Consider the following 57671-nt stretch of genomic DNA (forward strand, 5'->3'; position numbering starts at 1 on the left):
CTGGATGATGACCGGCGCGTCGCAGGCCCTGGCCGCCTCCATGATGGCAAGCCCCTGTTCCATGTTGTTGATGTTGAATGCCGGCACGCCATAACCGTGCTCGGCGGCATGGTCGAGAAGCTGGCGAAGGGTGATGCGGGCCATGGTGGGTCCTCCTAGATGATGAGCTTCAGCGCCGCTGCCGCGACGGCTTCGGATGTGATGTCGAAATGCCGGTAGAGATCCGGGGCAGGGGCGCTGGCGCCGAAACCGGCCATGCCAACGAAGGCGCCGGTGTCGCCGATCCAGCGGTCCCAGCCAAGCCGCGCCGCGGCTTCGACGGCGATGCGCGGCGCCGAGCCGAGAACGGCCTTGCGGGTGTCGGCGTCCTGCGCCTCGAAAAGCTCCCAGCACGGCATCGAGACGACCGCGGCGGCGACGCCGTGCTCGATTTCCAGGCGTTCGGCGGCGGCAACGGCAATCTCGACCTCCGAGCCGGTGGCCATCAGCGTCACGGCGCGATGCCCGGATGGCTCGCGCAGGATGTAGGCGCCTTGGCTGGACCGGTTCTCGTCGCCGTGTGCCTGGCGCAGCATCGGCAGGTTCTGGCGCGAGAGCACCAGCACGCTCGGCCGGTTCTTGCTCTTCAGCGCCAGCTCCCAGCACTCCGCCGTTTCGATGATGTCGGCCGGACGGAAGACGTTGAGGTTGGGCGTGGCCCGCAGCATAGCCAGGTGCTCGACCGGCTGGTGGGTCGGGCCGTCCTCGCCGAGACCGATGGAGTCATGCGTCATCACGTAGATGACGCGTTGGCCCATCAGCGCCGAGAGCCGCATCGCGCCGCGTGCATAGTCGGTGAAGCACAGGAACGTGCCGCCATAAGGCACGAAGCCGCCATGCAGTGCGATGCCGTTCATGGCTGCGGCCATGCCGTGCTCGCGGATGCCATAGTGGATGTAGCGGCCGGCATAGTCGCTCGGCGCTATGCGATCCATGCCCTTGGTGATCGTCAGGTTCGAATGCGTCAGATCGGCGGAGCCGCCGACCGTCAGGTCGGTTGCGCCGTTGATCGCAGCGAGCGCCATTTCGGAGGCTTTGCGTGTTGCAACCTTGGTCGCCTTCTCGACATGTTCGTTGCGGAAAGCGCCGAGGACTTCGAAGACCGCATCAGGGAGGTTGCCGGCGATCGCGCTGTCGAAGGCCTCGCGCTGCGGCGAGGCAGCAAGCCGCTGCTCCCAGGCACGCCGCGCCGCTTGGCCGCGGCCGGCAACTTCTCGCCAGGCGAAAAGGATGTCGTCCGGCACCTCGAACGGTGCGTAGGCCCAGCCGATGTTCTCGCGCGTCGCGGCGATCTCCGCATCGCCGAGCGGTGCGCCATGCGTCTTCTCCGAACCGCCGAGATTGGGTGCGCCCTTGCCGATTACCGTGCGGCAGGCGATCAGGGACGGCCGATCCGACAGCTGCGCTGCTTCGATTGCCGCAGCGACGGCTTCCATGTCGTGGCCATCCACCGACTGGACATACCATCCGGCGGCTTTGAACCTTGCCGGTTGGTCCATCGATGTCGACAGCGAAGTCGGTCCGTCAATCGAGATCGCATTGTCGTCCCAGAAGACGATCAGGCGGGAGAGCTTCAGGTGACCGGCAAGGTCGATCGCCTCGTGGCTGATGCCTTCCTGCAGGCAGCCGTCGCCGGCGATCACGTAGGTATAGTGGTCGACGAGATCGGCGCCGTGGCGGGCAGCAAGCATGCGCTCCGCCAGCGCCATGCCAACGGCGGTCGAAATGCCTTGCCCGAGAGGCCCGGTCGTCGTCTCGACACCAAGCGCATGGCCATATTCCGGATGTCCGGCGGTACGGCTGCCCAGCTGGCGAAACCGCCGCAATTCCTCGATCGGCATGTCTTCGTAGCCGAGCAGATAATGCAGTGCATATTGCAGCATCGAGCCGTGCCCTGCTGAAAGCACAAAGCGGTCGCGATCGGGCCAGTCCGGCACCGACGGATCGATATTTATGAAGCGGCTGAACAGCACCGTGGCGACATCGGCCATGCCCATCGGCATGCCCGGATGTCCGGAATTTGCCTTTTGGACGCTGTCCATCGCCAGTGCGCGAATGGCGTTCGCCATGTCGCGATCCGAGACGACGGCGGCGACAGACTTCAGGGCTACTTGGCTGGTCATGGCGTCCTCCTCACGACACACGTTTCTTGCGTTCGATCAATTGCAGGATGAGCGGCGTCAGGATCAGCTGCATGGCGAGGTCGAGCTTGTTGCCTGGCACCACAATGGAATTCGGCCGCGACATGAACGAGTCGTGGATCATCGAAAGCAGGTAAGGGAAATCGATGCCGCGAGGATTGGCGAAGCGGATGACCAGCATCGATTCGTCGGGCGTCGGAATCCATCGCGCGATGAACGGGTTGGACGTGTCGACGATCGGCACGCGCTGGAAGTTGATGGCAGTCTGCGAGAATTGCGGGACGATGTAGCGTACATAGTCCGGCATGCGGCGCAGGATCACGTCCATCACGGCTTCGGTGGAATAGCCGCGCGTTGCACGGTCGCGATGGATCTTCTGGATCCATTCGAGATTTATGACCGGCACCACGCCGATCTTGAGGTCGGCGTGCCTGGCCAGGTTGATCTTGTCGGTGACGACGCAGCCATGCAAGCCTTCGTAGAAGAGCAGGTCGCTCGGAGCGAATTCGCGCCATTCGGTAAAACTTCCCGGCGGCGTGCCGTACTGCTTTTCCTCGTCCTCGTCATGGATGTAGGTGCGGGTCTTTCCGGTTCCCCGGCGGCCATATTCCTCGAACACCTCTTCAAGGATTTCGAGTTCATTGGCGTCGGCATGGAAGTGGGTGAAGTTCGGGTTGCCCGCCTTCTCCTCCGCAGCCACCTTTGCCTTCATCGCGGCGCGGTCGTAGCGGTGAAAGGCATCGCCTTCGATGAAGGCTGCTTCGATGTTTTCACGCCGGAAGATCAGCTCGAAGATGCGCTTGACCGAGGTGGTGCCTGCGCCTGACGACCCGGTGATGGTGATGATGGGGTGCTTTGCCGACATCGTGCTGCTCAGGCCCTGAAAAGGCCGCGGCGGCTGAACAGCGGTGCACGCTCGCCGATGGCGCTGGGCTCGGTGTGGTAGCGGGTGATACGCGCGACTTCCCGCGCCGATCCGAAAACCATGGGCACGCGCTGATGCAGGCTCTCGGGCTCGATTTCGAGGATGCGGGTAATCGTATCGGTGGCGGCGCCGGCCGCCTGTTCGATGAGATAGGCGATCGGGTTGGCCTCGTAGACGAGGCGCAGCCGCCCCTGCCGGTAACCCTTGCGCTGGTCGCCCGGATACAGGAACACGCCGCCGCGCATCAATATGCGATAGCAGTCGGCGACCAGGGAGGCGATCCAGCGCATGTTGAAATCCTTCTCGCGTGGGCCTTCGGTGCCTTCCAGGCAGTCGTCGATATAGAGCCGCACGGCTTCGTCCCAGTGCCGGTAGTTGGCGGCGTTGATGGCGAATTCCTGGGTGCGCTGCGGGATGATCCGGCTCTCGTAGGCCTGGACGAAGGTGCCGAGCCTGGTCGAGAGAACGAAGACATGCGTGCCGCTGCCGAGCGACAGAACGAGCGCCAGCTGCGGTCCGTAGATGAAGAAACCGGCGCCCAACTGGTTCACGCCTGCCTGCAAGAAAGAGGCGGCCGGATTTCCATCCGGCGCGCCAGTCGCAGGGAGGAGCGAGAAGATCGTTCCAATCGACACGTTGGTATCGATGTTGGAAGAGCCGTCGAGCGGGTCGATGGCGATGGCGAGAGGCGCTTGCCCGTCAAGCAGGACCGGCTGTTCCAGTTCCTCGGAGGCATAGAACGCGACCGGAGCCTGGCGCATGGCGTCGAGGAAGATGTCGTCGGCGAAGATGTCGAGGTCCTTCTGGACATCACCGTCGGCATTGGCGCCGCGGGTCCCGGCAAAGGCGGTGCCGAGCACCCCTTGATTGATGGTGTTGCGGACCTTGGTGGCAGCCTGCGTCAGCTGACGGACGGTCGCTACGACCGCGGAGCGCAGTTCGTCCGGCGGGCCAAGATAGGAGTTCAGAAAAGCGTCGAGCGTTGCCGCTGGCATCGTAACCTCCCGATCCAGCCGCATCTCCTCGGATCGGCCGGACTGGGAGATGAAAACAAACGACATCGAATAAGTAAAATTCAATAACTTTACTTTGCCGGTAAAAAAATTTTAGTATGCGGTATGAGAAACCTCACGCTCAAGCAATTCAAGACCGTTCAGGCAATCATCAGCCACGGAAAAATTGTCAGCGCGGCCAAGGTGTTAGGTCTGTCTCCCCCAGCGGTGACGATCCAGTTGCGACAAGTGGAGGAGGAGTTCCAACTGGCCTTGTTCGACCGGACGTCGGACGGCATGCGTCCCACTGCCGCAGGGTTGGCGTTTGTCGAGACGGCGCAGGCTATCGAGGAGCGGCTTCGTCTGCTCGAAGACAAGATGGACGCGATCAAGGGCGTGCGCACCGGCAGCTTGAGGCTCGGCGTCGTTTCCACCGCCAAATATTTCGCGCCGCGGCTCATGGCTGCCTTCATGAAGGAGCACCGGGATATCGACATGAGGCTTGCCATCGGCAATCGCGCCGAAACGGTCGACAATCTGAAGAATCACGACATCGACATCGCGCTGATGGGACGCCCGCCGAAGGAAGTCCCAGTGCGTGCTTCGGTCTTCGGCGATCACCCGCTGGTCATCATCGCGCCGCCCGAACACCCGCTGGCGTCGGCACGCGACATCTCCAAAGAACGGATCGCCGAAGAGCATTTCCTCATTCGTGAACCCGGCTCCGGCACGCGCATTTCGCTGGAGATATTCCTGAGCGACGTGCCCGGCCGCATCGACGATCTCGGCGTCGAGATGGGCTCGAACGAGACGATCAAGCAGGCGGTGATGGCCGGTCTCGGCATCGCCTTCATCTCTGCCCACACCATCGCTGCGGAAACCGAAGCCGGCCGGCTCGTCATCCTCGACGTTGTCGGCATGCCGATCCGCCGGCAATGGTTTTCGGTGATGCGCACCGATCACGCGATCTCGCCGGCCATGGCGACGTTCCACGATTTCCTTATGCGCAAGGGGGCGATGTACCTACCCCTGTTCGGTAAGCTCTATCCGCACGCCAGAGTGGAATGAAGCTGCACGGACACAATAATCAACCCGGAGTGAAACGCTTGACATACCGAACGCCAAAGATCGTGCGAGATAGCTCCAAGAAGGGGTGGAGAACGCCCGCAACCAATAGCGCTGGACGGCCTCGTATGTTATGTTGCACTGCGAAAAGAGCGGGGGCACGTCCTTTCACACCTGTAAGCCAGTTGGTTGGGCAGCGAACCCTGCAGACAAGGTAGACGCCGGCGAAGACGGGCAATGACGGCTCAAGGCCGCGACCGTAATTCCGGTGTCTCGGAAATGTCCCGGGCATGGGGTTCGGGACTTCGATGGGGGTAAGGGGCAATGCTTTACACGCTCGTTATGATGGTCTGCCTGACGGATGTGCCGCAGACCTGTGAGCAGCGCGAACAAATGGTGGACGGTCTGGCGATGAATCCTGGGACTGCCTTCATGCAGGCTCAGCCGCTGGTGGCCCAGTGGATGGAGACGCATCCCGGCTACTTCGTGCAGCGCTGGCGCGTGCTGCCCGGCCGGGGGACATGAGCGGCCGCGCCTTTCGACGCGGGTCTTTTTATTTCTTCGCGGCGAGCGTTTCCGAAACTGTCTTGGACAGTTGATAAAGCCGCTGCTCGATTATCGTCGGCACGTCACAGACGTAAGTCAGCGATTGCGCGCGTTCGTTGAAAATTCGCGTCGCGAAATTCAGCTGCTCGGTTCGCCGTTCGATTTCGTCCGGATCCGCATCGGGTTTTGCACGCAACGCATCGACGTCGGACGCTTGCTTGCGCAACTCAGCGGCCATTTTGAGCTGCTTGTGGGCGTAACGGGAAATGCCTGAGATCACGTGCGAACGCTCGGCGTCCATGTGATCGAACATACCCTGCACCAGCATCGCCGTTTTCGGCACTAGCTGCCCGGCCGGCAGGGAGGCGGCAAAATCCTTGATCTTCTTCTGGGCTTCGGCAATCGGCAGCCGCCGGGCCGCGACCTCGTCGACCAGGGCGGAGACGGCGGAATCCTTCGACCAGTCCTTCGCCGCAGGCGGAAGGTTCGGCCCGTTCCAGACCTGGCCGAGCGAGAGCTGCGGCACCTTGCGCTGCATACAGGGCCAGTCCGGATCGGTATTCTCCGCATTGGCGTTCGCGATCGGCACGAGCGTGGCAATCACGACCAGGCTGCGAATGAGGCTCATCCGTGCCATCAGCCATTTTCTCCCGTGTCCTGTTTGCGGCTCATCAGGCCGCGCGAAGGGTCGTAGGCGATGATGGCGGCGCCCAGGAACAGCAGAGTGCAGCCGGCGACGACGCCCAGCGACAGCCAATCAATCTGTCCATAGAAGGCGAAGCGGATCAGTTCGACGGCATAGGTGAACGGATTGGCGAGGCAGATCTTGTAAAGCAGTGGGCTCGCCTCCTGGATGCGCCACAAGGGGTAGAGTGCCGGAGAAGCGAAATAGCCGGGGAAGATGACGAAGTTCATGATGCCGGCGAAGTTCTCGAGCTGCTTGATCATCGAGGATAAAAGCATGCCGAGCGCGCAAAGCATCATGCCCGACAGGAACAGCGCCGGTAGCACATAGACATAGCCGAGCGGCGGTGCCTTGACGCCCCAGAACCAGGCAACGATCAGGAACGCGTAGACCTGTGCGATCGATACGGCGACCCCGGCGAGCATCTTCGACACCAGCAGGAACCAGCGGGGGAACGGGCTGACCAGCAGGGTGCGCATGTTGCCCATCTCGCGGTCGTAGACCATCGACAGCGAGGACTGCATGCCCGAGAACAGCAGGATCATGCCGCACAGACCCGGCGTGATGTAGACCTCGTAGAGCACATAGGTCTTGTAGGGTGGGATGATCGATACGCCGAGTACCTGCCGGAATCCGGCGGCAAAAATAAACAGCCAGACGAGCGGCCGAACCAGCGAGGAAATGAAGCGCTCGCGCTGGTGCAGGAAGCGCAGGCATTCCCTCAGGACGACGCCTTTGAGGCAGGTGAGGTAGTGGCGGAGGCCGAACCTCTCGGATCTCGCCGGCATGATGCCGGCGACTTTTTCGGGCATTGCGGGAGCGCTCATGGCGATATCTCCGCGATGCCGGCTGCTTCGATACGACTGAGCCTCGAAAAGGCGTCGCGGATCGAACCGGCACCGCTCGTCCTGACGACATCGGACACCTTGCCGTTGGCGACCAGTTCGCCCTGCCGCAGCACGACGACATCGTCGCCGTCTTCAACCTCGTCGATCAGATGCGTCGCCCACAGCACGCCAATGCCCTCGGTTTCGACGAGCTTGCGGATGGTGGCGAGAATGCCCGCGCGCGACTGGATGTCGAGACCGACAGTCGCCTCGTCGAGCAGGAGCAGGGACGGGCGGTGGAGCAGCGCCCTCGCGATCTCGATGCGCCGCATCTGGCCGCCGGAAAGGCTGCGTGCCTTGTCATGCTGGCGGCCTTGCATGTCGACTATCTCGAGCAGCGCGGAAATACGCTTCCGAGCTTCGCGTCCTCCAATGCCATGCAGCGAGGCGTGGTAGGAGAGGTTCTGGTAGACGCTCAGATCAAGGTCGAGCGTGCGTGCCTGGAACACGATGCCGACACGCCTGAGCGCTTCGCCGGAAGCGCGGCTGACGTCGTGACCGAAGATGTGGATCGATCCCCGGCGCGTGTCGTAAAGATGGCTGATCAGCGAGAACAAGGTTGTCTTGCCTGCCCCGTTGAGGCCGAGCAGAACGGTGAAAGTCGCTGGCGCGATCGAGAATGAGACATTGTTGAGCGCCCGCTTCGAACCATAGGAATGGCTGACGCCGGCAACATCGAGTGCCGCCACCTCATCTCCTGGTCCGCTTGTCCTCACATGCTGCATGCCGGATGGCTCCTCACGACGTGCTGCTTATCTAGCGCGCTCGATCGTCTTTGGTCCCACTCGAAGTTCCTTGGCTTCCCGATAATCACTGTCTTCTATCTGGGCGAAATGGCCACGCCCCAGGGCTGCTGGCCCACGGTGACCGATTGGACCGGCTCATCGGTCGCCGTATCGATGAAAGTGATGTCGTTGGAATTGCCGTTCGTGGTTATCAATGTCTTCTGATCGGGGGTGAAATCCAGATGCCAGACGCGCTGGCCGACGAGGATGTATTTTTCCACCTCGTAGGTTTCGGTGTTGATCACGGCGACATGATTCGCCGGGCCGAGCGCGACATAGGCTTTCTTGCCGTCGGCACTAATGGCGAGGCCGACCGGCTGGATGGTTTCGGCCCGCAATCCCGTAATCGCGAACTGGATCTTCTTGACCACCTCGCGTTTGGCATTGTCGATGACGCTTACGGTGCCGCCGACCTCAGCGCTGACCCAGACCTGTGATCCGTCGGGCTTGAATTGCGCGAAGCGCGGTCGCGTGTCGACCAGCACATTGTCGGTTACCTCATGGCTACTGGTGTCGATGAAATGCGCCATGCTGGTGGTTTCGGAGGTGTTGACCATGGTTTTGCCGTCGGGGCTGACGGCCATGCCTTCCGGTTCCACGCCAACGGGAATCTCGCTCGTGACCTCCTTACTCTCGACATCGACCGCGGTGACGAGATTGTCGTCCTCGTTGGCGACGTAAAGCGTCTTGCCGTCCGGCGAAAGCACGAACAATTCAGGATCGGGGCCGGAGGGCAGCGTACCGACGATCTGCAGCGACGCGGTGTCGATGATTTCGATCGTATCGTCGTCGCTGGCGCACAAATAGATGAACTTGCCGTCACGCGAGATGGTGATGCCGCGCGGTCTCTGGCCGACTTCGACGGTCTTGACCACCTGCATTGTCGCCGTGTCGACGACGGTCATCGTGTTGTCTTTCTCGTTGGAGACATAGGCTGTATAGGCCGATGCCGGATCAGCCATGAAGCCGGCTGTGAGGATGGCGAGTGCGCAAGCTCGTCTCTGCACGCAAATTCCTCCCGATTGTTTCTATTTAAGGACACATTTCGTTTCCGGCTGATCGACGCCGAGCGTATCAAGCTCAGAGACCTGGTGGAGGTAACCCTGCTGTGGCGATGTCGAAACGACCGATTTGGTATCGCCGAGCAGGATCGGCTGGCGAAGCTGGAGGTTCCATTTGCGGAAGGTCAGCTTTTGTCCCTTGAAGGCGGCGACCGAGAAATCGTCCGAGCGGATGTAGTCGCTGATCTTCTTCGGATCGTCGCCATTGGTACGCGTGGTGGCTTCGCCGATCGCCCGCACCGCCGTCCATGCCGACATGTCCCTGGAAAGCATTCGCCGGCCCGTCGTCTTCAGGAAGCGGCTCTGCATCTGGATGCCGCCCCATTGTTCACTCGCGGGATGCCAGGACGATGCGACAAGCCCGGCCGTGCCGGCGACCAGCCGCGGCGTCCACGTGCGGTACGGCACGTAGGTCCCGAACACCTCGCTTTCATCGGCGACAAGCAGCACGTCATGCTCCGGCATGTCTTGCGTGAACACGGAAATCTGCTGCTGTATTTGCGTGGCGCCGGTGTCTGTGCGGCGAGCGGTGCCGGTGTCCTTGAATTCCTTCTCGGCGACGATCTGGCCGCCGAAACGGGCTGCCGCGCGGCGCAACGCGTCCGCATAGAGATGATCCTGCTCATGCGAACCGTAGAGCAGCACCCAATTCGACCATTTCTTCACCACGAGATACTGCGCCAGCGCGTCGGCAAGCATGCTCCGCGTCGGCGCGACATGGAAAATATTGATGCGGCAGTCGTCTTCGCGCAGGCTGTCGTCGGTGGCGCCGACGTTGAAGATCAGCACGCCCTTGTCACGGGCGATATCGGCAATCGACAGCAATTGCCTAGCCGGGAGGTCCGCGACCACATAGCGGTCGCCTTTGGCTATCAGATCATTGAATGCCTGAACCGCGCCGGCTTCCGGCTTTATCTCGGTTACGTCGAGGCTGAATTTCTGGTTGGTGAACTTTCCGGTCGTATTATTGTCGCCAATTGCCACATTGGCGCCGGCGACACCTTCGTCACGCGGCGGCAGGTCGAGCAGGGAAAGCGTCAGTTGCGGCGCGTAGGCGCGCAAATAGCCTATCTTGATTTCGGTTATCTTTTTTTCCGGCTTCGCCGTCGTTTCCTGGGCTGGCGCGTCCGTAACGTTGACGGTCAAGGAAAAAAGGCACAAAAAGGCCGCGAGAGTGCCCGGCACCGCGCTCGTCATCGATAAAATTACCCGTTCTTGCGCTAAAGTCCGATTGTTGTCGGATCGGCGCGAAGTCAAGGTGCCCGTGATGAACTTAGCTGACCCGCAAGATTTATCAAACCCTGCAGGCCGACTTTTCGCGCCTGCCCTGATCCCTCGCCTTCGTGGCGGGCATGCTGCGGCCGCCGAAAAGATCGCGGCCTCCTCCAGCCTGGAGAAACTGTTCAAATGACCAGAATGCTGGGCAGCGTCACCGGCGTCGACGAGGCGGAGATCGCGCTTTCAGGCGGCGTCGACATCATTGACCTGAAGGATCCGAAGGCGGGAGCGCTGGGTGCGGTATCCACGGAGGCCATCCGCAAGACGCTTTGGCTCATCGCTGGCCGAGCCCCGGTCAGCGCGGTCTGTGGTGACCTGCCGATGGAGCCCGAAACGATCCGCGCCAAGGCCGAAGAGATCGCGACGACCGGCGTCGATTACGTCAAGATCGGCTTTTTCCCGTCGACAAATGTCTTCGCCTGCGCGGAGGCGCTCGAGCCGCTCGCCGCGCGAACGAAGCTGATCGCCGTGCTTTTCGCCGATCTGGCGCCGGATTTCGAGCTTCTGCCTTTATTTGGCAGACATCGCTTCCATGGCGCCATGGTCGATACCGCGAACAAGGCAAACGGGCGGCTGCTCGACCATCTGCCGCCCGAACGTATCCCGGGGTTCGTCGATCGAGCGAAATCGCTCGGTCTCATGGTTGGCCTGAGCGGATCATTGGAAGCCCCGGATATTCCACGCCTGTTGCCTTTCGCGCCCGACTTTCTCGGCTTTCGCGGGGCGCTGTGCGGCAACTTCGGCCGCGCGGGCTCGATCAGCGCCGAGGCGGTCTCGCAGATCCGCGATTTGGTCCCGGAACAACCCCGGGCCGGCGGTTCGTCGAGTGTCGACTATCGCCTGCTGGCGGCGAGAGGCTATTCGCCGGGAGCCGACCCGACGCTGGGGACCGACAGGATCTTCGTGCGGGATTTTGTCCTGCCGGTCCATATCGGTGCTTACAGCTTCGAGCACGGCCATGCGCAGAAGGTGCGCTTCGACGTGACCGCCGACGTGCTGCAAGTCACCGACCATCCCGAAGACATGCGCCATGTGTTCTCCTACGACATCATCATGGACGGCATCCGCACCATCGTGGCGCGAGGCCACATCCAGCTCAGCGAGGCCCTGGCCGAGCAGGTGGCGACGCACATTCTGGAAAACCCGCGGGTCGTGCGTGTCACGGTAAGGGTAGAAAAACTCGAACTCGGTCCAGGCGGCGTCGGAGTCGAGATCGAACGCAAGCGCCAATCGACGCGCCGCAGCGTTGCCTCCGGCTCTGCCGGCCGGAAGGACCGAAGCGCAGTTTCCCAGCCGCGACAGCAAAGGCCTGACGTCATCAGGCCAACCATTGTCAAGCTCGGCGGCAGTACGGCCCATGCGGCGGAAATGGAGAGCTGGATCGCGGCACTGGCTGCCTCCAGGCTGCCGATAGTCATCGTGCCCGGCGGTGGCCTGTTTGCCGACCAAGTGCGCAAGACGCAGGCTCGCATGGATTTTTCCGACACTGCAGCCCACTCAATGGCGATCCTCGCCATGGAGCAGTTCGGGCATATCATCCTCGATCAAGACGAAAGGCTGGCGCCGGCACGGTCGCTGGAGGAGATGGTGCGAACGCTGGACGAGGGGAGGATTCCGGTGTGGCTGCCGTCGTCACTGGCGCTGCCAGCACCGGACATTCCGGCCTCCTGGGACATTACCTCCGACTCCCTTGCCGCCTGGCTTGCAGGCAAGCTTGGCACGGATGCGCTGCTGCTTATCAAGCAGAGCAGCGCATTCTCCGACAGCGACACCATCGACAGCCTGACGGCCAGAGGCATCGTCGATGCCGGCTTCGCCGCCATGCTGCCCGGCGGCATCGATTTCCATCTCGCCGGCCCGAAGGATGCCGCCGGGGCCGGGGCGCTGCTCGCGTCGGGCAAACTGCCCGGCGTCGGGATCGCGGCCTCGGCCCGGCCCGCAAAAAAAGCGGGCTAGCCGATGGCGAAGCTACATACGCCGCGCTGGGCATGGGTTTTGACCGGTTCCGGTCATTTTTTTACGGAGAGCTTCGCACTCATTCACCAACTCGAACATTGCGATGTCTTCGTGTCGAAAGCCGCCAACGAAGTGCTGCGCATGTACAAGCTCAAACTTGATTTCCCCGAGACGACGCGCGTGCTGCACGACAAGACCGCGAGCGCGATTCCGGTCGGCGAATTCTATCATGGCGTCTACCACACGGTCGTGGTGGCGCCGGCCAGTTCCAATACGGTCGCCAAATGCGTGCACGGCATTTCCGACACGCTCGCCACCAATGTCTTTGCCCAGGCGGGAAAATGCCGGGTGCCGGCCATCGTCTTTGCTTGCGACACCGCGCCGGAACTCGAAACCATGGCGCCACATGGGCTGGTCAAGGTCTATCCGCGCAGGATCGACCTGGAGAATACCAACCAGCTGAAGAGCTTCGAGCGAACCCAGGTGGTCGAGTCGCTCGCCGATCTCGAAGCCTCGGTCAGGCGGCGCCAGGCCGAACGCGCAAGCCATGGCTGAGCGGTTGGTCTTTCTTACTGGCCATCTGGCCAGGGCACGGCTGGAAAGGCTGCTGGCCGGGCTTGGCGAAACCGGATTTGCGTGGGAGATCATTGACGTTGGCGTCAAGGTCGCGGCGCTGATGAGCGAAGACATCATTAAGCGGCGGCTCACTCTGACAGGCGACGCCGACCGCGTCATCCTGCCCGGACGCTTTCGGGGAAACATCGAGCAGCTGTCGAACCATTTCGGCGTGCCCTTTGTACGCGGCCCCGACGAGATCGCCGACCTACCAGCTTTTCTCGGCCGGGCGGGCCAGCCGCCCGACCTTTCGCGTCACGACATGCGCATCTTCGCTGAAATCGTCGATGCACCGATGCTGTCGATCGAGGCACTGGTGGCGAGGGCGCGGATGCTGACCGCGGCCGGCGCCGATGTCATCGATCTCGGCTGCCTGCCGGAAACGCTGTTTCCACTGCTTGCGGAGGCCGTGCACGAGCTGAAGGCACAGGGATTTCTGGTCAGTGTTGATTCGGCCAGCGTGGACGAATTGTCGATCGGCGCGCGCGCCGGTGCGGACTATCTTCTCAGCCTTGATGAGAACACGTTGCCGCTGGCCTTCGACCACGAGGCCACAGTGGTGCTGATTCCGTCCACCCCCGGCGATCTGGATTCGCTCGGTCGGGCCATCGAGGCAGCGCAAAAGGCCGGGGTCGTCTTCATCGCCGATCCCGTGCTCGACCCGATCCATTTCGGTTTTGCCGCCTCGCTCGGGCGCTTCATCGAGGCGCGCCGCCGCTGGCCCGACCTCGAATTGCTGATGGGCACCGGCAACCTCACCGAATTGACCGATGCCGACAGTTCCGGCGTTACCGCCATTCTGGCGGGGCTCTGCTCGGAACTTCAGATCCGAAACGTGCTTGCCGTGCATGTCAGCCCGCACACGGTGCGAACGATCGAGGAACACGATATCGCCCGCCGCGTCATGCTGGCCGCCCGCACGGATGGCGCGTTGCCGCGCGGCTATCACGCCGGGCTGCTGCAGATCCATGACCGCAAGCCTTTCCCAGCCTCGATCGAGGATATCGAGGCATGGGCGGCCGAGGTGCGCGACGCCAACTTCCGCATCGTGGCAGCCGAGGACGGCATCCATATCTTCAATGGCAAAGGGCATGCGGTTGCCAGGGATGCGTTCGAACTCTTTGCCGGGCTCGGCGTTGAGGCGGATGGTGCGCACGCATTCTATCTCGGCGCGGAACTGATGAAGGCCGAGATCGCGTGGCGCCTCGGCAAGCGCTATGTGCAGGACGAGCCTCTGGGATGGGGCGTTGCTGCGCCGGCTGCCGAAGCCGATCGCACCCGTCTTGCCGAAGCGGGCCACACGCTTCGCGCGAAGAAAGAGCGCTAAACCATGTCATACATTCGCGAATCGATCATCACGACGGTCAACAAGACGGGAAACGTCCACATCGCGCCGATCGGCATCATCGCCGAGAATGACGGGTGGATCATTGCGCCGTTTCGCCCATCGGTGACGCTCGACAATCTGGCTGAAGTGCCGTTCGCCATCGCCAATTACACCGATGACGTGCGCATCTTTGCCGGCTGCCTGACCGGCCGCAAGGATTGGCCAACCGTTCCGGTGGACGGGTTTCCGGTGCCGCGGCTCGAGGCGGCGCTCGCGCATTCGGTCCTCGAAGTCGAAACTGTCGATGACAATGGCGTGCGTCCCCGCCATTTCTGCCGCGTGGTGCAGGAGGAAACACATGCGCCGTTCACTGGCTTCAACCGCGCCAAGGCGGCGGTGTTGGAACTGGCAATCCTGGTCAGCCGGCTGGGCATGTTGCCGCGCGACAAGATCGAGGCGGAAATAGCCTACCTTTCGATTGCCATCGAAAAGACCGCAGGCGAGGGCGAAAAAGAAGCCTGGGGCTGGCTGATGCAGCGTGTCGGCGACCATCTGGCGCTTGAGGATTCCAGCGGCGAGGAGGCACGGGGCTGAGCCAGAGTGCCTATGATTGACGTCCCGCCAACAGCGCCACCGCGGAGGCCGGTGCAGCGCTGCTCGCTTCGCGGCGAATGGCGTCATCTGCGGGGATGATGTCGGCGAAATCGACGAAGCGGCGTTCCATGCGTTCGGCCAGCCGTCTGATCTGCCAGCGGCCGGTTCCGGCGCCGACGATCGGTACATCCCGAGCAAGGGGCCCGGCAACCAGGGAAGCTGCATCGTGTACCTTGCGCAACTGCTGCTCGCTGAACCAGCGCGCGACTTCACGCCATTCCGGCGGGGTGAGGTAGGTGGCATCGCGCCCGACCATGCGCGCCAGCCGCGCGATCGAGCCATCGACGGTCTTTTCCTTGCCGTCGGCGGAAGGGTGCCTGTCGTCCTCCTCGTCGAGCACGCCCAGGATCCGGTGCGCATCGGCGATCGAGGCGAAATATTCGTTCATCAGCGGCGTCAGCCGGCCACGGACGGGCGCCGACGAGGCGACGCCGAACAGGAACGTCCTGGTAAAGCCGGTGTAGACCAACTCGCCGGTCAGAAGCCGTCCGGCGTCGGTGTAGCCGTCATTGGCTACGGCGCCATTCCTGACGGCGATAATGTCGGTGGTAGTGGAGCCCATATCGACGAACAAAGCATCGCCAGCGAGCTTCGCTACCAGGGACGCGGTCGCATGCCAGTTGGCGGAGGCCACATCGGTGCTCAGCCACACTGCCTGTTCGACCCCGACAAAGCTGGATGGTCCGGCATAGACCACCTTTTCGCCGGTGGGGAAACGGGTTGAAATCTGATCCAGCAGCGCGGCGACGCCGGTATCGCGCGACGGAAAGATGTCCGACAGTTCGCCGGTCATGGTGAATGCGTTAAGATCGGCGCCAGCATAGATCGGAGCAGCCTTGTCGAGTGCCGAGGTTAGGTTGTGCAGCCCTTGCCAAAGCGGCGTGGCGATCGTTGCCGCCTCGACGATGCGGCCGTCTTCGGCGCGCGTCACCTTCAGATGCGCGCCGCCAATGTCGAAGCCGGCTATGATGCTCTTTCTTTTTTCCACACTTCAAGCTTTCATGACAGGGACAGTTGGTCGGCGAGAAAAGCGTTGCGTATCATTCCGGTTCTCGACTTGAAAGGCGGCGAGGTGGTCCGCGCCCAACGAGGAAAGCGTGATCGCTACAGGCCGATCGTTACGCCGCTCAGCCAAAGTTCCGATGTCATCGCGGTCGCCGAAGGCCTGCGCCGGCTTTATCCTTTTCCGACCTTCTATATCGCCGACCTGGATGCCATTGAAGGCGGAACGCCGAACACTGACGCGCTTGCCCGGCTGCAGGCGATGGCGGAGCCGCCGGAGCTTTGGGTCGATGCCGGCATCGCCGACGAGAAGACACTTTCGGCGGCACTTGCCGAACGCCGACTTTACCCCGTGCTGGGTTCCGAGTCGCAACAAGACGACGCGCTGTTCCGGCGTTTCCGCGATCATCCCGGTCTTATCCTGTCGCTCGATTTCTTCGACGATGGGTTTCGCGGTCCGCTGTCATTTCTGGATGAGCCGCAGCTTTGGCCGCAGAAAGTGATAGTCATGACATTGGCCAAGGTTGGCTCTGCCTCCGGCCCCGATTTCGCACGGCTCGCGGAGATCAAGGCGAAAGCTGGAAGCCGCTCCGTGATCGCGGCCGGCGGGGTGCGCAACGGGGCCGACATCCGCGCCCTTTCGTCACTCGGCATCGCCGCAGCGCTGGTGGCGACCTCGCTGCATGACGGCACGCTCACGCCCCGGCACTTCGCATCGCTTGGCGCCTGACATTCGGGTGATCTCGACCTCCGAAGGGCATTTCTGCCCTTCGGAACTGGAGCTTTAAAGGCCCAGAAGCTTTTTCAGGCGGCGCAACAGACCCTCCGGCTCCGCCGAGGGTTTTGCCTGTGCGGGGCTGTCTCTTGTCTAAGCCGCGAACGGATGCTTCACCTGGTCCCGCTTGGCCGTGGCTTCGGCGGCCGTCGGCGTTCCGGCGACGGCCCGTTGGATGGCTTCCTTTGTCGCTTCGTAATTATATTTCTGGATCTTGGCGTCGTCCGCCGCGTCCCAATGGATGAAAACGCCGACGCAGATGAATATGTCATCCGCCTCATTGGCAGGAATGATCCCCTCGGCGACGCATTCCTGCACAGCCAGTGCAACCGCATGCTGGGCCGGACCGAACATCTGCACGGCCTGCTTGGCGCCCTTGATCGTGACCTTGTTGAACAGAATGGTGTTGGGCTTGCACTGAAGATTGGGCGCGATCACCGCCAAAAGGGAGGTAAAGCCGTCCTTGTTGTTGGTAAGCGCGTTACAAAATGCGGTTTCGACCGCGCTCCCCCGCGGGCCGATGAGCAGGTCGACATGCGCTACTTCGTTGCCGTCTCCTACCAGTGATTCACCGACCATTACCTTCGAGATCTTTGCCATGCCAATTTTCCTCCGAGACACAGTTAAAGTGTCCAAAGACGCCGCAACCGAGCGAGCGCTCGATGGACAGCTATCCTTGTTGGCAGCGTCCGGACTTCCGGACCGGTTGGCTGGATAGCCGCGGAAGCCCGGCTTCCACTCCCGGAAGTCAACCACCAACGTTGCGTTTATGCAAGGTGAACGCGGAGGAGGTGGACTAAAAGAGTAGCCACGGTCAGGTCGGCCGAGGTACCGGGATTGATGTCGTCTGCCTTCAGCCGGCGGTCGAACTCCCTGAGCAGACGAATGCGTGACGGCTCTTGGCCGTTGGCATGGAGCGCCGCATGAACGGCAAGGGCTTCTTGCCGCGCCCGATTTGCGGCTTCAACTCCATGCTTGCGCGCCACATGACTGTCGGGGAAGCCCGCGAGAAATGCCATGTAGGCGAACACCGTCGGCCACATGCCGGCTTCCCCGCGTACCAACGCCCCATCCAGCGCCGCAAGCCCGGTGCCGAATACGTCGCCGAAACAGGTGACGTACTGGCGGGCGATCATGTCGCGGTTGGCCGCTTCCTGCATCGCTTCGAGCAGATGGACCTTCGGCTCCTGCCGCACGTCGTTGGCAGCCTCTCCAAGGCCGCCTGGCGCGGCCGTCACGATCGCCTCGAACACCGCCCTGGTATCCTCCAGGGTCAACCCGCGTAACAGCGCGTCGAGATTTTCGTGCAGTCTGCCGTCTGCCATTTCGGCGGCGCATATCAGGGGCCCGGCCAGAAGGATGATACCGAGATTGGAATTGGTAGCGACCGCCAGACGTGTTGCGCGGACCGCTTCCAGCATGCGCTGTCCGACCGGTAGGCTGGGATCGGTCAGTGGCCCGGACGAGGCCTTTGCGCTCATCATGAACTGGGCGGCCGACATGCCGTGCCCGTCGGCGAACAGGTGGACGTTGCCCGGTTTCAGCGCCTCGATCTCCATCCGGCAAGCGTCCTCGTAGGCAGTCCGGATCCGATCGCGTGAAAGCGCCATCCGCCGGCTCGTCACGAATTTGCCGGGGCGGTGAAACGGTAGGGACGCGTTGTTGCTGCCGCCTCGGCGCGATCGGCAAGGAATTTCAGCAGAGCGTCGGCGATCGCATCGGCGATATTCACCGCGGCCACCGATTGAAGCCCCGACCAGGCGGGCATGCTGTTGACCTCCAGCACGAACAGCTTGCCGTCGGCCGCCGGCACGATGTCGACGCCGGCGAAATCCGCGCCGACGGCGGCGGCAGCGGCTCTTGCCAGCGCCGGCAATTCGGTTTCGCCATGCCTCGAAACATGTCCTGAAACCTGCTCGGGCACTGCCCCGCGATTGACGTTGGTGATCCAGTCGTCGCCACGGCGGCTCATCATCGCCAGGACCTCGCCGGCGCATACGAAAACGCGAAAATCGCGGTAGGGGGGACCGGGACGCGGCACGTAATGCTGGAGATAATAGACACCGTTGACCTCATCCTCGGCCGGGAGGTCGGACAGCGCTTCGATCAGCCTGATGCCGCGGCCCTGCGCGCCGAAAAGCGGCTTCAGCACCAGCGGCGTGAACGGCAGTTCGCGTTCGGCGATCGCTTCGGCCATGGCACGTCCCTCGATCGCGAATGTCGGCGGCGTCGGCAGGCCGGCATTCTTCAGAAGGAACGTCGTCATCGACTTGTCGACGCAGCGTTCTATCGCCTGCGCGGAATTCCACACCGGTATGGAAAGCTTGCCGAGCGCATGCAGCACGCCGAGGCGCCGGGTGATCGCTTCGAACGATCCGGCTGCGATCGAACGGACAAGCACGGCGTCCGGCAGCGTACCGTCGAAGCCCGGGATCGAAAGCCCGCTCGGGCTGCCGGTATCGAATGCGATCGCCGCCAGCGGCAGGGTTGCGACCACGGCGCCCCTTCGGCTTAGCCTGGCCGCCAGGCCCTTGGAGCGGGAGTCCGAATTGTCGCTGACGATCAAGATGCGGGGAATCATGTGGCGCCACGGATATGGGAATGTCGAAGCCGCGAGCGATTCCGCACCATGGTCTAACCGAGGCTCCGCTCGAGCATCTTCAGATCACGCCCGCCGGCGCGAAACGTGTCGCCGGTCTCGATCGCCGTTACGATCACTTCGGCCGGGCTGAACAGCAGCGGATCAATGGCATAGAAATCGCCCTTGAACCGCTTGAAGATCTCGGCGAAGGGCTGGCCGTAGTCCCGCGAGGCGCGGCTCGGCAGTTGCTCCGCGAGTTTCCTGGCCGCCTTCGCTGATCCTTTCACGAAGAGCTGGACGCTGCCTCCATAGATGATGGCGTCGTTGGTTCGGCCCATGGCGGTCAGGAAATCCGGATGGGGGGCGGGGATCGGCGCCACGCCGACCCCGTCGACAATATTCTCCAGCGGGAATTTGAGATCGTTGGTCTTGTGCAAGGCAACCTCGAGCGAGCGCGAAACGATCTGCACGCCGCCCGCTAGGCTTTGTGTCGGCGCATAGAGGAAGGTGAGCTTTTCGGGTGCCAGTCCGGTTGCCTTGCCCACTTTCTCCACGATCGCTCGGGGCGGCGGTTGGGCCGTCTCCAGGATAAGCACGGCGGATGATGCGGTGTCGCGATAGGAAAGTGCTTCAAACAGCGGTTCGACGCGGGCGAGCGCTCGCGCCGGCCCCGAGCCCATGGCGAAATAGTCCTGGCCAGACAGGTTCCAGCCCGCATACTGACTGGCCAGGCAGGCAAGCACCGGCTGCGAAGACCGCACTTCGATGGTGAACGGCCATTTCTCCGACCCGCGGTCCATGAACGCCGAAACGCCGCCGAGACCGCCCATCGCGGCTTCCGCCATGCGCAGCCCGGCCTCGACGCCGCCGACGGCATTGGCGCCGGCATCGATCAGACATTCGCCCAACGGTCCCCTGGAAACGGCGACGCGCAGGCGTTCGGCGTCGCCGATCATGCCGTCGACGATGCGCTGTGCGTTGTCGTTCAGGAATGCCGAACCATCTTTCATGTCCGGTCTCCTTCCCATTGCTGTTGCAATCGGCTGGCTTGTCCCTTGATGAGCCGCCTGGTCAAATCGGCGCTCGGGCCGCGCGCGAAGACGGTGCAGACAGGGTCGCCGGCGATCAGGCGGGTGCCGAGCGACTGATGGTCCGCGGTCCATTCAGGCCAGGCGATCGATGGGAATTGGGCGATCGGCGCGGCCGCGTAGGTCACCATCGATGCCATCGAATCGGCAAAGCGCGGCAAGCGGTAAGCCTTGCCTGTCGCAGCGCAGAGATGCGCTTCGATCAATGGCGCGCCCGCATCGTCGAATATGTCGAGCGTGGCGCCTGGCCTCGGATTGATCTCGATGAGCTTGTAGCCATCCGGTGCGCGTATGAGATCGGCGCTGCACAATCCAACCAGGCCGGCGCGGCGCACCAGACCCGAAAGCCAGCCGCGGATGATCGCCGCCTGGTTGCGATCGAAGCGTCTCAGCCGCACGGCGCCGCCATAGCGATAGGGCGCCGCCGGGGCCGGGGATGCCCATTGTCGGCTGAAGCCGACGACGCGCGCGGCCTGGCCGTCGCCGATGAACAGGGCTGAGATGCTGCGGCCGGCAACGAATCGCTGGAAATAGCGGCCGGCGGCTGGGTTTTCTCCGGCCGCCCGTCTGATATGTGCGCCGCCGGCGCCGCCCGCGGTCTTGGTCACCCAGTTCTCCGGATCGGACGGTCGCTCCCACCGGAATTCCGGATGCGGGATGCCGAGTTCGGCGCAGTCGGCGGCCAGCAATTGCGGATCCTTGATCCTGCGGATCGCGGCGCCGCAATTGCCGGCAAGCGGAAAATGGCGCGCAACCTCGTCTACCGTCTCCGTCGTCCGCTCAAAGCCCGAGCCCAGGACGGCGGCGACCGGCTGGTCGTCTCCCGCCAATTGCCGAAGCGTCTCGATGATGCGCTCGCCGTCGATGCCGCGCTGCAGGTCGCCCGGCAAGGTCATGGCACGTTCGGCGAGCGCTACCGTATCGGTATCGCAAAAAAAGTCCGCCACCAGCGGACGATAGCCGGCGCGGCGCGCCGCGGCGGCCAACGCCCGACCTGAAATCGCCGCGATCAGCAGAGATCCGGCACTATTTGGCAATCTCGCGTGCAAGGGAAAACGCTTCCTGGAAATCGAGCGCGATCGTTTTTTCGGATTCGATCATTCTTTTGAAGAGGCCGAATTCGACCTTATATTTAACATTGCCGATGGCAAGCGGACCAATGCCGACAGCCTTTGCCGCTCCGAGCGGATCACCATTGGCATTGACCGCCACTCCTTCGATGCCGGCAGGCGGAACCGCATTGACGTCGGCGGCAATAAGCATGGCGCCGCCTTTCAACTGGGCTTTCGAAATCACCTGGACGCCGGCCTTGGCGCAAGCCAGGATCACTTCGCTTGCAGCAACCAGCTTCGTCTTCTGGGCGTCGTTCGATCCGTCAGCCGCATCCACGTCGATCTTGAATCGGCCTTTGATCTCGGCCGCGATCTGCCTGACCCTTTCGATGCCGTCATGACCGACAAGCGTGACACGGGCGCCTTCCCTGGCCGCGATGACGGCAGTACAGAAGCCGACGACGCCGGTGGCGCCGAAAACGGCGACTCTCGTGTCCCTCAGCCCGCGCGCGAATTTCTTCTCCAGCGCTTTTTCGACCTTGGCCACCATCGCCGCGGCCGTGGTGAACGAGCCGGCCGGATCGGCGAATACCGAAACCTGGAAAGGCGGCACCATCGCCTTCTTCGCTGCGTCGAACATGTCAAGCGCCAGCGAGGCATCCTTGCCGGCGATGAAGATAGCGGTATCGACGCCCGCATCTGGGGGACGCGAAAAGATCGCGTCCTGCACCAGGCCCGTCACTTCGCCAAGGCTTACATCGACATAGGGAACGACGGCGTCGAAACCTGCATCGAGCGCCATGTTCACGTCAAAGGGGCTCATATGCTTCAACGGCGTCAGCATGTGCAGGATATGTTTGCGGGCCATTTCTCGCCTTTCCGCTTGAACCTGATCGCGTTGCCGAATCCGCCGTCCTAACTGCCGACGAGATCAAGTTTGGTCGAACTGATCTTCGCGCCGGAATTCCTGCCTTTGACGATCTTTATCTCGATACCGTCTTCAACCGTCTGCTGAAGCGCGCCAACGAACTTGACCGCGGCATCTTGCGACGGTGCGAAGGCAAACCCTGTCGGCCCCCACGAACTCTGGCCGATGCCGACGGCGCCTGCTTCATTGAGGCCGTGCGCCACCCTCTCCACCCGCTTTGAGGTAAAGACGCCGCCCTGCGCGGGGGCGAAATGGGTGCCGATCAGTATCTGAATCGCGGTGACTGCGGCGCCGAAGGCCGCAAGGTCGTGCTCGACCAAAGCCGGCATGATGCCCATCAGCACCCGCCGGCAGATCTCTCCGCTACCGGATGCCGGGAATGGCGGCAACGAACGAAACGCCGCGATCTCGGCATCGCCATGCAGTCCATGCCCGGCATGGTCGAGGATCAGGATGACGCGCCACTCTTCCGGAAACGGCAGTCGCGCCACGACCGGCGGCGGCCTGCCGCTGTCGTCCTTGCCGGCGTCGACAATGACGCCACCCTGTTCGAAACTGGCGATGCCGATGCCGGATCGGCCGCCGCGCTCGAGCAAGGTCGCGTCGCGGCCGATGTCGAGAGGCAGGTTGTGGAGCGTGCGCAGCGCCGAGGCGACGGCAAGGGCGATCTGCGTGCCGGACCCCAGGCCGGCATGGCTCGGGATCGACTGTTCGACCACCAGATGGTGCTGACCGCGAATGCCGAGATGCCTGCAAAGCGTCGACAAATGTTCACCGGCGCGACTGCTCTCCGAGCCTTCGATGATGGTTTTGCCGGACCGCGACAGGGTGACGACGGTTTCGGGTTCGCTCAACGGAAGCCCGACGCTGCCAAAGCGACGTCCGGTATCGCCATTGAGATCGAGGAAGCCAAGATGCAGGCGGGCGGGCACTCGTATGGTAACAGAATTCGACATCTGCCCCCCGATGGGTGCATCATGGATGCATCATGGAAGTTTAGGTGCCCATCGCTATGATAGCTGTTTTCGTCGATGGGGCAAGCCGGAGAGAATGCATTCGTTTTATCTGCTTTGGCCCCGGCGCGGAGACAGACAGAGCAATTCGCGGAGGTCGAGATGAGCGAGACAGCTAGAGAGAAGGTCTATTCGGAAGCCGAGATTGCTGATCGGCTCGAGAAGGAACTGCCGAAATGGCGCTACGAGAACGGCTGGATCCGGCGCAAGTACAAGACCCACAGCTGGAAATCGACACTGATGGTCATCAATGCGGTTGGCCATCTCGCCGAGGCGGCGTGGCACCATCCAGACATCACCGCCTCTTACGCCTGGGTCGAGGTGCGCCTGATGAACCACGCAGCCAAGGGCATCACAGACAAGGATTTCGAGCTGGCGAAAAAGATCGAGGATGTTGTCCAGTGGCAGCCGGCCAAGGAAGGCGGCGCGCTGGAAGGCACGCCGCCGACCGATCAGCGCTTCGCTTACATCAAATATGATTAAGCGCGGTCGGAATTTGTTGATAGCGTATGAAAACATTCGCTAATCTGTTGGCAGGCGGGGTTCACGGCCAATTCAGTTTCGTCTAGAATTGGGCTGGCACCAGAAAGTAGCGTAGCGAATGGCGGTTGCTTGGATCGGCAACCGGGAAACGCTGGTCGAGCACGCGGCTGCGCATGCCGCGGCGCTATTGTGGTCAAGCCGGTGCCCGGTTTTCAGCTTCGATACGGACATACACGGCACCAGGGCGGCGATCGCGCTGGCTGAGCGGGTTGGCGCGGCATACGATCATGCCGATGGCGCGGCACTTGCCCGCGAGACCGCGCTTTTTACCGACAAAGGCGCGATGACTGTCGCTCCGGGCGAGACGCGCCGGCGCGCCGATGTCGTGGTGATTGTGGGCGAACTCCCGAAAATCCATCATGATTTTGTCGGCGAACTTGCTGACACAACGCCCGATCTCTCCGCCAGGAACGAGCGTGAATTCTTCCTAGTGGGTTCGAACGGGACGCCTGCGCCGCCGCTGGTCAACGGACGGACGGCGACGCTCCTTTCCTGTGGCCAGGTAAGCCTCGGCGCTACGCTGGCGGCTCTGAGGGCGCAGTACAGGGGACGCCAGACATCGCAATCGGTGTCGAATTTCGACGATTTCGCCAAGGCTCTGACGGCTGCGCGTTTCCCCGTCTTCCTGTTTTCAGGCCACGCAACCGAAGGGCTGGCGCTGGAGATGCTGCAAGGACTGATCGCCGATCTCAACCGCAAATCACGTGCATCTGGCCTGCATCTGCCGGCGAGCGAAAACGGCTGGGGAAGCGTGCTCGCCTCGACCTGGATGACAGGCTTTCCGTTGCGCACGGGCTTTGCGCGCGGCTTCCCGGAATTCGATCCCTGGCGTTACGATGTCGCGCGAATGATCGCTGCCGGCGAAGCCGACCTGCACCTGCGGATCTCCACTACAATTGTCCGGCCGCAGAAGAAAAGGAACCGCTTGGCGCTGATTGCATTGGCGAAAACGAAGGAGCCGGTCGCAGGCGCTGCCGTTACCATTGCCATCGGCGAAGCGGGCGTCGAGCACGAGGCGGTTGTCTATTCCAGCCGCACCGGTTCGCTAAGGTCGGTCGATGCGCAGGCGGCTTCGGAACTGCCCTCCGCGGCGACGATCATCCGCCTGGTAGCCAACAATGTTTCCGCCGAGGCCGCGTTACCATGCTGACGAAAATCGCCGGCGGCGACATCATCGATCCAGTCAACGGCCGTCTCGGCAAGGGCGACGTCTGGATCAGGGACGACAAGATCGTCGCGGCGCCTGCGGCGGGCGCGGCGGACCGGACCATCGAAGCCGACGGCTGCATCGTGATGGCGGGCGCCATCGACATCCACTCCCACATCGGCGGCGGCAATGTGAATACGGCGCGGTTGCTGCTGCCCGAACAGCATGCCGCGCATCAGGCGCGGCCAGCGGCGACGCCGCTCTCCAACGCCGGCTGGTCGACCTTTGAGACCGGCTGCCTCTACGCCAAGATGGGCTTTACGACGGTCGTCGAGCCGGCGATGTCGCCGGGAGCGGCACTTCACACCCATCTCGAACTGGCCGACATCCCGATCATCGACAAGGCGACGCTCGCCATTCTCGGCAACGACGATTTCCTGCTGTCGATGATCCGCGACACCGCATCCTCGACGATGATCGAGGACTATGTCGCCTGGACGGTTGCCTCGACGCGGGCGCTCGGGGTCAAGGTGATCAATGCCGGTGCGGCCGCCGCCTTCAAGGAAAACGTCCGCACCTTCTCGCTGGACGACATGGTGCCTTCCTATGGCGTCAGCTCGCGCAAGATCGTCAAGACGCTACAGGCTGCGGTCGAGGGTCTCGGCGTCCCGCATCCACTGCATGTTCATTGCAACAATCTCGGCAGTCCCGGGTCGGCCGATACGGCGGCTGCGACGATCGCGGCGGCGGAGGGGCTGCCGTTGCACCTCGCCCATCTGCAGTTCTATGGCTACGGCACGGAGGGAAAGCGCAGGTTTTCCTCGGCTGCGGCGCGGCTTGCCGAACTGGTCAACGCGACGCCGGAAGTTACCATCGACATCGGCCAGGTTATGTTCGGCCAGACGGTCACCATCTCCTCCGACGTCATGCGGCAGTTTTCGGCGCGTGGCAGCGCGCACCCGAAGAAAGCTGTCATTCATGACGGCGACGGCAATGGCGGTGGCATCGTGCCCTACAGCTACGGCAAGGACTTCTATGGCACGATGCAGTGGGCGATCGGGCTCGAGCTTTTTCTCCTGATCGACGATCCCTGGCGTGTCTTCTTCACAACGGATCATCCGAACGGCGCACCCTTTACCGCCTATCCGGCTCTGTTCGAGCTGCTGATGAGCCGGAAAGCACGCAACGAAATGGCCGCCGGACTTTCACAATCCGCCTTGGCGCTCTCCACCCTGGCTGCAATCGACCGCGAATACACGTTCGAGGAAATCGCCATCATGACGCGCGCGGCTCCCGCCAAGCTGCTTGGGCTGACGGATCGAGGCCATCTCGGCGGCGGCGCCATCGCCGATATCGCGGTCTACCGCAGGGATGAGGACATCGCAAAGATGCTGGGGAAGGCGGCGTATGTTTTCAAGGACGGCGATCTCGTCGTGCAAAACGGAGAGATCACCCATTACCGTTGGGGCAAGGCGCTAAGGCTCAATCCGTCCCCGGACAAGGCGATGGTGCGGCGTCTGGAGGACTATCACCAACAGCGCTACGGCCTGTCGCTGGACTGGTTCAATTTTCCAGATTCTGCGATTGCGCGCGAACAGCCATTCGGCGAGGTGCCATGCCGGACCTGAGCGTAAATGGCGTAACCATCGACGATACCTTTGCCGAGGCCTTCGGCATGCGCGCGACCGCCATCATCATCACTGCGTCGAACCGGAAATGGGCGCGGCAGGCGGCGACCACTATGACCGGCTTTGCCACCTCGGTGATCGGTTGCGGCTGCGAAGCGGCAATCGATGCCGAATTGCCGGCATCGGCGACACCCGATGGCCGGCCCGGCTGCCGTGTGATGATATTCGCGATGGGGACCGAGGAACTGCAGAAACAACTGCTCAATCGCGTCGGTCAGTGCGTCTTGACCTCGCCGGGTTCCGCTTGCTTTGGCGGACTGGAGGGCAGCGCCGAGCTCAAGCTCGGTTCGGCGCTGCGTTATTTCGGCGACGGCTGGCAAATCTCCAAGAAGATCGGCGGCAGGCATTTTTGGCGCATTCCTGTCATGGATGGCGAATTCCTGTGCGAAGCAACGACCGGGCTGACGAAGGATGCCGTTGGCGGCGGCAATTTCTTCGTCATGGCTGAAAGCAGTGCCAAGGCTTTGGTCGCTGCCGAGGCCGCGGTCGCCGCGATCGGCAAGGTGCCCGGAGCGATCGTGCCATTCCCTGGCGGCATCGCCCGGTCGGGTTCTAAGATCGGTGGTAAATACAAGGGCATGGTCGCCTCGGCCAACGAAGCCTACGCACCGACGCTGCGCGGTGTCGTCAGGAGCGAGCTCGGTCCGGACATCAACGCCGTCCTGGAAATCGTTATCGATGGCGAGAACAACGACGCCGTTGCCGCTGCCATGAAGGCAGGCATCAAGGCTGTCGTCGAGCTCGGGCCGAAGCAAGGCGCGGTTCGCATCGGCGCCGGCAATTACGGCGGCAAGCTCGGCAAGTTCATCTATTCGCTGAAGGATATGCTACCGTGAAAGCGCTGACCTTCACCCTTGTCGCCGAGCCGCCCGAGCGCGTCGACCTGTCGCCGCTGACGCCGGAGCGGCTTGCCGGGGTCGAAAGGCGCGATATCGAAAAAATCCAGATCGGCACGTCGAAGCATGGATCGAAGGTCGGCGATATTTTTCGCGTGGCCGGCAGCGATCGCCTAGACATCGTGTTCGAAGGTGGAAGTGCGCGGCTCGACAAGGTGGCGGAAGGCATGCGGGAAGGTTCGGTTCGCGTCGTCGGCAGTACCGGCGCCCAGGCCGGTCGCACCATGCGCGGCGGCAAGCTCACGATCGAAGGCAATGCAGGCCCGCACGCCGGCTCCGGCATGCGAGGCGGCAGGCTCGAGATAACAGGCAACGCCGGCGATCACCTTGGTGCGCCGCTCGCCGGGGAACTGGCCGGCATGAGTGGCGGCCTGCTGATCGTCAGGGGCAGGGCGGGCACCTTTGCCGCCGACCGCATGCGGCGCGGGCTGATCGCGGTGCTGAAAGGCTCAGGCGACCATGCCGGCAGCCGCATGATCGCCGGTACGCTGGTGGTGGCCGGTGGCGCCGGCGAGATGCCCGGCTATCTGATGCGTCGCGGTTCGATCCTCCTCGACCGCGCGCCGAAAAGTCTGTCTCCCAGCTTCGTCGAATGCGGCGCGCCGGATAGCGTCTTCGCCACCATCATCGATCGCTATCTGATCGCCGAGGGTATTTTGAAGCGGCCGCTTCTGGGCAAGGCGCCGCACAGATACGGCGGCGACAACGCTGTGCTTGGAATGGGTGAGGTTCTTTTCCCGCGCTGAAGTCTGTCGCCACAAGAACCAAGCTGTCGAAACACCTTCTGATGCCAGCGACATGACCCGGGAGAGGTCAGGCGCACGACGCCGCAGCAGAGTCGGCGATCCAGTCCGCGAGGCTTCGCGAAAAACTTCGCGGCACGATGAGATCGCATGCGGTCTCGCCGGTGCGCAGGAAGAGCACGGGCACGTGATGCAAGGATGTCTGCACGGCGCGGCCCGGCGCGGCCGCTGGCGCGTGCCAGTCGACGGCAATGCATCTGGAGAGAATCCGTGCGATGCCGGCCCCGGCCATGCTGAAACGCACGCGTCCTTCACCGAGAGAGACTGAACAGCCGAGATCGGGGTCGACGGCGAGCGAGGGCGCTTCAATGCCGTCGTCGAGGGCCAGCAAGAGATGGCGAGGTGCGACGCGGACGACGAGGAGGCCTCTGTGACGGACTGTCTCTCCGACCGAGGCAGGAAGCTTCGTGCCGAGCGACGCTGAGACGCCCTTTTCGAATTGTGCCAGCGTGCCGTCCCAGCCCTCGATCTGGATCAGCGGGCAGTCGGCCACGGACAGGCTGAACTCCTGCGAAGACATGACGCTAGCCATGCAGCCGCTCTCCCTGCGGATCGAGGAATACCGGCGAGACGATGCGGGCGCGCACCGTTTCGTCCTTCATCGGATAGACGGCTGTGATTTCGTTGCCTTCGACAGCGACATCGCCGGCAAGCAGCGCCAGCCCGACATAATGGCCGCGTTCGGGGCTGAAGGTGACGGATGTGATGCGCCCGCGCCCGTGGCCGTAGGGCTTCTCGCCCGGCAGAAACAGGATGGCGCCGCCGCGCAGGCGTTTTCCGTCTTCGATGCATTCCAGCCCGACCAGGCGCTGGCGGTAGGGCGCCAGGTAGGCAGGACGCCGCCGCAGGACGTCGCCGACGAAGCCGGTGCGCTTGCCGGCCATGCGGCCGAGGCCGAGATCGTCGAGCGTTGTGCGGCCATCGATCTCGGGCCCGGCGACATGGCCCTTTTCGACACGCAGCGCGCCGAGCGCCTCGACGCCGTAAGGCTTCAGGTCGAATGCTCTGCCGGCTTCGAGCAGGCGGCTCCAGAGCTGTCCACCGGCAGTTGCCCCGACATAGATTTCGTAGGCGCGCTCGCCGGAATAGCTGAGGCGCAGGATGCGGAGCGCACGGCCCTCCCATTCGCTTTCGAGCCGTCCCATGTGCGGAAGTGCCTCATCGGAAACGTCGAGCGCGGGAAACGCTGCACTGAGAATTGCGCAGCTTTTCGGTCCCGCAACCGACATCGCTGCCCATTCGTCGCTTACCGAGGTTACGGCGACGCGCAAATCCGGCCAGGCCGTATCGAGCAGGAATTCCAGACGCGACAGCACGTCGGCGGCCTTGGCGGTCGAGGTGGTCATGAAGAACCGGTTTTCCGCCAGCCGCGTCGTGGTGCCGTCGTCGAAGACGATGCCGTCGTCGCGCAGCATGACGCCGTAGCGGGCGCGGCCGACCGGCAGTTTGGCAAAGCCGTTGGCGTAGACGCGATCGAGGAAAATCGCCGCGTCCGGACCCTGGACGTCGATCTTGCCGAGGGTGGAGATGTCCATCAGGCCAGCGGCCTGGCGCACAGTCCGCATTTCGGCGACATAGGCTTCATTTACGTCGCGTCCGGACTGTCTGTAGAAATAAGGCCGCATCCAGAGCCCGACCTCCAGCATCTCGGCGCCGTTCGCCATGTGCCAATCGTGCATCGGCGTACGGCGGATCGGCTTGAAATGATGGCCGGTGGCGCGCCCGGCAAGTGCACCGATGGCGACCGGCGTGTAGGGCGGGCGAAAGGTCGTGGCGCCGGTCTCGGGGATCGTTGCGTTGCGCAGGGCCGCCATCGCGACAAGGGCTGGAAAATTGCTGGTCTTGCCCTGGTCGGTGCCCATGCCGAGCGTGGTGTAGCGCTTCAGGTGCTCGACCGATTCATAGCCTTCGCGATGGGCGAGTTCGATATCCTTTGTCGTCACGTCCATCTGGAAATCGACGAAGGCCTTGCCACGTCCGGCGGACGAGATTTCGCGGAGCGGGGCGGTGGCGGTCTCGCCGAGATCGAGTTTCGACGGAGCTGGCACGGAAGCCGACTTGCCGCAGAAGGACGCCGCTTCGATGCCGGCGCGATGACCGTCGTCGATGGCATCGGCCGTCGAATGAGTTCCCATCATCGAGCCGGCGCCGAAGCGGCCGGCCGTGAACGCACCCGGCACAAAGCCGCCGATGTCATCGCGATATACGGGCTTGACACCAAGATGCGAAGTGAGATGCACGGTTGGCGACCAGCCGCCGGACATGCAGACCAGGTCGCATGCTGTCTGGGATTCGCCGCCCGGTCCGGCAAGTGTTGTCCGCCTGACTGCGTGGCCGCCGTCCAGGTCGACGATGCGCGTTCCGGCTCGCACCGCAACCCTTAGCCGTGCGGCTTCTGCGGTAAGCGCCGCAGGCGGTGCGGCGCGCAAATCGGCAACCATTACTTCAGCGCCTGAAGCGGCATAATCGAAGGCGGTGCGCCAGGCGCCGTCATTGCCGGTGGCGACGATGACTTTCTTGCCTGGCAGAACGGCATAGCGGTTGAGATAGGTCCGAGCCGCCGAGGCAAGCATGACGCTGGGCCGGTCGTTGTTAGAAAATACCATCGGCCGCTCGATGGCACCGGTTGCGAACACAATCGAACGGGCGCGAAGCATGGTGAATGTCTGCCGCGCTTCGCCGGCCCGCTGCGGATCGGTTTGGCCGCATTGCTCGACCAGTCCGATGACGTTGCCGTCATAGGCGCCGAAAGCGGTCGTGCGCCTCATCAAAGTGACGTTCTCGAAGCTCTCCAGCTCGGCTTTCGCCTGTCTCAGCCACGAGGCCGCCACGCCGTCGGACGGATCCGCCAAAAGCTGGCCGCCCAGCAGGAAATCCTGCTCGATCAGCGCGACCCGCGCGCCGGCCGCTGCGGCAGCCCGCGCCGCCGACAGCCCCGCTGGGCCGCCGCCGACGATTGCGACATCGGCGAACGTATGACGGACTTCGTAGCGGTCCGGGTCCGGATCGGTACCGGCTCTGCCGAGGCCGGCTGCCTTGCGGATGAAGTGTTCGTAGAACATCCAGGCACGCCGCGTCGGGCCCATGAACATCTTGTAGTAGAAGCCGGCGGAAAGGAACGGCGCGAGCAGGCTGTTGATGCTTTGCACGTCGAAGGCAAGCGACGGCCAGCGGTTCTGGCTTTCCACGACCATGCCGTCTGCGAGCTCCAGCGTCGTCGCCGGCAGGTTCGGCTCGCGCCTGCCTGCGGTTCCGAGCGTAACCAGTGCGTTCGGCTCCTCCGGCCCGGCGGAAAAAATGCCGCGTGGACGATGATATTTGAAGCTGCGCCCGACCAGGGTGACCCCGTTGGCGAGCAGTGCAGAGGCAAGCGTGTCGCCGCGATATCCGACCAGCCTCCGGCCGTCGAAGGTAAACTCGACCGGCTGCTCGCGGCTGATGCGGCCACCCGCCGCCAGCCGCTTTTGGTTCGAACTCATGCTGTTGATTTCCTGACAGGTGATTTCTTGGTGAGTGACTTTTGGGCGAGTGACGTTTGGGTGAATGACTTCTTGGCAGGAGCCTTCCTGGCGAAGGCGACGGATGCGATGGCGTGGTTGCGCGTGTCGCGTTCGACCATCAGCCATTGGCGGCAGCCGATCACGTGCTGCCAGAATTCGCGATGCAGGCCGGCCGGGTTTGCCCTGACATAAACGTAGCGGTACCAGGCCTCCGGATCGGGGTCGTCGTGGCCAGGACGCGTGACGGAAGCATCGCCGCCATAGCGGAACTCGTCCTGGTCGCGCAGACCGCAGCAGGGGCATTCGATGCGCAGCATTCTCTTCCGCCTCCTATTGCAGCCAGGCGGACGGGCCGGCGCCGGCCTCGTCGAGCGCGCGGCCGGTCCGGAAACGATCGAGCCCGTAGGCTGCCACCAAGGGATGCGGCTTGCCGGTGGCGATCGTGTGGGCGAAGCACCAGCCGGAAGCTGGCGTCGCCTTGAAGCCGCCATAGCACCAGCCGCCGTTGAGGTAGAGCCCTTCGATCGGCGTCGGGCAGATGATCGGGCTGGCATCTGGTGTCATGTCCATGACGCCGCCCCAATGGCGCAGCAGGCGGATGCGCGAGATGCAGGGCATCAGCGCGATCGCCGCCTCCGCCACCTCGCGCACGACACCGAGATTGCCGCGCTGGGCGTAGGAATTATAGCCGTCGAGATTGCCGCCGAAGACCAGTCCCCCCTTGTCCGACTGGCTGACGTAGAAATGGTCGGCGCCATAGGCGACGACATGGTCCACCAACGGCTTCAGCGGTTCGGTGACGAAGGCCTGCAGGACGTGGCTTTCGATCGGCAGTTCAAGGCCGGCCTTGGCGCCGAGCACGGATGTATGACCAGCAACGGCGAGGCCGACCTTGCCGGCGCCGATGCGGCCTTTCGTCGTCTCGACGCCGACAATTCTGTCGCCATCGCGGACGAAGCCGGTCACCTCGCAGTTCTGGATGATATCGACGCCATGGCCGTCGGCGGCGCGCGCGTAGCCCCAGGCGACGGCGTCGTGACGCGCCGTGCCGGCACGGCCCTGGAAGATGGCACCATGGATCGGGAAGCGGGCGGTGTCGGAAAAATCGAGATAGGGCACCAGCCGGCGCACCTCATCGCGGTCGAGGATATCGGCATCGATGCCGTTCAGCCGCATGATGTTGGCGCGGTGGCTGAAGCCGTCGAGCTGGTCGGCCGAATGCGCGGTAACGAGCTGGCCGCGCTGCGAGAACATGACGTTAAAGTTCAGCGCCCGCGACATGCCCTCCCAAAGCTTCATCGAGAATTCGTAGAACTGGGTGTTGCCGTCGAGCAGATAGTTGGAGCGGATGACGGTGGTGTTGCGACCGACATTGCCACCGCCGATATAGCCTTTTTCGAGCACAGCGACATTGCGGATACCGTGGTTCTCGGCAAGATAGAATGCGGTCGCGAGGCCGTGTCCACCGCCGCCGATGATAACCACGTCGTAGGATGGTTTGGGCTCCGCTGCCCGCCATGCGCGCTGCCAGTCCTTCTGGCCGGATAGCGCATTGCGGAAAATCGAAAATGCCGAGTAGCGCGCCATGCGTGCGGGCCTATCGAACGATCGGACCGGCCGGCGTGCGGGTGAGCACTTCAGCGCCCGCATCGGTCAACAGCACGGTGTTGGAGACGAAATCGTCGCCGCGGCCGGTGCCCATCAGCCAGGACAGGATGTGGAAGCTCATCCCGGTCTCGATCTCGAGGTCGGAATCGTGCCTCAAGCCGGTCACCGAATTACCACCGGTCCATGACGGCGGCTGGCCGGCACCGACAACGTAGCCGCAGTGATGGCGGCGATAGTGGGAAAGACCGGCCTCGTCGGCGACGGCCTGCCAGGCGGCGTAGACGTCGCGCGCCCTGGCGCCGGGCTTAAGTGCCATGACGACGGCATCAAATGCCTTGGCGGTCACCTCCGCCATCGCGGCGTCTTCGTCGCTGATGTAGCCGATGCGAACGAGCCGGCCAAGCGGCGCGTGGTAGCGCGAGATGCAGCCGGACAGCTCGACGAAGACCGGTTCGCCCTTGCGGTAGATCCCGTCGCCCCAGGTCGTATGCTCTTCGCCCAGGCGTGCGGCCGGGCGGATGAAAGGTCCGAATCCCGGGGCATGACCGCCCGCACGGATCATCGCCGCAACGCATTGGGCGGCGACCTCCTGCTCGGCAGCGCCGTCCGAGATTGCCGCGATCGCGGCACCGGCGGCGGCGTCCGTCACCTTGGCGGCGCGCCGCATCAGCACCTGTTCCTCGGCGCTCTTCACCCGCCGCATCCTGTCGATCAGGCCGGAGACATCGCTCCATCTGGCATCGGCCTGCGTCTCGAGTGCGATGGCAAGCCCGTGGCTGAGGCCGGCGGTCCAGTATTCGAGGCCGATCCGCTTGCCGGACAGGCCGAGTTCCGCAAGCACCCGCGCGGCAAGGTCGGCGGCCGTTTCGCTGTCGGAATGGCCGCGGAATTCCGCTGCCGTGACCTGCTTCTCGATCGTCACCCTCTCCATCGAACGGGTGACCAGGACAGGTTTTCCTTCGAGCGGGACGATCAGCAGGTGAGGGGCAAAATATCCCCAGTGATCGAGCCCGGTGAGGTAGAAGACGTTCTCTGGTGAGGCAAAGACCGCCGCGTCGAGTTCGCGCTCAGCCAGAACGCTGCGGAGCCTGGCAAGGCGGCCGGCGATTTCGGCTTCGGAAAAGGGATTGCGGTCCATCAGGTGTCCTCATGCTTGTTGCCGGTACCGTCTTCCATCAGTTGCGGTTTCCCGTCCGCCATGGTCAGTCGATGACGATGAGTTCGCGCGCCACGTCGCAGAGGCGGTCGCCGCCGCGATCGGTGACGACGAAGGATTCCGAGATGGCGATGCCGAAATCGTCGAGCCAGACGCCGGCCATGAAATGGAAGCACATTCCGGACAGCATCTCGGTGGTGTCGCCGGGACGGAGGCTTGCGGTGCGTTCGCCCCAGTCGGGCGGGTAGGCGAGCCCGATCGGATAGCCGACACGGCTTTCCTTCTTCAGCCCGTTCCTCCGCAGGACTGCCTGCCAGGCAGCCTCCACCTCTTCAGCGGTGTTGCCGGGGCGTGCCTTCTCAAGGCCGGCATCGACGCCCTCGACGATCGCCTTGGCCATGTCGGGGATGGCTGGGGGCGGCTTGCCGAAATGTACGGTCCGTGTCAGCGCCGCATGATAGCGCCGCCGCACTCCGGCAATTTCCAGGATGGCGAGGCCGCTGTCCGGCAACGGCGCGTCGGACCACGTCAGATGCGGCGTGCCGGTGCCTTCGCCGACGGGCATCAGCGGGCAGATCGCGGCATAGTCGCCGCCCGCTCCGGGCACGCCCATGATCTGTGCGTGGTAGATTTCGGCGATGACGTGGTTCTGCGGCACGCCGGGCCGCATTTTTTCGATGGCGCGGTTCATGGCATGCGTGCAGATGGCGCCGGCCTCGCGGATCAGCACCAGCTCGGCTTCGGATTTGACCAGCCGCGCCCAGTTGACAAGATCGTGGTTGTTGGCGAAGTGCGCGTCGGGGAGGCCCTGGACGAGATGGGCATGGCAGCGCGCGGTGTAGTAGTGCGCGTCCATCTCGACGCCTATGCGGGCCTTTCCCCAGCCGCGCGAACGGATCAGCTGGGCGAGTTCGTCATAGGGGTGTTCGACGGGCTGCTGCACCAGCCTTTCCGAGAACGGCACGATGTTCTTCTCCGGCAGGCCGGTGGTCAGGCGTGCGCTCTTGGCGTCCTGCGCCCTGCCGAACCAAATCGGCCGTTCCTCCTCCAGATGGACGAGCACGCACTGCGGAACGTAAAATGACCATCCGTCATAGCCGGTCAGCCAGCACATGTTGGCGGGATCCTGACAGATGATGAGGTCGAAGCCGGCCTTCTCCATGCGTGTCTTCACGCCGGCCAGGCGCTGCGCATACTCCGCTTGCGTGAATATCCCGAAACCGCTCGCGCTCGCCACCGAAATCCTGCCTTACGGATACGCTGTTTTGCCCTTTTTTGAAGGGCAAGTTGCCCAAATTGTGCACAACTAGACAATAATTTGTCGTATGATTACCAACTATCGCCCGAATTTCTGAGGTTTCTATATCTTCGCTTGCGGAATGTCTAGGGCAGTTGTATACGTCTTAACAAGCGGGTGTTGACCTCGTAGAAGGCCGTGCCCTGGGAACTCTTCATCAGTTGTTCAATGGGAGAAAAGCATGCTCAAATCATCGATATCGCGCCGTATGGTCGTGAAAGCGGCTGCCTGCATCGCGCTCGCGGCGACGTCACTCGCGTCGCTGCCGGCTCACGCGGAAACCACCCTCGAACGGGCCAAGAAGGATGGCTATATCCGCGTCGGTTTCGCCAACGAGGCGCCGTTCGGTTACGCCACGCCTGACGGCAAGCTGACCGGCGAAGCGCCGGAAGTCGCCAAGGCGGTGCTCGCCAAGTTGGGCATCTCGCAGGTCGATGGCGTGCTGACCGAATTCGGCTCGCTCATTCCGGGTCTCAAGGCCGGCCGCTTCGACATCATCGCCGCCGGCATGTTCATTACTCCGAAGCGCTGCGCCGAGATCAACTACTCCGAGCCTTCCTACGGCATCGGCGAGGCTATGTTGGTGGCAAAAGGCAACCCGAAAGGCGTGAAGGACTTTTCCAGCATCAAGGACAATCCGGATCTCAAGCTTGCCGTGATGGCCGGCGCCGTCGAAGGCGGCTTCGCTAAGGACGCGGGCGTTGCCGATGGGCAGATCGTCTCCTTGCCTGACCAGTCCAGCCTGGTCGCGGCCGTTCAGTCGGGCCGCGCGGACGCTGCTGCGCTGACCGCTCTTTCGATCGCCGACATGGCCAAGAAGGCCGACGGCGTCGAATCGACCAAGCCGTTCGGCGAGGTTGGCGGCAAATCGGTGAAAGGCCATGGCGGCTTCGGCTTCCGCAAGGAAGATACCGATCTGCTGGAGGCGTTCAACGCCGAGCTGAAGAAGTTCATCGGTTCGCCGGAGCACATCGCGCTGGTCGAGCCGCTCGGCTTCGGCAAGGACTACCTCCCCAACAAGACCACCGCGGAGCTTTGCGCGGGCAAGTAGGTTCCCAACGGCTGGCGGCGCGAGAGCGCCGCCCTTTTTCCTAGGGGAATCGCATGGGAATCCGTACGCTCGTTGCCATGCTGGTCGTCGCGCTTGTCGTGATCGGCGCCTTGGCAACACAGGAATCTTATCAAGTGTTTATGCCGGGGCTGCTGCAAGGCGCGGTCCTGACGGTCGAGATCGCCATTCTCGGCAGCCTGCTGGCAATTGTCATGGGCGTGCTTGCAGCACTGGCAAGGATGTACGGCCCGGCGCCGCTCAGATGGCTGGCCACGGTCTATGTCGAGATCTTCCGCGGGACGTCGGCGCTGGTGCAATTGTTCTGGCTGTTTTTCGTGCTGCCGCAATTCGGCGTCACGCTCAACGCGTTCCTGGTCGCCGTCCTAGCGCTCGGTCTGAACGTCGGCGCCTACGGGTCGGAGGTCGTGCGCGGTGCGATCCAGTCCGTCGCCCGCGGCCAGTGGGAGGCGTGTACGGCATTGAACATGAGCCGCCCCCAGATGTTGCGTCGGATCATTCTGCCGCAGGCATTCGTCGCCATGATCCCGCCCTGGGGCAATCTGTTCATCGAGCTTTTGAAATCGACGGCGCTGGTCTCGCTGATCACGCTCTCGGACCTCGCCTTCAAGGCGCAGCAAATGAACCAGAACACGTTCAAGACCATTCCGATCTTCACCCTCGTCCTGCTGATGTACCTGGCGATGTCGCTGGTTCTCACCATCGGCATGCGGCTTCTCGAAAGGCGGGCTTCGCTCGGACTGGCGCGGGGGAAGGCAGCATGATCTGGGATTGGGGATTTGCCCTGGAAATCCTGCCGGTGCTCGCCCGCGCCGCCATCATTTCCATCGAGGCGACGCTGATCGGCTTTGTGCTTGCCGCCTCGCTTGGCCTGGTGCTGGCCGTCGTCCGCATCGCCGTGCCACGCACCGGCTGGACGATTTCGGTGCTGGTCGAGCTGATCCGTTCGACCCCGCTGCTGATCCAGATATTCTTTCTCTATTTCGTGTTCCCGAAATTCGGTGTTGTGCTCGACGCCTTCACCGCCGGGGTGCTTGCCATCGGCATCCACTATGCCGCCTATTGCTCCGAGGTCTATCGCGCCGGTTTCGACAACATCCATCGCGGCCAGTGGGAAGCCTCGATCGCACTCAATCTGTCGGCCTGGACGACGTTCCGCGACATCATCATCCCGCAGGCGATCCCGCCGATCGTTCCTGCGCTCGGCAACTATTTGGTCGCCTTGTTCAAGGAGACGCCATTGCTTTCCGCAATCGCCGTGCTGGAGTTGATGCAGACGGCCAAGATCATCGGCTCCGAAACCTTCCGCTACACCGAGCCGATGACGCTGGTCGGCCTGTTCTTCCTTGCCATGAGCCTGGTTTCTGCCGCGCTCATTCGCTCCCTCGAACGCCTGCTCAACCGGAGGACCATGCGATGACGGAACAACCGATGGTCCGCTTCGCCAATGTTTCGAAACGCTACGGTGCGCTGACCGTGCTCGACGGGCTCAATCTGGAAATAGCACGCGGCGAAAAGGTCTCCATCATCGGGCCGTCCGGCTCCGGCAAGACCACGGTGCTGCGCATGCTGATGACGCTGGAGACGATCAACGACGGCGTCATCTGGGTTGAGGGCCAGCCTCTCACACATATGCAGCGCAACGGCACGCTGGTGCCCGCCGATCTCGCACACATCCGCAAGATCCGCGCCAAGATCGGCATGGTGTTCCAGTCGTTCAACCTGTTCCCGCACATGACGGCGATGCAGAACTGCATCGAGGCGCCGATAACGGTGCTCGGCATGAAGCGCGCCGATGCCGAGGCGCGCGCGGCCGAGCTGCTCGACATGGTCGGCTTGTCGGAAAAGAAGGACCACTATCCCTCGCAGCTCTCCGGCGGTCAGCAGCAGCGTGTCGCCATCGCACGCGCTTGCGCCATGCGGCCCAAGATCATGCTGTTCGACGAAGTGACTTCGGCACTCGACCCCGAACTCGTCGGCGAAGTGCTTGCAGTCATCCGAAAACTTGGTAGGGAACATGACCTCACCATGCTGATGGTCACCCACCAGATGGGGTTTGCCAAGGAATTCTCCGATCGCGTCTGCTTTTTCCATGCGGGCAAGATCTGCGAGCAGGGGCCGCCAAGCGAGTTGTTCGGTGCACCCAAGAACGAGCGGACACGGCAGTTCCTGCACGCTGTCCTGGAGGCTGGATGACGCTTGAGGCAGATGCCGCGCCCATAGCCGTGACCGCTGCGCTGCCGCGCCCGCTCTCGGCGCGGGAGCGTTTCGAGCGCATTTACCGGATCTTGCGCGACCGCATCTGCCTGCTCGACTACGCGCCGGGAAGCCGCCTCTCCGAAGAAGAACTTGCCCAGGAATTCCAGATCAGCCGCACGCCGGTTCGCCGCGTCCTGGCGCGACTCGAATCCGAGGGGCTGGTGCAGTCCGTCCATGGCGTCGGTACGATCGTCACCGATGTCGATATCGAGGAACTGGAGCAGGTCTATCTCCTGCGCCTGGAACTGGCGCTCCTCGTCGGCAAGCTTACGCCGATCCCGCGCACGGCGGGCGACCTCGACCGCATTCGTGCACTCATCACGCGCTGCGATTCCGACATGCTCAACCCCGACCAGCGCGCTTTCCTGCGCCTGAACATGGATTTTTTCTACGAACTCACGGCGATGACCGGCAACCAACCGCTGCGCGAGATCAGCGAGCGCCTGTATTTTCAGGTCGCGCGCGTCGTCCTCAAGATGATGCCGCAATTGGGCCTTGTGGAGGAGTTCACCGCGTTCCGCCGCGAGATGGAAGAAGTCCTTGCTGCGGCCGAGATCGGCGATTGGGAATCGATCGGCCACATAAGGCGCGCGCATATCTCGATGAGCTTTCGCCGCATGATGCGCCATGCGGGCGGGACCAACGGCTCCGACGAGGCCTTGTAGTCACATTCCGGGTCTTCCCTAATCCAACGGTGAGCTGAAGGGTTCGGCTTTTCCCTGTTTGCTGGTCCCGCATCTGCCTTTCTCCGCATCGTGCGGATTGTCGGCAGTTCGTCCGCTTGGTTGACACTGGACCGGGGTGCGCCACTTTTCATCGGGGAGGGCCGTCAAGACAAAATGCATGTCCCTGCGGAGGAGATGAAATGTCGAATTCCAGATTTTCCGTGGCCGGCGCGATCCTGGCCGCCGCGATCGTTTTGGGCTGGTCGACTGCGGTATCGGCGGCCGACATCGTGCTTGGCGCCTCTGTCCAGTTGACCGGGCCGTCCGCCAATACCGGCCGCTATTACAAGGACGCCTATGAATTCGCGATCGACAAGATCAATGAAGCCGGCGGCGTGACGGTGGGCGGTGAGAAGCGCAAGCTGGCCCTCAAGCTTTACGACAACCAGTCCGATGTGAATTTGAGCGTACGGCAGTACACCCAGCTTGTTTCGAAAGATAAAGTCGACCTTCTGCTTGGACCTTTCGCCAGCAATTTCGCGCTTGCCGATTCGGCCGTTTCCGAAAAATATCAAATCCCGATGGTCCAGGGCGGCGGCGCCTCCGACCAGATTTTTTCGCGCAAGTTCAAATACATATTCGGCACGCTGGCGCCGGCAAGCAACTATTTTGGCACGACGGTGAAGATGCTGAAGGAGCTCGATCCGGCGCCCAAATCCATCGCTCTGCTCTATGCCGACGACGCCTTCGACGTCTCGGTCGCCGAGGGCACGCGGCCGCTGCTCAAGGATGCAGGGCTGAGCATCGCCATTGACGAGAAATACAGTTCCAACGCCAGCGATTTCAATTCGCTGCTCTCGCAGATCAAGAGCAATGGCACCGATGTGGTGCTGATGGCGGGACACGAGACCGAGATTCTCAATTTTGTGCGCCAGGCCAAGAGCCTTGCCGTCGCGCCGAAGCTGTATTCGTTCACAGTCGGCGTGCCGAGCGAGGATTTTCGCAAGGCGCTGGGGGCGGATGCCGAATATGCTTTCGGCATGGCCGCCTGGCTGCCCTCCGCGGACCTCAAGGACAGATGGTTCGGTGATGCCGCCGCCTTCGCCAAGGATTACAAGGCCAAGTTCGGCTACGATCCGGACTACCATGCCGCCTCCGGCGTGGCCGACGTGGAGGCTCTCGCCCAGGCCATCGAGAATGCCGGCGACACCGACCCGGCAAAGGTGCGCGATGCGCTCGCCAATCTCAAGCTCGACAGCCTCTACGGGCCACTTGCGTTTGGTGAAAATGGGCAGATCGACCTGCCGCAGATCGTCATCCAGGTTCAGGGCGACGCAATCGCCCCCATCTACGGCGCCAAGGGATTCGTTGGAAAGCCAAAATATCCAATGCCGGCCTGGAACGCCCGCTAGCCACGCGCGAGCCGGTTAGGAAAAAGGGAGGATGGATGTGGGTCTGCTCGCGCAAATCCTGATCAACGGCGTCTTCCTTGGCGGACTTTATGCAATCATGGCGCTTGGGCTCGCTCTCGTCTGGGGGGTCCTCAATATCGTCAACCTCGCCCATGGCGCCTTCATCATGCTCGGCGCGTATCTGTCCTGGTACCTCTATGCCGGTCTCGGCATCGATCCGTTTCTGGGCCTGCCGATAAACGCGGTTGTCATGTTCATGGTCGGCTATGCGCTGCAGCGCGGCCTGCTCAACCTCGTCGTGCGAGCGCCGATGTTTAACACGCTGCTCATCACCTTCGGCCTTGAGGTCGTGCTGACCTATCTGGCGCAGCTTGCGTTTTCGGCTGACTTCCGAACCATCAATCCACCCTATGCGGGCAACAGCATCGCGCTTGGCTCCTTGGTGCTGCCACAGGCGCGGCTGATGGCATTTGGCGTCGCTGTCGTGCTGACGGTTGCGATGTGGGCTTTCCTCCTGCGCACGAAGCTCGGCCGCGCGATTCGCGCGACCGCCCAGAACCTAGTGGCGGCTCGGCTTTATGGCGTCGAGCCGCGACATCTCTACGCCACGACCTTCGGCATCGGCATCGGGCTCGCCGGCGCGGCGGGCGGGCTCTACGGGACAGTTTCTCAGATCAACCCCTATATCGGCGCGACGCTGACGGCGAAATGCTTCGCCATTTCCATCATCGGCGGGCTCGACAACCCGCTTGGCGTTCTGCTCGGAGGGCTGGTACTCGGTGTCATCGAATCGCTGGCCGTGCTCTACATCGGCGCCACATTCGCCGACGTGGCGAGCTTCAGCGTTCTTGTTCTGGTATTGATCGTGCGACCGCGCGGCCTTCTCGGAAAAGCCGCATGACAGCGGCGCGCATAGCTCTCGCCAGCCTCGCGATTGCCGTGCTCGCGGCGGTGCCATGGTTCGGCTCCGATGTGCTCGTCCAGTTCGGCATCAACGCGCTGCTGCTGGCCGTTTTGGCGCAAGGCTGGAACATCATCGGCGGTTATGCCGGCTATGCATCTTTCGGCAATTCGGTGTTCTACGGATTGGGCAGCTACGGGGTCGCCATCACCATGGTGCAATGGGAACTGCCATTTGCTTTCGGTCTTGCCTTCGGCGTCCTGATGGCGGTGATCTTTGCGTTCCTGCTTGGCCTGCCGGTGCTCCGGCTCAAGGGGCATTACTTTGCTATTGCGACGCTCGCGCTGGCGCAGGTCATGATCGCGATCGTCTCCAACGTGCCACTGGCCGGACAGAATATCGGCCTGGTCTTGCCGCCGCTCAACAACGATCCGCTGTTCTACGAACTGGCGCTCGGCCTCCTCACAGCGGTGACGCTTACCATCTTCTGGCTGACGCGCAGCCGGTTTGGCTTTGGCCTGATCGCAATCCGCGAGAACGAAGAGGGCGCAGCCGTCATGGGGGTCAATACGACGCTCTACAAGGTGCTCGCCTTCGCGCTCTCGGGCGTCTTCAGCGCCCTTGCCGGCGGCATCCACGCTTACTGGATCACGTTTCTCGATCCCGAAAGCGCCTTCGACATCAGCCTCAACGTCAAGATGATCATCATGGCGGTGTTCGGCGGTCCAGGCACGATACTTGGTCCAGTGATCGGGGCACTCACGCTTTCCGCTGTCTCAGAGTTGCTGTCGAGCGAAGTAACCAGCGTGGCCGGCCTGTTCTTCGGTATCGTGGTCGTCGCCGCAGTGGTCCTCATGCCGCGCGGCCTGGCCGACATCGTGCGCCGCTTCCGCAAATCGGGATGGCGCTATTTTGCCGAAAACATAAAGGCGCACCGGATATGAGCGCAATCCTCGAGATCAGCCACGTGACGCGGCGCTTCGCCGGGCTGGTCGCCGTCAACGATGTAAGCTTCACATTAGACGAGGGCGAGATCCTCGGCGTCATCGGCCCCAACGGCGCCGGCAAGACGACGTTGGTCAGCATGATCAGCGGCACCCTGGCGCCCAGTTCCGGAAATATCGTCTTCGAGGGCAATTCGATCACCAGGCTGCCCGCGTTCCGCCGGGCGCGCCTCGGCATCGGCCGCACGTTCCAGATCATGCGGCCCTTTCCCGGTCTGTCGGTGCTGGACAATGTTGCCGTCGGCGCGCTGTTCGGTCGTGGCGAAGAGACGGCCGGTCTTGCGGAGGCTCGCGAAAGGGCACTTGGATATCTTGAATTCGTCGGGCTTGGCAAATCCATCGGCCGGCGCGCCGATGAACTTGGCGGGCCGGGACGCAAGCGGCTGGAACTTGCCAAGGCACTTGCCATGCAGCCGAAGCTGCTTCTGTGCGACGAGGTCATGGCTGGATTGAACCATGTCGAGATCGACGAGGTGGTGGAGGTGATCCGCAAGGTGCGCGACGAAGGCATCTCCATCCTCGTCATCGAACATGTCATCAAGGCGATCAAGAGCCTGTCCGATCGCCTGCTTGTGCTGCACCATGGCGAGAAGATCGCTGACGGCGAACCGGAGGCTGTGCTGTCCGACGCGGCGGTCGTCGAAGCCTATCTCGGCAAGAGGCGGGCCTGAACATGCCGATCGGCGACGGGCAGAACCCTCTGCTGAAGGTTGGGGCTCTCGGCGCCGGCTACGGCGGCATGCTGATGCTGCGCGATATCTCGCTCGAAGTCCGGCGCGCCGAGATCGTTGCTCTCGTGGGCGGCAACGGTGCCGGCAAGACAACCCTGCTTCGGGCATTGTCCCGCGTGATCGCATCCACAGGCAGCATCGAATTCGACGGCCGCGATCTGGTGCCGATGACGCCCGACGAAGCGTTCGGCGCAGGCCTTGTACAGGTGCCGGAAGGCCGCCAGCTGTTCGACCGCATGAGCGTCGAGGACAATCTCCGTATGGGCGCATACCGGCGCGGCGACCAGGCTGCGGTATCGCGTGACCTCGACAGGATGTACGCCATCTTCCCGCGCCTCTCCGACCGAAGGCAGCAGATAGCCGGCTCGATGTCGGGTGGCGAACAGCAGATGTGCGCGATGGCCCGCGGCTTGATGGCCGCACCGAAACTGCTGATGATCGATGAAATGAGCCTCGGCCTTGCGCCGGTGGTGGTGGAACAGCTGATGGATGTGCTTGCGGCGATCCGCGGCGAGGGTGTCGCGATTCTGCTGGTCGAGCAGGACGTGCATCTGGCTTTGTCCGCTTGCGACCGCGGTTATGTCCTGGAAGCCGGCCAGATTGTCCGCGAGGGGATGGCGAAGGAGCTTGCCGACGACCCCGCGGTTCGCCGCGCCTACCTGGGAATATGAGTTTCGGAGATAGTCGCTTCGAGCGCTATTCAGCCGTCGAAGCAGATCCGCTCTTTTCAATCCAGCTCGATCCTTGCGCTGTGCGTGATCATCGCGATATTCGTCGCAAGCAAACGATATCAGGTAATCTTCGCCACTCTCGGGGTGACCTACCAGATCTCGTGGATTCTGCGCCAGTTCGAGGTCAGTGCGAGCTCGGATTCGCAACCGCGGAAATTCCTCAACGAAATCAAATGTACAAATTTTTGATGGGTACATCCGTCGGCAGTGCTGTGGACCCGAAATTAAATTGGTTATCCTGGGCTGAAACGTCAGGATGGGAATAAAGGGTCAGCCTGCCTGACCTGGGTGATTTGTCTCGAGATGCAGCAGTCTGCCATGGACCAGGTCACGTGCCTTCAACCGTGCTGAAGCAAACGGATATTTCGAGCTTCTTCAGCCGTTCGGCATTGAGCAAGGCTGTCGCCTATCAGGCTCAAGGGCGCGTTACGGCTCTGCATATCAGCGATGATCTCACAAAAGTCCGGGCACGCGTTTCAGGTACGGCCAGAACGCTCTATGCAGTCGATATCGACCTGAGATTCCGTCACGGCCATTTGGTCGGCATCGACGGCGATTGCACCTGTCCGGTCTCTTTCAACTGCAAGCATGCGGCGGCCGCCCTTCTCGCGGCTTGGGGCCAGGAAGGAACAGCGATAGACAGGATTGACAGCCCTCCGACGGCAAACAGCATGACGCCGGCAGCTCAGGTTCTGCCGGGTGAGCTCAACGACTGGTTGGCAAAGGTCGGCACAGCGATACGCGGCAATGACTACCCGCAGGACGTGGCACAAAGGCTGCTGTACTGCGTGCAGCCTCATGTGCGAAAGGGGCGGATGCCGCATTTGGCGATATCCTTGATATCCGTCAGATTGCTCAAGGACGGAAGCTTTTCCACCCATACCTCACGTCCAAACTTCGCATATTTCGATCCGGACAAAGCTCCGGCCTATTACCGAGAAGCAGATATCGACATCCTCATCGGATTGTCACGGGAACATCGAAGCTACGGGCAACACGACGCCTATCTCGTCCGTCCGTCAAGACTTTTGCATCAGATCGTGAATACCGGGCGTGCCTATTGGCGCGACATCAGGCAGTCACCGATGCAATGGGGCGAAACCCGGCAAGGCCGCATCGAATGGCGCCAGAGCAGCCAGGCAGGGATCGGTTCGCACCTGATCGTCGAGGGTGCCACCGCGTTGGACGCTGAGCCGCCAGTCTACGTCGACGAGGCCGCCGGCGTGGCCGGGCCGGTGGAATCGGGTCTGCCTGCGCGGCTGGCGCATCGGCTGTTGTCGGCCCCGCTCATTCCTCGCGCTCAGGTCGCGGAAGTGGCGCGTCGTCTCGGCCAGAAACTGCCGGCCGTTCATCACGATCTCTTGCCGGTGCCGCCAGCAGTGGCGATCAGGATCGATGGCGACCCGACACCGGTGCTGCGTCTGACATTGGGGCGCATGGCGGCCCACGCCTATTACTACGACGCGCGCGACGAACCGGATCGGATACCGCTCGCACACCTCAGCTTCCGTTACGGTCCAATCGAAATCGAGCTGTCCGAAAAGGCCACCGAGATCGAGGCATTTCACGGTGGATCCGTCTATGCGGTCTCCCGTCGGCGGGCGAGGGAACGCGACGCGCTCAAACGCCTGGCTGATTTGAACTTCGTCGCGGCGAGGTCGGTTCACCCGCTTGTCGATGTGCGCCATGGCCGCGATCTGACACTTGTGAAGCCACACGCCTGGCTCGACTTTCTCAACGCACGTGCCGGTGAGTTGCGGGCAGAAGGCTTTGAGATCCACGTCAACGATGATTTCCCATACCGTCTGGCGAAGTCTTCGAACGCTTTCGACGCGGAGTTCGAGAGTAGCGGTATCGACTGGTTCGAACTGGGTCTCGGCATCGAAATCGACGGCGAGAAGCGTGATCTTACGTCGATTTTGGCCGCCTTGGTCTCAAGGCCGGACTTCACTCCTGACGCCATAAAGCTCCTGGCCGAAGCCGGCGATGATTTTTATCTGCCTTTGTCCGACGGCCGCTACGTGTCCCTGGCGGCCGATCGCTTCTTGCCGCTGGTGCTCGCGCTGCACACGCTGAATCTGAACGGGACATTCGACGGCAAGTCCGGGAAAATCAGGCTCTCCCAGGCCGAAGTCGTACCTCTGCTTGGCCTGGAGAGCGAAGAATTCACATTCAAAGGCGCGAAAAACCTTCGTCGTCTGGCCAGCCTGCTTCAGTCGCGTGGGCTGGCGGACGTCCGCATACCGGTGGATTTCAAAGCCACGCTCCGGCCTTACCAGGCGCAGGGCGTGGCGTGGCTTGATCTGCTGCGCGAGAGCGGCCTGGGAGGCGTGCTCGCCGACGATATGGGGCTGGGCAAGACCGTGCAGATTCTAGCGCTGTTTGCCATGGAAAAGGCGCGGGGCAGCTTGACCGATCCGGCGCTTGTCGTCGCTCCTACCAGCCTGATGGCCAATTGGTTCAACGAAGCAAAGAAATTTGCGCCGGAATTGCGGGTTCTCGTGCTCCACGGTCCCATGCGCAAGCAGAACTTCGCTGACATTGCCCGGCACGATGTTGTTTTGACCACTTACCCGTTGATCGCGCGCGACCGCGAGGTGCTTTTGTCCCGGGATTGGCACTTGGCCATTCTCGACGAGGCGCAGACCATCAAGAATCCGAATGCCGCCACAACCCGATGGCTACGCGGCATCAAGGCGAGGCACCGCTTCTGCCTGACGGGGACCCCGATGGAAAATCATCTGGGGGAGCTTTGGTCGATCATGGGTTTCGTCAATCCAGGCCATCTCGGCGACAAGGCCGCGTTTGCCCGCAATTGGCGTACGCCGATCGAAAAACGCGGCGATGCCGCGCGAGCGCTGGCGCTGGCCCATCGTATCAAGCCGTTCCTGCTGCGGCGGACGAAGCGGGAGGTGGCTGCGGAGCTGCCGCCAAAGAGCGAGATTGTCGAAAGCGTCGTGCTGGAGGGCAGTCAGCGCGACCTGTACGATTCCATCCGCTTGTCAATGTCGGAGAAGGTGCGCCGGGCGGTCAAGGAGCGCGGCTTGGAAAAGAGCCACATCATCGTTCTCGAAGCCTTGCTGAAAATGCGTCAGGCGTGCTGCCATCCTGCACTACTGAAGCTCAACGACGGCATTGAGCATCCTGCCGCCAAGCTGGACCGGCTCATGGAAATGGTGCTGGAGCTATTGAGCGAGGGCCGCAAGATCATCGTCTTTTCGCAGTTTACCTCGATGCTTGCGCTGATCCGCGCCCGGTTCGACGCGAGCGGCATTCGATACAGTTTGCTGACTGGAGAAACCAGGGACCGCAAGAGCGTCATCGATGGTTTTCAGAACGGGGCAAGTGATATTTTCCTCATCAGCCTGAAGGCTGGCGGAGTGGGACTCAACCTGACGGCGGCCGATACCGTGATCATCTTTGACCCGTGGTGGAATCCGGCTGTGGAGGAGCAGGCGATCGACCGCGCTCACCGCGTCGGGCAAGACAAAGCCGTTTTCGTCTATCGGCTGGTGGCCAAAGGGACGATCGAGCAAAAAATGGATGAGCTCAAAGCGAGAAAACGTGCGCTGGCCGATAGCCTGTTTGATAGCGACGGCAGCGTCGGCTCGGCTCTTACGGAAGAGGACGTAAGAGCGTTGTTCGAAGTCTAAAGGACCCTGCCAGCGACAGGTGCTCGGTGAGCGAATGAACGGACCAGATGCGACGTTCTCTTCGTGTCAAAAATGACGTCAAATCAAAATTTTAGCGACTACATCGCCTCGGAATCTGTGTCGCTCGTACGACACCTCGCAGCTTTTCGCACATCGATTGACGTTAAATTAACATAGATATATGGTTGTTTTGCATCATACGATACCGCAATTTTTGCATCGTGGCTGCTCGTTGATTGTCGTTTCTCCAAGGAAAGCCGCCGCATCCATGACGCCGACAAAGATGCACATTTCACGCGCGGTCCAGGGGTGCGACTTGGCTTTCGGCGCTTTCGCCAATTGCCGCAAGAGGCGGTAACCATGCCTAGCCTGCTCGGAATCGACAATGGCCTCACCGTCACCAAGGCGGTGATCTTCGATGCCGACGGCTCACAACTGTCAGTGGCGCGTCGGCGGGTGCCGCAATTGATGCCGCACGCGCGCTGGGTGGAGCGCGACATGGCAGGTCTCTGGCAAGCGACCGCCGACGCAGTCCGCGAGGCGATCGCGGGATGCGGCCGGCCGGCCGGCGATATCAAGGCGGTGGCGGCGACCGCGCACGGCGATGGTCTCTATCTGCTCGACGCGAACCGTCGGCCGCTGGGGCCTGGAATCCTGTCGCTCGACAGCCGCGCGAGCGCAATCGTCGAAAGGTGGTCGCAGGATCGGGTCTTCGACGAGGCGCTGGCGCTGACCGGCCAGGCGCCGCAGGTTTCGGCGCCGGCGACGCTGCTGGCATGGCTCAAGGAGAACGACCCGGACTGCTATGGGCGCATCGCTCACGTGCTGAGCTGCAAGGACTGGCTCCGCTTCTGCCTGACCGGCACGATCGGCACGGACCGGACGGAGGCCAGCACTTCATTCACCGATTTCCGCACGCAAACCTACGCGCCGGAAGCGATGCGCATCTTTGGATTGGACGACCTTTTCGACTTGCTGCCGCCGGTCGCGCATTCGGCCGACATCGTTGGGCATGTGACTGCCGAGGCCGCTGAAATGACCGGCCTTGACAAGGGCACGCCCGTCGCCTGTGGCCTGCATGACGTTACCGCTTCGGCGCTTGGCATGGGCGGCCACGAGGAAGGCACTCTCAGCATCATCGCCGGGACCTATTCCATCAATGAAGTGGTTTCGTTGGAACCGCGCGTCGACCGGCGCTGGCTCTGCCGCAATGCGATCGACCCAAGCCGCTGGAACAGCATGGCGATCTCTCCGGCCTCGACTGCAAACTACGACTGGTTTCTCGACACGTTCTGCCGCTCGGAACAGGACGAGACAGATGCCAGCGGCGGTTCCATCCACCAGCTCCTTGCAGACGAGATCGACGCGGCGCTGAAGAAGCCTTCGACTATCCTTTTCCATCCTTATCTGTTCGGTTCCCCCTATGGCAGCGTTGCGAGCGGCAGCTTTGTCGGCCTGCATGGCTGGCACAATCGCGGCGACATGCTCAAGGCTGTCCTGGAAGGCATAGTTTTCAACCATCGCACCCATGTCGAAGCGTTGCGTGGCCGCTTTGCCGTCCGCGAGATACGCCTGACCGGAGGCGGTTCGCGCAACCCGGCCTTCGTCCAGATGTTTGCCGACGCGCTGAATGCACCGGTGATTGTCACATCTACCGATGAGGCCGCCGCCTTCGGCGCGGCGCTCTGCGCGGGCACAGCGGTCGGCCTGTTTTCGACGCCGCAACAGGGTGCAAGGCAGGTCGGCAGGACGGCGCGCCAATATCAGCCCGTGCCTGCCGCCAGCGCCGTGTCCAACGAGCGCTTTTCCCTCTATTGCCGCATAGCCGAGGCGCTGAGGCCGCAATGGCCGGAGATCGAAAAGCTGGCGCAGCAAGACATCGAGGGGACCGCATGATCAAGGCCGACGAACGGCGCGAGGAGATCGCCGAGTATGTAATAAAGCTCGGCCAGGTGCGCATCGACGATCTGGTCGAACATTTCGGCGTATCGCGCATGACCATCCACCGCCACATCGACCGGTTGGCGCAGCAGGGCGTGCTGCGCAAGCTGCATGGCGCGGTGACGGTTCAGCCTTCCGGTCTCTACGAAAGTGCCTTCCGCTACCGGGTGACGGTCAACAGGGCCGAGAAGGACGCTCTGGCCAGGGCGGCGCTGGACTATGTCGAAGCCGGCCATGTTGTCATGCTCGACGATTCGTCGACGGCAAATGCCGTCGTGCCGCTGCTGTTGGACCTCAAGCCGCTCACGGTCATCACCAACAGCGTACCGACGGCTGCGTTGCTGACCAATGTCGACGAGATCGACTTCATCTGTCTCGGCGGCCAGTACCACGCTACCTACAACGCCTATATCGGCATCGTCTGCGAGAACGCCGTGGCGCAACTCCGCGCCAATGTGCTGATTTGTTCGGCTTCGGCCATCGCCGGAACCACAGCCTTCATCCAGGACCAGAACGTGGTGCGGGTCAAGCAGGCGATGATGGCCGCTTCGGCCAGGCGCATCCTGTTGGTCGACCACGCAAAGTTCGACAGGATCGCGCTGCACGCCTTCGAAGATCTGACCAGCTTCGATGCCGTGCTGACGACCGAGGGCCTGGGCGACGCGCAGGTGCAGAGCCTCGAACGCGCCGGCGTCAGACTGCGCGTCATCAAGACGACGGCACAATGAGCTCATCTGGCGGAGCAGATATGGCAAGTCGTGCCGGACGTCTCGCTGCAATGGCCGGGACCGGCGAAGTCGATGTTGTCATTCTTGGCGCCGGCATCAACGGGGCAGGCCTGTTTCGCGATCTGTGCGCGCAAGGCGTCAGCTGCCTGATCGTCGACAAGGCGGATTTCGGCTCGGGCACCAGCGCCGCGCCGTCACGGCTCATCCATGGTGGCCTGAAATATCTCGAAACCGGCGAGTTCGGGCTGGTGGCGCAATCGACGCTCGAGCGGAACCTGCTTTTGAGGAACGCGCCGCATTACGTCAGTCCGCTACCGACTGTCATACCGATTTTTTCCTGGACCAAGGGCGTGCTCGCGGCGCTGCGAACGCTGTTTGGCTCGACCAGCGCGCCGCGCAGCCGCGGTGCCATCCTGATCAAGGTCGGCCTGGCGATCTATGACTTCTACGGTTCGCGTAACCGGGTAATGCCGCGCCATCGGATGGTCGGGCGGCGGCAGGCACTCGGCAAGATGCCAGCACTGAACCCTGCGATCGTCGCCACCGGCATCTATTATGACGCCAAGATCAGCCATCCCGAACGGCTGGTGCTCGAACTGATCCTTGACGGACTGCAGGCCAACGCAGCCTCGGCCGCCGCCAACTACACAACGCTGGTGACATCCGCCGACGGCTTGCTGGCATTCCAGCCGGAAAACGGCAGCGCTTTTTCGGTACGGCCGAAGCTGGTGGTCAACGCCGCCGGTCCGTGGATCGATCACGTCAACGACTTGCTTGGCGCGCCGTCGAAGATGATCGTCGGCACCAAGGGCTCGCACATTTTGTTGAAGCACGACGAGCTGGTAAGAAGCCTCGCCGAGCGCATGCTCTATTTCGAGGCCGACGACGGACGCATCTGCCTTGTCTACGATTATCTCGGCCTGGCGCTGGTCGGCTCGACCGACATCAAGGCCGACAATCCGGACGCGGTTCGCTGCGAGCCGGACGAAGTCGAGTATCTGCTCGACAGCGTGCGGACTCTCCTGCCCGGAATGACGTTCAACCGCGACCAGATCGTCTATGCCTATAGCGGCATCAGGCCGCTGCCGGCTTCGGAGACATCGACGCCCGGGCTGATCAGCCGCGATCATTCGGCGCCGGTCGCCGAGCCGGATCCGACCAGGCCCTTCGCCGTCATCTCGCTGGTCGGCGGCAAATGGACGACCTTCCGCGGCTTTGCCGAGGAGGTAGCCGACGTTGTGCTCGACCGCCTGCGGCGCAGCCGCAAGGTGACGACGCAATCGATGCCGATCGGCGGCGGAAAGGGCTTCCCCGCCGGCGCCGCGGCCCGCGCCGACTGGCTGGCCTGGGCCCAGTCGGAGTCGGGTTTAGAGGAAGAGCGTCTCGACCAATTGCTGTCGCGGTACGGGACGCGAGCCGTGCAGATCGCCAGGTATGGATCGAATGATGCAGTCCGCCTTCTGGACTCAAGCGGCTACAGCAAGCCGGAGATCGACTACATCGTGCGCAACGAATTCGTTGAGCACCTGTCCGACATTGTCATGCGGCGCAGCACCCTTGCGATAGGTGGCTCGCTTACCAAGCGTGACTTGCACGAGATTGCCGCGATTGCCGGGAGGGCGCTTGGCTGGAGCGCGCAGCGAACCGCAGAGGAAATCGACGCCGTCGTTGCGCAGCTCGAAACCGGGAATTTGATGCGGCTGGATTGATCTGCGTAGCTTTGGCCGCAGGGTGGTCGACCCGGTTATGCGAATGGCTCGGCACCGACGTGGATGCCAATACGCACCGCAAGGCAAACCGGCCCGGATGGGCAGGCCATGACTGCGATCCCACGCGCGGCCCTTACCTCACAGGCCGAGTGGGATTTTATATTCCGAATGATAACTTATTAAAAACAATCATTTAAGTGATAATGCGGCTATTTTGACGCATGTGTGCTGCTTAGTTAAAGTGTGAAATAACGATGATTGACGTTAATTTAACACAATCGTATGATCGCTAATATACTGGCATGCAGGGCTCCCGGACGGCTCAATTGGCCGAGCGGGAATGGCTGCGGGTGCGGCCAAGCAGGCCAGGCCCAAGGTTCCGATCGTGGCTTGTGCTCCGGTCTGTTGAGGGATTGACAGCGGCGCAGGGATGTGAAAATTTTTGCAATCAAAGATAATAATATCATCTCAGGGAGGAGATGACGTGAAATCTGGCGGAACCGCCAACCGCGATCATGAGTCCAGCCTCGCCACGCGCGCGGCCTGGCTTCACTATGCCGGCGGCCTCACACAAGCCCAGGTCGCCAAGCGGCTTGGCCTGACCAGCCTCAAGGCACACCGGCTCATCACCAGGGCCACCCAGGATGGCCTGATCAGGGTCTTCATCGACGGCGACGTTGGCGAGTGCGTCGACCTGGAGCAGCGCCTGATCGCCGCTTACGGGCTCGACACCTGCGAGGTGGTTCCCGACCTGGACCAGGACGAGCTGCCGCTGAGGGGCCTGGGCATTGCGGGCGCCCAATTCCTGAAGCGAGAGATTGATCGCGGCGAAGACATGCTGATCGGCGTCGGCCATGGCCGTACCCTTGCGGCCAGCGTCGAGTATCTGACGCGCACTGCCGCCGGCCATATCCGCTTTGTCTCCTTGCTCGGCGGCGTGACGCGTAAATTCGCGGCCAATCCCCACGACGTCATTCATCGCCTGGCCGAGCGAACCGGCGCGCAGGCCTATGTGATGCCGGTACCGTTTGTCGCCAACACCGTGGAAGACCGCGAGGTGCTGCTTGGCCAGCGCGGCATCAGCGACGTCTTCGATCTCGCAAGCCGGTCCGACCTGATGTTTGTGGGAATTGGGACGGCCGAGCGGGAAGCGTCGCTCGTCGCCACAGGCATGATCGAGCATTCCGAAATCGATGACGTCAAGCGTGACGGCGGCGTTGGCGAACTCCTTGCCCACTTCTTCGACGATAGAGGGCGCCCGGTGGAAACGGCGCTGTCGGAAAGAATACTGGCACTGCCGCGAGATCAATTGAAGGGCCGCAGGATTGTCGCCGTCGCCGGCGGCAAGGTGAAGGTGCGGGCGATCAGGGCGGTGCTCGAAAGCCGTTATCTGAGCGGCTTGATCACCGATGAAACGACGGCCCGCGCACTCGTCGAACAGAGCCGGCCTGACGGCGCGCAGCTGCGACGAAACACGAAGTGAACGGAGGATCATCAAATGCGTGACTATGGAAAGTCCGCTTCGCCGATGGTTGCGTCATGAGTTCGAAGGCTGGCTCGGCGTCGAGTCGCCAGGTCTCGCCGGGTCTTCGCCGGACGATTGCCGCCTTTGCGGTTCTGGTGCTGCTCGGCGCCATGGCGCTTGACACGAAGGTCGTCAGGATCGGATCCGCCGGTGACGTGCGAAACGCCGTGTTTTCCGCACAGGAGTACGGAAAGTCGGAATTTCCCAAGGTGCAAGCCGATGTCGAAGCGCGTGCCGCCGACGCGGTGACGGCGGCGACGGCGATCGCCAAGGACAGGGCGACGGCCGAAAAGGAATACGGCGTCCCGGCGGGTGTCGGACCGGTCTTCTCGGTCAAGTTCACCGGCCTCGTCGGCGAGGGAAAATCGGGCATCTACAAGGTCGCCGTCGATGGCGTGCCGGATACGCTGCTGATCCGGGTGCAGACTGGGCCGGCGATCAACGGAACCGACCTTCGCGACGCCACTGGCAAGATCACATTCGGCCAGTTCACCAATCAGATTGAATATCAGGATGCCGGTTCGGCGCTGAACAACGAGATGAAGAAGGAGGTGCTGTCGAAAGTTGATACGAGCGCGTTGGGCGGCAAGACCATTTCGGTGGTCGGCGCGTTCAAGCTGGTCAATCCGAAGAGCTGGCTGGTCACTCCGGTGAGGCTGGAGGTCAAATGAAACCGGCTTCCGGCAACGGGCTTGCGACTGGCGATGCCGTGCTTTCGGCGCGCGACATCACCATGTCATACGGCGGCGTTCATGCACTCAAGGGCGTCAACTTCGACATCCACCGCGGCAAGGTTACAACCCTGTTCGGAGAGAATGGCGCCGGCAAGTCGACGCTAATGAAGATCCTGTCCGGCGTGGTGATGCCGACATCCGGCGAGATCGTGCTCGACGGCAATATCGTCAGCTTTTCTTCCTCTTCGGACGCGCGCGACCGCGGCATCTCGATCATCCACCAGGAATTGAGCCTGGCGCCGAACCTCAGCGTTCGCGACAACATCTTCATGGGCCGCGAACTGCGCACGGCGACCGGCCTCGACTTCGCCGAAGAGGCGCGCCAGGCGCGCGCGCTGATGGCCGAGCTCGAAGAAGACATCGACCCGATGACCCCGGTCGAGGACCTGCGCCTGGGGCAGCAGCAGATCGTCGAGATCGCCCGGGCGCTGTCCGTCGATTCCCGCATCCTCATCATGGACGAACCGACATCTGCGCTCAGCGCGACAGAGGTGGAGGTGCTGTTCAGGGTCATCCGCGATTTGACCAGCCGCGGTGTCTCCATCGTCTACATATCGCATCACCTCGAGGAGGCTCTGCAGATCACCGACTACGCAGTCGTCCTGCGCGACGGGGCGATAACGGCAACGGCCGAAGCCAAGGACATCGATCTCGAGTGGATTGTCCGCAACATGGTGGGCGAGAACTTCGACCTTGGTTCGCCGCCGACCGGCCATGAATTCGGCGAGGTCGCCCTTTCGATCGAGGATGTGAGCGTCGTCGACGCTTCGGGTTCAGGCTATTCGGTCGTCGATCACCTGTCGCTGGATGTCAGGGCGGGCGAGATCGTCTGCATCTACGGACTGATGGGCGCCGGACGCACGGAGTTGCTGGAAGCCGTCGCGGGACGCGTGCCGATGGCGGGCGGCCGGGCGCTTTTGGAAGGTGAGGACCTCTCGGGACTTAGCATCGCGCAGCGTATCGGCAGAGGTCTTGTGCTCGTCCCCGAGGACCGCCAGCGAGACGGGCTGGTGCAGACGATGACCGTCGGCCGCAACCTTTCGCTTGCCAGCATCGAGGCGTTCGCGAAGAGGCTGTTTCTTTCCCGCTCCAGGGAGCGCGAGCTGATCGACAGCTCGATCCGCAAGGTGACCATCAAGACCGCAGGCGGCAACACCATGATCGGATCGCTGTCGGGCGGCAACCAGCAGAAGGTCGTCATTGGCAAGATGCTGACGACAAATCCCAAGGTCATCCTTCTGGACGAGCCGAGCCGCGGCATCGATGTCGGTGCCAAGGCCGAGGTCTTCCGCTTGCTGAGCGAGCGTGCCGCGCAGGGGCTGGCGGTCGTCTTTTCGACCTCGGAGGTCAACGAGTGCCTGAGCATTGCCCACCGGATCGTGGTGATGCGCCGAGGCAGGATTTCAGCGCAGTTCGGCGCCAACGCCACCAAAGAGCAGATCATGGCCGCCTCGGGCGAAGCCGTGATTGCCTGATCACCATGAATTTCGGAGCCCCGATCATGAGCAACGTCAGCCAGGCAGCCAAGCAGTCCAGTCCAGCCGTGCGCAGCGAAGGCTTCGACGTGGCCAAGCTGCTGCTCGAAGGCCGGGCTTTCTTTGCGCTGATTGCGATCATCGTCGTCTTTTCGATGCTGTCGCCCTACTACCTGTCCGTGGCGAATTTCCTGACCATGGCCTCGCACGTCGCCATATTCGGGATTCTCGCCGTCGGCATGCTGCTGGTCATCCTCAACGGCGGCATCGACCTGTCGGTGGGATCGACGCTTGGGCTTGCCGGCGTCGTCGCCGGCTTTCTGATGCAGGGCGTGACGCTGAACTGGTTTGGCGTCGTCCTGTATCCGCCGGTCTGGGTGGTCGCGGTCCTGGCCTGCATGCTGGGCGCCGCCGTCGGTCTGATCAACGGCGTCCTCATTGCCCGTTTCAAGGTTCCGGCCTTTGTGGCCACGCTGGGCGTCATGTATATGGCGCGCGGTCTGGCGCTGCTGATGACGAGCGGTTTGACCTACAACAACCTCGGCGGCAGGCCCGAGCTCGGAAATACCGGCTTCGATGCGCTTGGCTTCAATCGCCTGTTCGGCGTGCCCACCGGCGTGGTCGTTCTGGCGGTGATCGCCTTCATCGGCAGCATCACGTTGAACCGCACTGCCTTTGGGCGCTGGCTCTATGCCTCGGGCGGCAACGAGCGCGCGGCTGAACTGTCCGGCGTTCCGGTCAAAACCGTGCAGGTTTCAGTCTATGTGCTTTCAGGCATCTGTGCCGCTATCGCCGGCCTGATCCTGTCGTCGCAGCTGACCTCGGCGGGACCGACAGCCGGCACCACCTACGAATTGACGGCCATCGCCGCCGTCGTCATCGGCGGCGCCGCGCTGACCGGCGGGCGCGGCAACATCCGCGGAACTCTGCTCGGGGCCTTCGTCATCGGCTTCCTTTCCGATGGTCTGGTGATCATTGGCATCTCATCCTACTGGCAGACAGTGTTCACCGGTGCGGTCATCGTGCTCGCTGTGCTTCTCAATGCCGTTCAGTATCGCCGTCGGAGCAAGCTTGCGAGCTCGACCAACGGCCAATCGACTT

54 protein-coding genes (2 of these 54 running past the window's edge) are annotated in these 57671 nt (G+C 62.6%); 31 read left to right on the forward strand and 23 right to left on the reverse strand.

Going from position 1 to position 57671, the window contains the following annotated elements; translation table 11 throughout:
- The 4 genes in view from fba to EN859_RS19825 are tightly spaced (at most 11 nt apart) and all read right to left on the reverse strand, a layout consistent with a single transcriptional unit that may run on beyond the window.
- On the reverse strand, positions 1–144 hold the start of the coding sequence (fba, locus tag EN859_RS19810; RefSeq protein WP_127854649.1) for a class II fructose-bisphosphate aldolase. Its footprint begins 936 nt before the window's first position; only the first 144 of its 1080 coding nucleotides appear in the window; its start codon is at positions 142–144; its stop codon lies beyond the left edge, outside the window.
- An 11-nt stretch (positions 145–155) separates the two neighbouring features.
- Complete coding sequence (gene tkt, locus EN859_RS19815; protein WP_127854648.1) at positions 156–2162, reverse strand: transketolase; 2007 nt, start codon at positions 2160–2162, stop codon at positions 156–158.
- 10 nt (positions 2163–2172) lie between these two features.
- Positions 2173–3045: a phosphoribulokinase gene (locus EN859_RS19820; RefSeq protein WP_127854647.1), complete on the reverse strand. Its 873-nt coding sequence runs from the start codon at positions 3043–3045 to the stop codon at positions 2173–2175.
- Between the two features lie 8 nt (positions 3046–3053).
- Entirely contained in the window at positions 3054–4100 is a 1047-nt protein-coding gene (locus tag EN859_RS19825) for a class 1 fructose-bisphosphatase (RefSeq protein WP_127854646.1), read from the reverse strand.
- Between the two features lie 123 nt (positions 4101–4223).
- Between EN859_RS19825 and EN859_RS19830 the strand changes: the two genes are divergently transcribed.
- Together EN859_RS19830 and EN859_RS19835 are read left to right on the forward strand one after the other, a co-directional pair.
- On the forward strand, positions 4224–5165 hold the full coding sequence (locus EN859_RS19830; protein ID WP_127854645.1) for a LysR family transcriptional regulator: 942 nt from the start codon (positions 4224–4226) through the stop codon (positions 5163–5165).
- 321 nt (positions 5166–5486) lie between these two features.
- Positions 5487–5687, forward strand: coding sequence for a hypothetical protein (locus EN859_RS19835; protein ID WP_127854644.1), 201 nt, complete (start codon positions 5487–5489; stop codon positions 5685–5687).
- Positions 5688–5715: 28 nt separating this feature from the next.
- Here the strand turns inward: EN859_RS19835 and EN859_RS19840 are convergent, their stop codons facing one another.
- The 5 genes from EN859_RS19840 to EN859_RS19860 form a co-directional block, all read right to left on the reverse strand.
- Positions 5716–6345: a hypothetical protein gene (locus EN859_RS19840; protein WP_127854643.1), complete on the reverse strand. Its 630-nt coding sequence runs from the start codon at positions 6343–6345 to the stop codon at positions 5716–5718.
- Complete coding sequence (locus tag EN859_RS19845) at positions 6345–7181, reverse strand: ABC transporter permease (RefSeq protein ID WP_189502120.1); 837 nt, start codon at positions 7179–7181, stop codon at positions 6345–6347. The genes EN859_RS19840 and EN859_RS19845 overlap by 1 nt, the downstream gene beginning before the upstream one ends.
- A 35-nt stretch (positions 7182–7216) precedes the next feature.
- The gene (locus EN859_RS19850) at positions 7217–8005 is read right to left on the reverse strand and encodes an ATP-binding cassette domain-containing protein (protein WP_127854641.1); all 789 of its coding nucleotides are present in this window, start codon (positions 8003–8005) and stop codon (positions 7217–7219) included.
- A 95-nt stretch (positions 8006–8100) separates the two neighbouring features.
- Positions 8101–9027, reverse strand: coding sequence for a PQQ-dependent catabolism-associated beta-propeller protein (locus tag EN859_RS19855; RefSeq protein WP_245525640.1), 927 nt, complete (start codon positions 9025–9027; stop codon positions 8101–8103).
- Positions 9028–9093: 66 nt separating this feature from the next.
- Positions 9094–10311 (reverse strand): ABC transporter substrate-binding protein, encoded by a 1218-nt coding sequence (locus EN859_RS19860; RefSeq protein ID WP_245525633.1) that lies wholly within the window; start codon positions 10309–10311, stop codon positions 9094–9096.
- On the opposite strand from EN859_RS19860, the gene EN859_RS19865 reads away from it, so the two are divergent.
- From EN859_RS19865 to EN859_RS19885, 5 genes are read left to right on the forward strand one after another with little or no spacing between them, the layout of a single operon-like run.
- Positions 10199–10537 carry a hypothetical protein gene (locus EN859_RS19865; RefSeq protein WP_245525641.1) on the forward strand — a complete coding sequence of 113 codons (339 nt, stop codon included), beginning with the start codon at positions 10199–10201 and terminating at the stop codon, positions 10535–10537. The two genes, EN859_RS19860 and EN859_RS19865, sit on opposite strands and share 113 nt — an antisense overlap.
- Positions 10534–12360, forward strand: a complete 1827-nt coding sequence (locus EN859_RS39365) for a (5-formylfuran-3-yl)methyl phosphate synthase (RefSeq protein WP_127854637.1) — start codon at positions 10534–10536, stop codon at positions 12358–12360. Before EN859_RS19865 ends, EN859_RS39365 begins: the two co-directional genes overlap by 4 nt.
- 3 nt (positions 12361–12363) lie before the next feature.
- A complete protein-coding gene (locus EN859_RS19875; RefSeq protein ID WP_127854636.1) occupies positions 12364–12915 on the forward strand; it encodes a flavoprotein in 552 nt (183 codons plus the stop codon).
- A complete protein-coding gene (locus EN859_RS19880; RefSeq protein WP_127854635.1) occupies positions 12908–14302 on the forward strand; it encodes a DUF6513 domain-containing protein in 1395 nt (464 codons plus the stop codon). The genes EN859_RS19875 and EN859_RS19880 overlap by 8 nt, the downstream gene beginning before the upstream one ends.
- Positions 14303–14305: 3 nt before the next feature.
- Positions 14306–14896, forward strand: coding sequence for a DUF447 domain-containing protein (locus tag EN859_RS19885; protein WP_127854634.1), 591 nt, complete (start codon positions 14306–14308; stop codon positions 14894–14896).
- Between the two features lie 10 nt (positions 14897–14906).
- Here the strand turns inward: EN859_RS19885 and EN859_RS19890 are convergent, their stop codons facing one another.
- Complete coding sequence (locus tag EN859_RS19890) at positions 14907–15944, reverse strand: hydantoinase/oxoprolinase family protein (protein WP_127854633.1); 1038 nt, start codon at positions 15942–15944, stop codon at positions 14907–14909.
- Between the two features lie 45 nt (positions 15945–15989).
- Between EN859_RS19890 and EN859_RS19895 the strand changes: the two genes are divergently transcribed.
- Entirely contained in the window at positions 15990–16688 is a 699-nt protein-coding gene (locus EN859_RS19895) for a HisA/HisF-related TIM barrel protein (RefSeq protein WP_245525634.1), read from the forward strand.
- 138 nt (positions 16689–16826) lie between these two features.
- On the opposite strand, the gene fae is transcribed toward EN859_RS19895, so the two are convergent.
- From fae to EN859_RS19930, 7 genes are all read right to left on the reverse strand, one after another.
- Positions 16827–17333: a formaldehyde-activating enzyme gene (fae, locus tag EN859_RS19900; protein ID WP_127854631.1), complete on the reverse strand. Its 507-nt coding sequence runs from the start codon at positions 17331–17333 to the stop codon at positions 16827–16829.
- 167 nt (positions 17334–17500) lie between these two features.
- Positions 17501–18343 carry a triphosphoribosyl-dephospho-CoA synthase gene (locus tag EN859_RS19905; RefSeq protein WP_127854630.1) on the reverse strand — a complete coding sequence of 281 codons (843 nt, stop codon included), beginning with the start codon at positions 18341–18343 and terminating at the stop codon, positions 17501–17503.
- Between the two features lie 11 nt (positions 18344–18354).
- Positions 18355–19314, reverse strand: a complete 960-nt coding sequence (locus EN859_RS19910; protein ID WP_127854629.1) for a RimK family alpha-L-glutamate ligase — start codon at positions 19312–19314, stop codon at positions 18355–18357.
- A gap of 53 nt (positions 19315–19367) precedes the next feature.
- Complete coding sequence (gene mch, locus EN859_RS19915) at positions 19368–20324, reverse strand: methenyltetrahydromethanopterin cyclohydrolase (RefSeq protein ID WP_127854628.1); 957 nt, start codon at positions 20322–20324, stop codon at positions 19368–19370.
- Positions 20321–21451 carry an ATP-grasp domain-containing protein gene (locus EN859_RS19920; protein ID WP_245525635.1) on the reverse strand — a complete coding sequence of 377 codons (1131 nt, stop codon included), beginning with the start codon at positions 21449–21451 and terminating at the stop codon, positions 20321–20323. Before EN859_RS19920 ends, mch begins: the two co-directional genes overlap by 4 nt.
- Positions 21429–22322: an NAD(P)-dependent methylenetetrahydromethanopterin dehydrogenase gene (locus tag EN859_RS19925; RefSeq protein WP_127854627.1), complete on the reverse strand. Its 894-nt coding sequence runs from the start codon at positions 22320–22322 to the stop codon at positions 21429–21431. Before EN859_RS19925 ends, EN859_RS19920 begins: the two co-directional genes overlap by 23 nt.
- A 47-nt stretch (positions 22323–22369) precedes the next feature.
- Positions 22370–23338, reverse strand: a complete 969-nt coding sequence (locus EN859_RS19930) for a beta-ribofuranosylaminobenzene 5'-phosphate synthase family protein (protein ID WP_127854626.1) — start codon at positions 23336–23338, stop codon at positions 22370–22372.
- Positions 23339–23497: 159 nt separating this feature from the next.
- Here EN859_RS19930 and EN859_RS19935 point away from each other — a divergent pair, with 159 nt between their 5' ends.
- From EN859_RS19935 to EN859_RS19955, 5 genes are all read left to right on the forward strand, one after another.
- Positions 23498–23878, forward strand: coding sequence for a 4a-hydroxytetrahydrobiopterin dehydratase (locus tag EN859_RS19935; RefSeq protein ID WP_127854625.1), 381 nt, complete (start codon positions 23498–23500; stop codon positions 23876–23878).
- Between the two features lie 118 nt (positions 23879–23996).
- Positions 23997–25088: a tungsten formylmethanofuran dehydrogenase gene (locus tag EN859_RS19940; protein WP_127854624.1), complete on the forward strand. Its 1092-nt coding sequence runs from the start codon at positions 23997–23999 to the stop codon at positions 25086–25088.
- Positions 25082–26713, forward strand: a complete 1632-nt coding sequence (locus EN859_RS19945) for a formylmethanofuran dehydrogenase subunit A (RefSeq protein WP_127854623.1) — start codon at positions 25082–25084, stop codon at positions 26711–26713. Before EN859_RS19940 ends, EN859_RS19945 begins: the two co-directional genes overlap by 7 nt.
- Positions 26701–27609, forward strand: coding sequence for a formylmethanofuran--tetrahydromethanopterin N-formyltransferase (gene fhcD / locus EN859_RS19950; RefSeq protein ID WP_127854622.1), 909 nt, complete (start codon positions 26701–26703; stop codon positions 27607–27609). The genes EN859_RS19945 and fhcD overlap by 13 nt, the downstream gene beginning before the upstream one ends.
- Positions 27606–28415: a formylmethanofuran dehydrogenase subunit C gene (locus tag EN859_RS19955; protein WP_127854621.1), complete on the forward strand. Its 810-nt coding sequence runs from the start codon at positions 27606–27608 to the stop codon at positions 28413–28415. The genes fhcD and EN859_RS19955 overlap by 4 nt, the downstream gene beginning before the upstream one ends.
- Positions 28416–28482: 67 nt before the next feature.
- On the opposite strand, the gene EN859_RS19960 is transcribed toward EN859_RS19955, so the two are convergent.
- The 6 genes from EN859_RS19960 to EN859_RS19985 all read right to left on the reverse strand — a co-directional run bounded on the left by EN859_RS19960 (position 28483) and on the right by EN859_RS19985 (position 35973).
- Positions 28483–29004, reverse strand: coding sequence for a sarcosine oxidase subunit gamma family protein (locus EN859_RS19960; protein ID WP_245525636.1), 522 nt, complete (start codon positions 29002–29004; stop codon positions 28483–28485).
- Entirely contained in the window at positions 28997–31951 is a 2955-nt protein-coding gene (locus EN859_RS19965; RefSeq protein WP_127854620.1) for a sarcosine oxidase subunit alpha family protein, read from the reverse strand. The genes EN859_RS19960 and EN859_RS19965 overlap by 8 nt, the downstream gene beginning before the upstream one ends.
- Positions 31948–32289, reverse strand: coding sequence for a sarcosine oxidase subunit delta (locus EN859_RS19970; RefSeq protein WP_127854619.1), 342 nt, complete (start codon positions 32287–32289; stop codon positions 31948–31950). The genes EN859_RS19965 and EN859_RS19970 overlap by 4 nt, the downstream gene beginning before the upstream one ends.
- Before the next feature lie 13 nt (positions 32290–32302).
- Positions 32303–33559: a sarcosine oxidase subunit beta family protein gene (locus EN859_RS19975; protein WP_127854618.1), complete on the reverse strand. Its 1257-nt coding sequence runs from the start codon at positions 33557–33559 to the stop codon at positions 32303–32305.
- Positions 33560–33569: 10 nt separating this feature from the next.
- The gene (locus EN859_RS19980) at positions 33570–34718 is read right to left on the reverse strand and encodes a Xaa-Pro peptidase family protein (protein ID WP_127854617.1); all 1149 of its coding nucleotides are present in this window, start codon (positions 34716–34718) and stop codon (positions 33570–33572) included.
- Between the two features lie 64 nt (positions 34719–34782).
- The gene (locus tag EN859_RS19985; protein WP_127854616.1) at positions 34783–35973 is read right to left on the reverse strand and encodes a M24 family metallopeptidase; all 1191 of its coding nucleotides are present in this window, start codon (positions 35971–35973) and stop codon (positions 34783–34785) included.
- Between the two features lie 241 nt (positions 35974–36214).
- On the opposite strand from EN859_RS19985, the gene ehuB reads away from it, so the two are divergent.
- From ehuB to EN859_RS20075, 18 genes are all read left to right on the forward strand, one after another.
- A complete protein-coding gene (gene ehuB, locus EN859_RS19990) occupies positions 36215–37084 on the forward strand; it encodes an ectoine/hydroxyectoine ABC transporter substrate-binding protein EhuB (RefSeq protein WP_127854615.1) in 870 nt (289 codons plus the stop codon).
- A 53-nt stretch (positions 37085–37137) separates the two neighbouring features.
- Positions 37138–37866: an ectoine/hydroxyectoine ABC transporter permease subunit EhuC gene (gene ehuC, locus EN859_RS19995; RefSeq protein ID WP_127854614.1), complete on the forward strand. Its 729-nt coding sequence runs from the start codon at positions 37138–37140 to the stop codon at positions 37864–37866.
- Positions 37863–38522 carry an ectoine/hydroxyectoine ABC transporter permease subunit EhuD gene (gene ehuD / locus EN859_RS20000; protein WP_127854613.1) on the forward strand — a complete coding sequence of 220 codons (660 nt, stop codon included), beginning with the start codon at positions 37863–37865 and terminating at the stop codon, positions 38520–38522. Before ehuC ends, ehuD begins: the two co-directional genes overlap by 4 nt.
- On the forward strand, positions 38519–39298 hold the full coding sequence (ehuA, locus tag EN859_RS20005; RefSeq protein WP_127854612.1) for an ectoine/hydroxyectoine ABC transporter ATP-binding protein EhuA: 780 nt from the start codon (positions 38519–38521) through the stop codon (positions 39296–39298). Before ehuD ends, ehuA begins: the two co-directional genes overlap by 4 nt.
- Positions 39295–40026 (forward strand): GntR family transcriptional regulator, encoded by a 732-nt coding sequence (locus tag EN859_RS20010; RefSeq protein WP_127854611.1) that lies wholly within the window; start codon positions 39295–39297, stop codon positions 40024–40026. The genes ehuA and EN859_RS20010 overlap by 4 nt, the downstream gene beginning before the upstream one ends.
- Positions 40027–40226: 200 nt before the next feature.
- Entirely contained in the window at positions 40227–41438 is a 1212-nt protein-coding gene (locus tag EN859_RS20015) for an amino acid ABC transporter substrate-binding protein (RefSeq protein WP_127854610.1), read from the forward strand.
- A gap of 37 nt (positions 41439–41475) precedes the next feature.
- On the forward strand, positions 41476–42339 hold the full coding sequence (locus EN859_RS20020; protein ID WP_127854697.1) for a branched-chain amino acid ABC transporter permease: 864 nt from the start codon (positions 41476–41478) through the stop codon (positions 42337–42339).
- On the forward strand, positions 42336–43283 hold the full coding sequence (locus tag EN859_RS20025) for a branched-chain amino acid ABC transporter permease (protein ID WP_127854609.1): 948 nt from the start codon (positions 42336–42338) through the stop codon (positions 43281–43283). Before EN859_RS20020 ends, EN859_RS20025 begins: the two co-directional genes overlap by 4 nt.
- Positions 43280–44014 (forward strand): ABC transporter ATP-binding protein, encoded by a 735-nt coding sequence (locus EN859_RS20030; RefSeq protein ID WP_127854608.1) that lies wholly within the window; start codon positions 43280–43282, stop codon positions 44012–44014. The genes EN859_RS20025 and EN859_RS20030 overlap by 4 nt, the downstream gene beginning before the upstream one ends.
- 2 nt (positions 44015–44016) lie before the next feature.
- Entirely contained in the window at positions 44017–44745 is a 729-nt protein-coding gene (locus tag EN859_RS20035; RefSeq protein WP_127854607.1) for an ABC transporter ATP-binding protein, read from the forward strand.
- A 392-nt stretch (positions 44746–45137) separates the two neighbouring features.
- Positions 45138–48458: a DEAD/DEAH box helicase gene (locus EN859_RS20040; RefSeq protein WP_127854606.1), complete on the forward strand. Its 3321-nt coding sequence runs from the start codon at positions 45138–45140 to the stop codon at positions 48456–48458.
- A 360-nt stretch (positions 48459–48818) separates the two neighbouring features.
- Positions 48819–50354: an FGGY-family carbohydrate kinase gene (locus EN859_RS20045; RefSeq protein WP_127854605.1), complete on the forward strand. Its 1536-nt coding sequence runs from the start codon at positions 48819–48821 to the stop codon at positions 50352–50354.
- Positions 50351–51127 carry a DeoR/GlpR family DNA-binding transcription regulator gene (locus EN859_RS20050; RefSeq protein WP_127854604.1) on the forward strand — a complete coding sequence of 259 codons (777 nt, stop codon included), beginning with the start codon at positions 50351–50353 and terminating at the stop codon, positions 51125–51127. The genes EN859_RS20045 and EN859_RS20050 overlap by 4 nt, the downstream gene beginning before the upstream one ends.
- A 20-nt stretch (positions 51128–51147) precedes the next feature.
- Positions 51148–52836, forward strand: coding sequence for a glycerol-3-phosphate dehydrogenase/oxidase (locus tag EN859_RS20055; RefSeq protein ID WP_189502108.1), 1689 nt, complete (start codon positions 51148–51150; stop codon positions 52834–52836).
- Between the two features lie 484 nt (positions 52837–53320).
- Complete coding sequence (locus EN859_RS20060; protein WP_127854602.1) at positions 53321–54319, forward strand: sugar-binding transcriptional regulator; 999 nt, start codon at positions 53321–53323, stop codon at positions 54317–54319.
- 56 nt (positions 54320–54375) lie between these two features.
- A complete protein-coding gene (locus tag EN859_RS20065) occupies positions 54376–55032 on the forward strand; it encodes a DUF2291 domain-containing protein (RefSeq protein WP_127854601.1) in 657 nt (218 codons plus the stop codon).
- Positions 55029–56570: a sugar ABC transporter ATP-binding protein gene (locus EN859_RS20070; RefSeq protein WP_127854600.1), complete on the forward strand. Its 1542-nt coding sequence runs from the start codon at positions 55029–55031 to the stop codon at positions 56568–56570. The genes EN859_RS20065 and EN859_RS20070 overlap by 4 nt, the downstream gene beginning before the upstream one ends.
- 26 nt (positions 56571–56596) lie before the next feature.
- Positions 56597–57671 carry the 5' portion of an ABC transporter permease gene (locus EN859_RS20075; RefSeq protein WP_127854599.1) on the forward strand. It continues 59 nt past the right edge of the window, so the window shows 1075 of its 1134 coding nt (coding positions 1–1075); its start codon is at positions 56597–56599; its stop codon lies off the right edge, out of view.

Source organism: Mesorhizobium sp. M00.F.Ca.ET.216.01.1.1 (assembly GCF_004010325.2).
In the GTDB taxonomy this organism is placed as follows: Bacteria; Pseudomonadota; Alphaproteobacteria; order Rhizobiales; family Rhizobiaceae; genus Mesorhizobium.

Bases quoted from the DNA above. Each gene is read 5' to 3' on its own strand.
- EN859_RS19980 (WP_127854617.1), bottom strand. From the start codon at position 34,718: ATGGACCGCAATCCCTTTTCCGAAGCCGAAATCGCCGGCCGCCTTGCC.
- ehuC (WP_127854614.1), top strand. From the start codon at position 37,138: ATGGGAATCCGTACGCTCGTTGCCATGCTGGTCGTCGCGCTTGTCGTG.
- EN859_RS20070 (WP_127854600.1), top strand. From the start codon at position 55,029: ATGAAACCGGCTTCCGGCAACGGGCTTGCGACTGGCGATGCCGTGCTT.
- EN859_RS19960 (WP_245525636.1), bottom strand. From the start codon at position 29,004: ATGGCTAGCGTCATGTCTTCGCAGGAGTTCAGCCTGTCCGTGGCCGAC.
- EN859_RS20035 (WP_127854607.1), top strand. From the start codon at position 44,017: ATGCCGATCGGCGACGGGCAGAACCCTCTGCTGAAGGTTGGGGCTCTC.
- EN859_RS19885 (WP_127854634.1), top strand. From the start codon at position 14,306: ATGTCATACATTCGCGAATCGATCATCACGACGGTCAACAAGACGGGA.
- EN859_RS20025 (WP_127854609.1), top strand. From the start codon at position 42,336: ATGACAGCGGCGCGCATAGCTCTCGCCAGCCTCGCGATTGCCGTGCTC.
- EN859_RS19850 (WP_127854641.1), bottom strand. From the start codon at position 8,005: ATGCAGCATGTGAGGACAAGCGGACCAGGAGATGAGGTGGCGGCACTC.
- EN859_RS19830 (WP_127854645.1), top strand. From the start codon at position 4,224: ATGAGAAACCTCACGCTCAAGCAATTCAAGACCGTTCAGGCAATCATC.
- EN859_RS19835 (WP_127854644.1), top strand. From the start codon at position 5,487: ATGCTTTACACGCTCGTTATGATGGTCTGCCTGACGGATGTGCCGCAG.
- EN859_RS39365 (WP_127854637.1), top strand. From the start codon at position 10,534: ATGACCAGAATGCTGGGCAGCGTCACCGGCGTCGACGAGGCGGAGATC.
- EN859_RS19945 (WP_127854623.1), top strand. From the start codon at position 25,082: ATGCTGACGAAAATCGCCGGCGGCGACATCATCGATCCAGTCAACGGC.
- EN859_RS19940 (WP_127854624.1), top strand. From the start codon at position 23,997: ATGGCGGTTGCTTGGATCGGCAACCGGGAAACGCTGGTCGAGCACGCG.
- fae (WP_127854631.1), bottom strand. From the start codon at position 17,333: ATGGCAAAGATCTCGAAGGTAATGGTCGGTGAATCACTGGTAGGAGAC.
- tkt (WP_127854648.1), bottom strand. From the start codon at position 2,162: ATGACCAGCCAAGTAGCCCTGAAGTCTGTCGCCGCCGTCGTCTCGGAT.
- EN859_RS19840 (WP_127854643.1), bottom strand. From the start codon at position 6,345: ATGGCACGGATGAGCCTCATTCGCAGCCTGGTCGTGATTGCCACGCTC.
- ehuA (WP_127854612.1), top strand. From the start codon at position 38,519: ATGACGGAACAACCGATGGTCCGCTTCGCCAATGTTTCGAAACGCTAC.
- EN859_RS19845 (WP_189502120.1), bottom strand. From the start codon at position 7,181: ATGCCGGCGAGATCCGAGAGGTTCGGCCTCCGCCACTACCTCACCTGC.
- EN859_RS20050 (WP_127854604.1), top strand. From the start codon at position 50,351: ATGATCAAGGCCGACGAACGGCGCGAGGAGATCGCCGAGTATGTAATA.
- ehuD (WP_127854613.1), top strand. From the start codon at position 37,863: ATGATCTGGGATTGGGGATTTGCCCTGGAAATCCTGCCGGTGCTCGCC.
- mch (WP_127854628.1), bottom strand. From the start codon at position 20,324: ATGAAAGATGGTTCGGCATTCCTGAACGACAACGCACAGCGCATCGTC.
- EN859_RS19905 (WP_127854630.1), bottom strand. From the start codon at position 18,343: ATGGCGCTTTCACGCGATCGGATCCGGACTGCCTACGAGGACGCTTGC.
- EN859_RS19925 (WP_127854627.1), bottom strand. From the start codon at position 22,322: ATGGCCCGCAAACATATCCTGCACATGCTGACGCCGTTGAAGCATATG.
- EN859_RS20045 (WP_127854605.1), top strand. From the start codon at position 48,819: ATGCCTAGCCTGCTCGGAATCGACAATGGCCTCACCGTCACCAAGGCG.
- EN859_RS19970 (WP_127854619.1), bottom strand. From the start codon at position 32,289: ATGCTGCGCATCGAATGCCCCTGCTGCGGTCTGCGCGACCAGGACGAG.
- EN859_RS20015 (WP_127854610.1), top strand. From the start codon at position 40,227: ATGTCGAATTCCAGATTTTCCGTGGCCGGCGCGATCCTGGCCGCCGCG.
- EN859_RS19880 (WP_127854635.1), top strand. From the start codon at position 12,908: ATGGCTGAGCGGTTGGTCTTTCTTACTGGCCATCTGGCCAGGGCACGG.
- EN859_RS20055 (WP_189502108.1), top strand. From the start codon at position 51,148: ATGGCAAGTCGTGCCGGACGTCTCGCTGCAATGGCCGGGACCGGCGAA.
- EN859_RS19965 (WP_127854620.1), bottom strand. From the start codon at position 31,951: ATGAGTTCGAACCAAAAGCGGCTGGCGGCGGGTGGCCGCATCAGCCGC.
- EN859_RS19855 (WP_245525640.1), bottom strand. From the start codon at position 9,027: ATGGCTGATCCGGCATCGGCCTATACAGCCTATGTCTCCAACGAGAAA.
- EN859_RS19820 (WP_127854647.1), bottom strand. From the start codon at position 3,045: ATGTCGGCAAAGCACCCCATCATCACCATCACCGGGTCGTCAGGCGCA.
- EN859_RS19875 (WP_127854636.1), top strand. From the start codon at position 12,364: ATGGCGAAGCTACATACGCCGCGCTGGGCATGGGTTTTGACCGGTTCC.
- EN859_RS20065 (WP_127854601.1), top strand. From the start codon at position 54,376: ATGAGTTCGAAGGCTGGCTCGGCGTCGAGTCGCCAGGTCTCGCCGGGT.
- EN859_RS20010 (WP_127854611.1), top strand. From the start codon at position 39,295: ATGACGCTTGAGGCAGATGCCGCGCCCATAGCCGTGACCGCTGCGCTG.
- EN859_RS19930 (WP_127854626.1), bottom strand. From the start codon at position 23,338: ATGTCGAATTCTGTTACCATACGAGTGCCCGCCCGCCTGCATCTTGGC.
- EN859_RS19825 (WP_127854646.1), bottom strand. From the start codon at position 4,100: ATGCCAGCGGCAACGCTCGACGCTTTTCTGAACTCCTATCTTGGCCCG.
- ehuB (WP_127854615.1), top strand. From the start codon at position 36,215: ATGCTCAAATCATCGATATCGCGCCGTATGGTCGTGAAAGCGGCTGCC.
- EN859_RS19975 (WP_127854618.1), bottom strand. From the start codon at position 33,559: ATGGCGCGCTACTCGGCATTTTCGATTTTCCGCAATGCGCTATCCGGC.
- fhcD (WP_127854622.1), top strand. From the start codon at position 26,701: ATGCCGGACCTGAGCGTAAATGGCGTAACCATCGACGATACCTTTGCC.
- EN859_RS19910 (WP_127854629.1), bottom strand. From the start codon at position 19,314: ATGATTCCCCGCATCTTGATCGTCAGCGACAATTCGGACTCCCGCTCC.
- EN859_RS20030 (WP_127854608.1), top strand. From the start codon at position 43,280: ATGAGCGCAATCCTCGAGATCAGCCACGTGACGCGGCGCTTCGCCGGG.
- EN859_RS19935 (WP_127854625.1), top strand. From the start codon at position 23,498: ATGAGCGAGACAGCTAGAGAGAAGGTCTATTCGGAAGCCGAGATTGCT.